Origin of the sequence: Paucibacter sp. TC2R-5 (genome assembly GCF_025717605.1) — a bacterium.
Lineage (GTDB): Bacteria > Pseudomonadota > Gammaproteobacteria > Burkholderiales > Burkholderiaceae_C > Paucibacter_A > Paucibacter_A albus.
Genome location: NZ_JAJIRQ010000004.1, coordinates 501,033 through 558,370 on the forward strand (window position 1 = coordinate 501,033; position 57,338 = coordinate 558,370).

At 62.6% G+C, this 57,338-nt stretch carries 47 protein-coding genes (2 of these 47 cut by a window edge); 23 read left to right on the forward strand and 24 right to left on the reverse strand.

Going from position 1 to position 57,338, the window contains the following annotated elements; translation table 11 throughout:
- Both LNV08_RS12420 and pelA read left to right on the forward strand, forming a co-directional pair.
- Positions 1–625: the 3' portion of a hypothetical protein gene (locus tag LNV08_RS12420; RefSeq protein ID WP_263534007.1), read on the forward strand. It extends 257 nt beyond the left edge of the window; only the last 625 of its 882 coding nucleotides appear in the window; the start codon falls outside the window, past its left edge; its stop codon occupies positions 623–625.
- Between the two features lie 37 nt (positions 626–662).
- Positions 663–2,060, forward strand: a complete 1,398-nt coding sequence (gene pelA, locus LNV08_RS12425) for a pectate lyase (RefSeq protein ID WP_263534008.1) — start codon at positions 663–665, stop codon at positions 2,058–2,060.
- On the opposite strand, the gene LNV08_RS12430 is transcribed toward pelA, so the two are convergent.
- The 3 genes from LNV08_RS12430 to LNV08_RS12440 all read right to left on the reverse strand — a co-directional run bounded on the left by LNV08_RS12430 (position 1,965) and on the right by LNV08_RS12440 (position 6,977).
- Positions 1,965–2,477: a YgjV family protein gene (locus tag LNV08_RS12430; protein WP_263534009.1), complete on the reverse strand. Its 513-nt coding sequence runs from the start codon at positions 2,475–2,477 to the stop codon at positions 1,965–1,967. The genes pelA and LNV08_RS12430 overlap by 96 nt on opposite strands.
- Before the next feature lie 78 nt (positions 2,478–2,555).
- Positions 2,556–5,402 (reverse strand): ABC transporter substrate binding protein, encoded by a 2,847-nt coding sequence (locus LNV08_RS12435; RefSeq protein ID WP_263534010.1) that lies wholly within the window; start codon positions 5,400–5,402, stop codon positions 2,556–2,558.
- Between the two features lie 15 nt (positions 5,403–5,417).
- Positions 5,418–6,977, reverse strand: coding sequence for a methyl-accepting chemotaxis protein (locus LNV08_RS12440; protein WP_263534011.1), 1,560 nt, complete (start codon positions 6,975–6,977; stop codon positions 5,418–5,420).
- Positions 6,978–7,208: 231 nt separating this feature from the next.
- On the opposite strand from LNV08_RS12440, the gene LNV08_RS12445 reads away from it, so the two are divergent.
- On the forward strand, positions 7,209–8,393 hold the full coding sequence (locus LNV08_RS12445) for a dienelactone hydrolase family protein (RefSeq protein ID WP_263534012.1): 1,185 nt from the start codon (positions 7,209–7,211) through the stop codon (positions 8,391–8,393).
- 249 nt (positions 8,394–8,642) lie between these two features.
- Here LNV08_RS12445 and LNV08_RS12450 read toward each other — a convergent pair whose 3' ends face one another.
- The 16 genes from LNV08_RS12450 to LNV08_RS12525 all read right to left on the reverse strand — a co-directional run bounded on the left by LNV08_RS12450 (position 8,643) and on the right by LNV08_RS12525 (position 31,307).
- The gene (locus LNV08_RS12450; RefSeq protein WP_263534013.1) at positions 8,643–11,282 is read right to left on the reverse strand and encodes a TonB-dependent receptor; all 2,640 of its coding nucleotides are present in this window, start codon (positions 11,280–11,282) and stop codon (positions 8,643–8,645) included.
- A 221-nt stretch (positions 11,283–11,503) separates the two neighbouring features.
- Positions 11,504–12,457, reverse strand: coding sequence for a LysR family transcriptional regulator (locus LNV08_RS12455; RefSeq protein WP_263534014.1), 954 nt, complete (start codon positions 12,455–12,457; stop codon positions 11,504–11,506).
- A 95-nt stretch (positions 12,458–12,552) separates the two neighbouring features.
- Positions 12,553–13,338: an SDR family oxidoreductase gene (locus LNV08_RS12460; protein ID WP_263534015.1), complete on the reverse strand. Its 786-nt coding sequence runs from the start codon at positions 13,336–13,338 to the stop codon at positions 12,553–12,555.
- On the reverse strand, positions 13,335–14,537 hold the full coding sequence (locus LNV08_RS12465; protein WP_263534016.1) for an arabinogalactan endo-beta-1,4-galactanase: 1,203 nt from the start codon (positions 14,535–14,537) through the stop codon (positions 13,335–13,337). The genes LNV08_RS12460 and LNV08_RS12465 overlap by 4 nt, the downstream gene beginning before the upstream one ends.
- Entirely contained in the window at positions 14,530–15,480 is a 951-nt protein-coding gene (araH, locus tag LNV08_RS12470) for an L-arabinose ABC transporter permease AraH (RefSeq protein WP_263534090.1), read from the reverse strand. Before araH ends, LNV08_RS12465 begins: the two co-directional genes overlap by 8 nt.
- Before the next feature lie 76 nt (positions 15,481–15,556).
- On the reverse strand, positions 15,557–17,056 hold the full coding sequence (gene araG / locus LNV08_RS12475) for an L-arabinose ABC transporter ATP-binding protein AraG (protein WP_263534017.1): 1,500 nt from the start codon (positions 17,054–17,056) through the stop codon (positions 15,557–15,559).
- Between the two features lie 127 nt (positions 17,057–17,183).
- The gene (locus LNV08_RS12480) at positions 17,184–18,179 is read right to left on the reverse strand and encodes an arabinose ABC transporter substrate-binding protein (RefSeq protein WP_263534018.1); all 996 of its coding nucleotides are present in this window, start codon (positions 18,177–18,179) and stop codon (positions 17,184–17,186) included.
- Positions 18,180–18,210: 31 nt separating this feature from the next.
- Positions 18,211–19,170 (reverse strand): SMP-30/gluconolactonase/LRE family protein, encoded by a 960-nt coding sequence (locus tag LNV08_RS12485; protein ID WP_263534019.1) that lies wholly within the window; start codon positions 19,168–19,170, stop codon positions 18,211–18,213.
- 135 nt (positions 19,171–19,305) lie between these two features.
- Positions 19,306–21,789 carry a beta-galactosidase gene (locus LNV08_RS12490; RefSeq protein WP_263534020.1) on the reverse strand — a complete coding sequence of 828 codons (2,484 nt, stop codon included), beginning with the start codon at positions 21,787–21,789 and terminating at the stop codon, positions 19,306–19,308.
- A gap of 43 nt (positions 21,790–21,832) precedes the next feature.
- On the reverse strand, positions 21,833–22,462 hold the full coding sequence (locus LNV08_RS12495; protein ID WP_263534021.1) for a 2-dehydro-3-deoxy-6-phosphogalactonate aldolase: 630 nt from the start codon (positions 22,460–22,462) through the stop codon (positions 21,833–21,835).
- Positions 22,463–22,475: 13 nt separating this feature from the next.
- Positions 22,476–23,453: a 2-dehydro-3-deoxygalactonokinase gene (locus tag LNV08_RS12500; RefSeq protein ID WP_263534022.1), complete on the reverse strand. Its 978-nt coding sequence runs from the start codon at positions 23,451–23,453 to the stop codon at positions 22,476–22,478.
- Positions 23,447–24,595 carry a galactonate dehydratase gene (dgoD, locus tag LNV08_RS12505; RefSeq protein WP_263534023.1) on the reverse strand — a complete coding sequence of 383 codons (1,149 nt, stop codon included), beginning with the start codon at positions 24,593–24,595 and terminating at the stop codon, positions 23,447–23,449. Before dgoD ends, LNV08_RS12500 begins: the two co-directional genes overlap by 7 nt.
- A gap of 129 nt (positions 24,596–24,724) precedes the next feature.
- Entirely contained in the window at positions 24,725–26,815 is a 2,091-nt protein-coding gene (locus LNV08_RS12510) for a prolyl oligopeptidase family serine peptidase (RefSeq protein ID WP_263534024.1), read from the reverse strand.
- A gap of 53 nt (positions 26,816–26,868) precedes the next feature.
- Positions 26,869–27,663, reverse strand: a complete 795-nt coding sequence (locus LNV08_RS12515) for a rhamnogalacturonan acetylesterase (protein WP_263534025.1) — start codon at positions 27,661–27,663, stop codon at positions 26,869–26,871.
- A gap of 151 nt (positions 27,664–27,814) precedes the next feature.
- Positions 27,815–30,778 carry a TonB-dependent receptor gene (locus tag LNV08_RS12520; RefSeq protein ID WP_263534026.1) on the reverse strand — a complete coding sequence of 988 codons (2,964 nt, stop codon included), beginning with the start codon at positions 30,776–30,778 and terminating at the stop codon, positions 27,815–27,817.
- 196 nt (positions 30,779–30,974) lie between these two features.
- Complete coding sequence (locus tag LNV08_RS12525) at positions 30,975–31,307, reverse strand: cupin domain-containing protein (protein ID WP_263534027.1); 333 nt, start codon at positions 31,305–31,307, stop codon at positions 30,975–30,977.
- A gap of 247 nt (positions 31,308–31,554) precedes the next feature.
- On the opposite strand from LNV08_RS12525, the gene kduI reads away from it, so the two are divergent.
- The 9 genes from kduI (at position 31,555) to kdgR (ending at position 40,994) form a co-directional block, all read left to right on the forward strand.
- Positions 31,555–32,391 (forward strand): 5-dehydro-4-deoxy-D-glucuronate isomerase, encoded by an 837-nt coding sequence (gene kduI / locus LNV08_RS12530; protein WP_263534028.1) that lies wholly within the window; start codon positions 31,555–31,557, stop codon positions 32,389–32,391.
- Between the two features lie 35 nt (positions 32,392–32,426).
- On the forward strand, positions 32,427–33,188 hold the full coding sequence (kduD, locus tag LNV08_RS12535; protein WP_273601084.1) for a 2-dehydro-3-deoxy-D-gluconate 5-dehydrogenase KduD: 762 nt from the start codon (positions 32,427–32,429) through the stop codon (positions 33,186–33,188).
- Positions 33,189–33,338: 150 nt separating this feature from the next.
- Positions 33,339–34,226: a carbohydrate ABC transporter permease gene (locus tag LNV08_RS12540; RefSeq protein WP_263534029.1), complete on the forward strand. Its 888-nt coding sequence runs from the start codon at positions 33,339–33,341 to the stop codon at positions 34,224–34,226.
- Complete coding sequence (locus tag LNV08_RS12545) at positions 34,223–35,098, forward strand: carbohydrate ABC transporter permease (protein WP_263534030.1); 876 nt, start codon at positions 34,223–34,225, stop codon at positions 35,096–35,098. Before LNV08_RS12540 ends, LNV08_RS12545 begins: the two co-directional genes overlap by 4 nt.
- 12 nt (positions 35,099–35,110) lie before the next feature.
- Entirely contained in the window at positions 35,111–36,247 is a 1,137-nt protein-coding gene (locus tag LNV08_RS12550) for an ABC transporter ATP-binding protein (protein ID WP_263534031.1), read from the forward strand.
- 8 nt (positions 36,248–36,255) lie between these two features.
- Complete coding sequence (locus LNV08_RS12555; protein WP_263534032.1) at positions 36,256–37,575, forward strand: ABC transporter substrate-binding protein; 1,320 nt, start codon at positions 36,256–36,258, stop codon at positions 37,573–37,575.
- Between the two features lie 166 nt (positions 37,576–37,741).
- Positions 37,742–38,917, forward strand: a complete 1,176-nt coding sequence (locus LNV08_RS12560; RefSeq protein WP_263534033.1) for an oligogalacturonate lyase family protein — start codon at positions 37,742–37,744, stop codon at positions 38,915–38,917.
- A gap of 12 nt (positions 38,918–38,929) precedes the next feature.
- Positions 38,930–40,069 carry a pectinesterase family protein gene (locus tag LNV08_RS12565; protein WP_263534034.1) on the forward strand — a complete coding sequence of 380 codons (1,140 nt, stop codon included), beginning with the start codon at positions 38,930–38,932 and terminating at the stop codon, positions 40,067–40,069.
- Between the two features lie 106 nt (positions 40,070–40,175).
- Positions 40,176–40,994, forward strand: a complete 819-nt coding sequence (kdgR, locus tag LNV08_RS12570) for a DNA-binding transcriptional regulator KdgR (RefSeq protein WP_263534035.1) — start codon at positions 40,176–40,178, stop codon at positions 40,992–40,994.
- Between the two features lie 14 nt (positions 40,995–41,008).
- On the opposite strand, the gene LNV08_RS12575 is transcribed toward kdgR, so the two are convergent.
- Together LNV08_RS12575 and ychF are read right to left on the reverse strand one after the other, a co-directional pair.
- Positions 41,009–41,515 carry a chemotaxis protein CheW gene (locus LNV08_RS12575; protein WP_263534036.1) on the reverse strand — a complete coding sequence of 169 codons (507 nt, stop codon included), beginning with the start codon at positions 41,513–41,515 and terminating at the stop codon, positions 41,009–41,011.
- A 184-nt stretch (positions 41,516–41,699) separates the two neighbouring features.
- Positions 41,700–42,791, reverse strand: a complete 1,092-nt coding sequence (ychF, locus tag LNV08_RS12580; protein ID WP_263534037.1) for a redox-regulated ATPase YchF — start codon at positions 42,789–42,791, stop codon at positions 41,700–41,702.
- A gap of 143 nt (positions 42,792–42,934) precedes the next feature.
- On the opposite strand from ychF, the gene LNV08_RS12585 reads away from it, so the two are divergent.
- The 6 genes from LNV08_RS12585 to LNV08_RS12610 all read left to right on the forward strand — a co-directional run bounded on the left by LNV08_RS12585 (position 42,935) and on the right by LNV08_RS12610 (position 49,088).
- Positions 42,935–44,047: an FAD-dependent monooxygenase gene (locus tag LNV08_RS12585; protein WP_263534038.1), complete on the forward strand. Its 1,113-nt coding sequence runs from the start codon at positions 42,935–42,937 to the stop codon at positions 44,045–44,047.
- Positions 44,048–44,075: 28 nt separating this feature from the next.
- Positions 44,076–44,804 carry a DsbC family protein gene (locus LNV08_RS12590; protein WP_263534039.1) on the forward strand — a complete coding sequence of 243 codons (729 nt, stop codon included), beginning with the start codon at positions 44,076–44,078 and terminating at the stop codon, positions 44,802–44,804.
- Between the two features lie 73 nt (positions 44,805–44,877).
- Positions 44,878–45,339, forward strand: coding sequence for a DUF3429 domain-containing protein (locus tag LNV08_RS12595; RefSeq protein WP_263534040.1), 462 nt, complete (start codon positions 44,878–44,880; stop codon positions 45,337–45,339).
- An 8-nt stretch (positions 45,340–45,347) separates the two neighbouring features.
- Complete coding sequence (locus LNV08_RS12600) at positions 45,348–47,120, forward strand: M61 family metallopeptidase (protein ID WP_263534041.1); 1,773 nt, start codon at positions 45,348–45,350, stop codon at positions 47,118–47,120.
- A gap of 65 nt (positions 47,121–47,185) precedes the next feature.
- Positions 47,186–48,229: a DUF3108 domain-containing protein gene (locus LNV08_RS12605; RefSeq protein ID WP_263534042.1), complete on the forward strand. Its 1,044-nt coding sequence runs from the start codon at positions 47,186–47,188 to the stop codon at positions 48,227–48,229.
- 64 nt (positions 48,230–48,293) lie between these two features.
- On the forward strand, positions 48,294–49,088 hold the full coding sequence (locus LNV08_RS12610) for an enoyl-CoA hydratase (protein WP_263534043.1): 795 nt from the start codon (positions 48,294–48,296) through the stop codon (positions 49,086–49,088).
- A gap of 7 nt (positions 49,089–49,095) precedes the next feature.
- Here LNV08_RS12610 and LNV08_RS12615 read toward each other — a convergent pair whose 3' ends face one another.
- Together LNV08_RS12615 and LNV08_RS12620 are read right to left on the reverse strand one after the other, a co-directional pair.
- A complete protein-coding gene (locus LNV08_RS12615; protein WP_263534044.1) occupies positions 49,096–49,905 on the reverse strand; it encodes a DUF6671 family protein in 810 nt (269 codons plus the stop codon).
- A 2-nt stretch (positions 49,906–49,907) separates the two neighbouring features.
- A complete protein-coding gene (locus tag LNV08_RS12620; protein WP_263534045.1) occupies positions 49,908–51,365 on the reverse strand; it encodes an NADP-dependent isocitrate dehydrogenase in 1,458 nt (485 codons plus the stop codon).
- A gap of 107 nt (positions 51,366–51,472) precedes the next feature.
- Here LNV08_RS12620 and LNV08_RS12625 point away from each other — a divergent pair, with 107 nt between their 5' ends.
- Entirely contained in the window at positions 51,473–52,384 is a 912-nt protein-coding gene (locus LNV08_RS12625) for a LysR family transcriptional regulator (RefSeq protein ID WP_263534046.1), read from the forward strand.
- 17 nt (positions 52,385–52,401) lie between these two features.
- On the opposite strand, the gene lysS is transcribed toward LNV08_RS12625, so the two are convergent.
- A complete protein-coding gene (gene lysS, locus LNV08_RS12630; protein WP_263534047.1) occupies positions 52,402–53,925 on the reverse strand; it encodes a lysine--tRNA ligase in 1,524 nt (507 codons plus the stop codon).
- Between the two features lie 105 nt (positions 53,926–54,030).
- Here lysS and LNV08_RS12635 point away from each other — a divergent pair, with 105 nt between their 5' ends.
- The 4 genes in view from LNV08_RS12635 to LNV08_RS12650 are tightly spaced (at most 15 nt apart) and all read left to right on the forward strand, a layout consistent with a single transcriptional unit that may run on beyond the window.
- Positions 54,031–55,089 (forward strand): Gfo/Idh/MocA family protein, encoded by a 1,059-nt coding sequence (locus tag LNV08_RS12635; protein ID WP_263534048.1) that lies wholly within the window; start codon positions 54,031–54,033, stop codon positions 55,087–55,089.
- A 2-nt stretch (positions 55,090–55,091) separates the two neighbouring features.
- Positions 55,092–55,685, forward strand: a complete 594-nt coding sequence (locus LNV08_RS12640) for an acyltransferase (protein WP_263534049.1) — start codon at positions 55,092–55,094, stop codon at positions 55,683–55,685.
- 2 nt (positions 55,686–55,687) lie between these two features.
- Positions 55,688–56,782 carry a DegT/DnrJ/EryC1/StrS family aminotransferase gene (locus tag LNV08_RS12645; RefSeq protein ID WP_263534092.1) on the forward strand — a complete coding sequence of 365 codons (1,095 nt, stop codon included), beginning with the start codon at positions 55,688–55,690 and terminating at the stop codon, positions 56,780–56,782.
- Between the two features lie 15 nt (positions 56,783–56,797).
- Positions 56,798–57,338, forward strand: the 5' portion of a protein-coding gene (locus tag LNV08_RS12650; protein ID WP_263534050.1) for a lipopolysaccharide biosynthesis protein. 704 nt of this gene lie beyond the right edge of the window; only the first 541 of its 1,245 coding nucleotides appear in the window; its start codon is at positions 56,798–56,800; its stop codon lies beyond the right edge, outside the window.

Genomic DNA, 57,338 nt, shown 5'->3' on the forward strand with positions numbered 1-57,338 from the left:
TCCCAACTTCTTTGCGGTCTTGTCCTTTGATGAGGCCTTCGCCAAGGAAGGGCTCGACTATGTGCGCTTCCCTTTGCATTTGGGCGTTGTCGGCTACCGCGTCTGTTTTGTCGCGCCGGCCGCGCGTGCGGCTGTGGCCAAGATAGAGGGCGTAGCCGAGCTCAAGAAATTCAGCATCGGCCAGGGGGTGGGTTGGCAAGACGTGAATGTGCTGCGCAACAATGGTTTCGAGGTGGCGGAGGTGCCTTCGTATGAAAGCCTGTTCGGCATGCTCAGCAAAGACAGGTTCGATCTGCTGTGCCGAGGCATCAATGATGTGGCGGGCGAAATGCAAGCCCATCCCGAGCTGGTGTTGGACCACAGCTTCATGCTGAGCTATCCGATGCCGCAGTTTCTCTATACCCACAAAGACAATCAGGCCGCCCGTCAGCGCGTGGAGTTAGGGCTCAAACGGGCCTATGCCGATGGTTCGCTGTTGAACTTGTTCAAGCTGCATTTTCGCCAGAGCATTGAAGCGGCGGATCCGCGTAAGCGCCGGGTCATCAAACTGAGCAATGCAGCGGTGACGGGCATTGACTTCGATTTCAAAAAGTATGACTTCGACTTGAATGAATTTTCGCGTTAGGCCCGCACTTCAGCCACCCCAAGGAAAGCGAATAGCAGTGAGCATCACATTCCCCTCATCCCGTTCGCGCTGGACTGCAGCGCTGTTGCTGGGCCTCGCCTGCGCAGTTCAATCCGCCATGATTGGTGTCAACGCCCCGGTCGTGCCGCTGACGCCCGAGCGTCTGAGCGAGCTTGATTCGGCCGATCTGCGGCGGGCTTGGGGCCAATATCTGGAACACTCAGCCCAGCAACGCGCCGCCGACAAGGCCGCGTTGGCGGCCGAGCGTGCGGGCAGTGCAGCCACGCCAGCCGGCCCCGAAGGGGGCAATAGCGAAAAGAGCATGCCGCTGAATCAGCCCCCGGCTTGGTACGGCTCGGCCCAGGCCTTGCTGGTCGCCAACAATATCGTCAGCTTTCAAACACCCGCCGGCGGCTGGGGCAAGAACCAGCCGCGTGATCGCCCGGTACGTCTGCAGGGTCAGGACTATGTGGCCAACAGCAATTCAAAGCACCCGACGCCGGGCGATTTTGACCAAGCGATCGAGCCCCACTGGAGCTATGTAGGCACCATAGACAACGACGCCACCGTGACCGAAATTCGCTTCCTGGCCAAGGTCGCGGCGCAATTGCCGCCGGAACAGGCGGCAGTTTTTCGCCAAAGCCTGCTCAAAGGCCTGAGCTATTTGTTCAGCGCGCAGTTTCCCAATGGCGCCTGGCCCCAGGTCTGGCCCTTGCAAGGGGGCTATCACGATGCCATCACCTTGAACGATAACGCGATGGTTGCGGTGGCCGAGTTGATGGGGGCGGTGGCGCGCGGCGAGCAGGGGTTTCATGGTCTGCCCCAGCACGTGCAAGAGCAAGCCGCGCTGGCGGAGCGCCGGGCGATCGAAAGCCTGTTGGCGACGCAGGTCAGCGCGCAGGGCCGCAAGCTGCTGTGGGCACAGCAATACGATGCCCTGAGCTTGGCGCCGGTGTCTGCCCGCAATTACGAGCCCGCTGCCTTGAGCAGCGCAGAAAGCGCACAGGTATTGATTTACTTGATGAGCTTGCCGCAACCGTCGCCGGCTGTAGTTCAGGCCGTCGAGGCCGGCGTTGCCGCCTTGCGTGCGCTGGCCATCGAGGGCATGGTGTGGGGCAAGGTCGACGAAGCGCAGGGTCGCCGCTTGCGCCCACGTGCCGGCGCTGCTCAGCTCTGGGCGCGCTATTACGATAGCCGGACCTTGAAGCCGGTGTTCGGTGACCGGGACAAGAGCTTGCATGATGACGTGGACGACATCAGCCTAGAGCGTCGCAATGGCTACGCCTGGTACGGCACGGGGCCGGCCAAGGCGCTGGCGGCTTATGCCGAGTGGCTCAAGTCATGTCGTACGCCGCTGAAGGCGCAGCAGGGTCATGATATTTGTCGCAGCGATGGTAGCCTCCAACAGGCTGCCTCCGATCGAGCCGACCCATAGGTTGTTGGCGAGCCAGAGCAGCGTGCCCACCAGCATCAGCAAGCGCATCTGCATGCCTTTGAGAAAAAACAGCGCCGTCGTGCCTATGCAGGATGCGGCTATCGGCAGCAGCGAGAGCCATCCGGTTTGCAGCCAAGCGCCCAGAGCCAGACTGAGGGCAATGAAGAACACCGCCACCCAAGGTGAGTGGCTGCGAATTGCCGCCACCGAGCGGCCTAGGGAAACCAGGCTGCTGGCCACGGCTGTGGGTTGGCCAAGCAGGCTGAAATGCAGGGCGTAGCTCAAGCACTCCAAGGCCATGAAGATCTTGAAACGCCTATCGTCGGTCTGCGCAAAACAGGCCACACCCAGCGCAAAGGCCGCATAACCGAAAAGCTGAGCGGGCTCGAATGGGTTGCTTATTGGGAGTTGCGGCATCGGCGGGCATTGTGCCCGAGGGTCAGCAGACCTCATACCAGCGAAGCGCCGCTCGCCCGCATTCCATTGGCCGAGCGGCTAGGTCCCGCTTGAACGCGAATCCATATACAGCGGTAGATGCAGGTCGAAGCGGCAGCCAAATCCTGGCTTGCTGCTGACTTCAATGCGTCCGCCCAAGACGCTGGTGACGAGGTTGTAGACGATGTAGAGGCCCAGGCCGCTGCCGCCCTGGCCGAACCGGGTCGTATAAAAAGGCTCGAAAAGATGGCGCAACGCGGCCGGCGCTATGCCACAGCCATTGTCGGCATAGGTGATGGAGACCTCAGTGCCCTGTGCCTGCGCTTGAATGGTGATGCAGCCTTCGGCCTGTGCCTCAAAGCCATGTTTGACGGAATTCGTCAGCAGATGACTGAGTATTTGTTCCAGCGGCCCGGGGAAGCTGTGCAGGTGAATGCCAGGGTCGATATCGACTTGAATTTGCACCTGGCCCAGCAGGTGGCTGCTGCTCAGCATCGACAGGGTGTCATTGACCAGATCCTGCAAGGCAAATTCACGTCGATGCGTGCTGCTTTGATCCACCGCGATTTGTTTGAAATCCGCCACCAGCTTGGCCGCACGCTTGGCGTTGCGCTCGATCAGCAGGCTGGCTTCATGCAATTGGTTCAAGCGAGCCTCAACCTCGGCGCGGCGCAGGCGGCCACCGAGCAATTCTTGGCCAAAGGCCTTGCTGGTGTCCGCTATCGTCGAGGCGACGGTCAGTACATTGCCCAGCGGTGTGTTCAGCTCATGCGCTACACCGGCGACCAAGCTGCCCAGCGCGGCCATCTTGTCGGCCTGCAGCAGTTGCTCCATGGCCAGCTCCAACTCATGGCTGCGCGCCTCAACGCGGGCCTCCAACTGTTGATTGAGGGCCTGCAGGCTTTCTTGCGTGCGTTTGAGAACCGTCACGTCGATCACGGTTTCAATCGCCCCGACCACCTGACCCTGCTCATCACGCAAGGGCGCTGCGCAAAAGCGCAGCCAAAGCTCGGCGCGTTCGCCCTGCGCGGGAATACAGGACTCGCCTTCCATTGCCCCCAGCACCTCATCACTGCTGCGGAGTTGGTCACCGTATAGCTGCGTCAGGCTTTCGACGCCAAGGCCGTCCACCACCGCATCAACCAGGCAAGGTCGGGCCGTAGGGTAGATGCCGCGCCAAGCCTCATGACTGCCGATGATGTCTTTTGCCTCGACCCCGGTCAGCCGCGTCATCTGTTCATTCCAGAAGCTCACCCGGTGCTGGGCATCGATGACAAACACCGCCACCGGCAGGTTCTGATAGATCTGTTTGACTTGATGCTGGAAGGCCTGGGCTTGTGTCTCCAACTGTTTGCGGTCGGAGATATCGCGTACCGTGGAAATGATGCGTTCGCCCTCCGGTAGTTTGAAGGAGGTCAGCGATACGTCGGCCCAAAAATGGCTGCCATCTTTGCGGCGCGAACGCCATTCAAAAAACTGCGGCCCTTCGTTTCTGGCCTTGTCGATTCGCTCGGCCACCATGGCGCCGGTGTAGAAGTTGGCTTCGTCGCTGAGTTGCGATGCGCTGAGCAAACGGGCTTCATCCGGGCTATAGCCATAGAGGCTGCAAAAACGCGGATTGACGTCGATGATGGCCAGGCTTTTGCCGTCGCGCACCAGGATGGCGTCGCTGCTGCTGTTGAACAGCGCCAGATAATTTTGAGTGCTTTGCCGCATGGCCTGCTCCGAACGGTGGCGCAGTCGAATTCCGTTGATCAAGAGCGCGATGATGACCAGCAAGCTGCCAAACAGGCTGAACAACCAGCCCAGATAGGGCCGCAAATCGGCCCACCAATTGGTTGGGCGATGCAGCACCACGGCACTTTTTGGCAAGGCGGCCTCGTCAATGCCCCAGCGGCGCAGTTGTTGGTGTTCGAAAGTTGGCTCACCCAGGCCGGTCAGCATCGGCAACTCATCCGCGCTTTTGCCCTGCAAGACCTGCACGGCAAGCCGGCCCAGATGTTCGCCCTGCTGGCGGCCGGTGACCAGAAAGCCGCCCAATACACCCGGCCGCATGCTGACGTCGCGCGTGACTGTCAACGGGGCCGTTGAAGCTTCGGCCCAGAGTTCGCTGGCTTCCTCATGGCTGATGACGCGGCCCTGGGCGTCGAGATTGAAGGGCAGGGCCAATACGAGATCGGTGCCGCTCAAGGCCCGCAAACGGGTCTGTACCTCCTGTACCGACATCCGCGTCAGATGTTCGACCTGCAAGCCGGGGCGCTGGGCCAAAACAGGCGCTAGGCTGCTCACTTGGGCCAGACTGGTTCTGCTTTGGTCATGCACGATCACGACCCGCCTGGTCCGCGGTAGCAGTTTCAACATCAAGGCGAGGTTTTGGCTGTCGTCGACGTCATCGAATACACCACTGATATTGCCCTCATCCTGCAGGCTGGCCCGGCGACTGCCCGAAACGCCTGAGAACAAAATCGGCACAGCCGGGAAATGGCGGGCCCGCATGCGCAGGGCTAAGTCCAGCGCATCATCATCGGTGGCCAGCAGCAGGCGCGGCGGCGTGAGGCCGTACTTGCTCAGCAGCAGGTCTTCGAGCTGTTGTTGATAAGCGGGCAGCGGCTGCACATTCTTGGTGTCAAGAAAGTCCAGGCTCAGCTTGAGGGGCCGGTCATAGCGGGCCAGTTCGCTGCGCAAGCCGGCGATTTGCTCGTCGCTCCAGGCCATGCCGGCGTGGTAGGACACCAGCAGCATGACTCTCGTGGTGGGCTCGGCCACGCTGCCGGCAGCCGCTTGCTCAGCCTTGGCGCTGCCAAGTAGCGACAAGGCAAACAGCCAAGCGAGCAACAAAGACTTCAACAAGGACGAAGCCAAGCCGGCATGCCGAGCCAGAGACACAGGCCAAGTGAGCTTGGGCATGCCCATGACAAGCGCTCAGCCTTGGCTGCGTTTGCCCGCCAACTTGAAAAATTCCATCGCCTGAACCAAGGCTTGAGCTTGGGTGCGCAAGCTGCTGGCAGCTGCGGCCATTTCTTCGACCAAGGCGGAGTTCTGTTGGGTCACTTGATCCATCTGCTGTACCGCAGTGCCGATCTGCGCAACGCCGGAGCTTTGTTCGCTGCTGGCAGCGCTGATCTCGCCCATGATGTGGGTGACTTTCTGAATCGAGGCCACGACCTCGGTCATCGTCACACCTGCTCGGTCGACCAAGCTGCTGCCCAACTCGACCCGCTCGACGCTGGTGCTGATCAAGGACTTGATCTCCTTGGCTGCCTCGGCCGAACGCCCCGCCAAGCTGCGCACTTCGGACGCCACCACTGCAAAGCCGCGCCCCTGTTCGCCGGCCCGCGCCGCTTCCACGGCGGCGTTGAGCGCCAGGATATTGGTCTGAAAGGCGATGCCGTCGATCACGGTGATGATGTCGGCAATGCGTTTGGAGCTGTCGTTGATGCCCTTCATGGTCTCGACCACTTCGTTGACGACATCGCCCGCTTTGATGGCCACGTTGGATGCCGTCAAGGCCATCTGATTGGCTTGGTGAGCGTTCGCCGCGTTTTGCTTGACGGTGGCGCCCAACTCTTCCATTGACGCAGCCGTCTGCTGGATGGCGCTGGCCTGCATCTCGGTGCGCGCGCTCAAATCATGATTGCCTTGGGCTATTTCGGCGCTGGCGGTGGAGACGCCCTCGGCGTTCTCCCTGACCTCGCCGACGATGTGGGCGAGCTTGTCACGCATGGCCAACAAGGCTTGCAGCATCTGCGCGGATTCGTCACTGCCCTGTGTGGCAATGCTCACAGACAGGTCGCCGTCGCTGATCGCTTGAGCCGAACTCACCGCCTGGCTGATCGGGCGCGTGATGGCGCGGGTCGCCACGATGGCAAATCCCAGGCCCAGGCCCAAGGACAGAACGGCACCCAGACCCAACATCCATTGACCAGTCTGGGCCACGGCATTGGTTTCGGCCTGACTCTTGCTCAGCATCTGATCCATATGCTGATCGAGCTTGTCGAGCGCGGCCAAATAGGTCATGGCCAAGGGTTGCAGATTTGACTTGACCGCTTCTGCGACATCTTCTCCCGCCAGCTTCTTTTTCATCAACTCACTGCGTGGCCCACGGTAGATCTCGCGCGCCTTGCCGATGTCGGCCAGCAAGTCTTTGCCCTTGGTGTCGGTAATCAGGGGCTCCAACTGCTTTTGGGTCTCGCCTATCAACTTGGAGGTCGCTTCCATGTCGGCTTGCAAGGCCTTGACATAGGCGGCGTCGCTGGCGAACAAGGCGGCCGAGGTGCGCACCCAGTTCAGATTGATATTGGCCGACCAGCGCGCAGCTAAGCTGCTGCGCTCCATCTCGACGGTGGCCAAATCATTGGCGGCGGCCTTCAGTGTGCCGAGCCGCCAGGCGCCAATGCCCGCGATCAAGGCAGTGATCAACAGCACCACGCCAAACGCCAAACCTAAGCGGGTTCCGATCTTGATATTGCTGCCAGATCCCATGCTTGTCTCCGTTCTCATCAGCGCCGTGATGGCGCCTGTTTTTTGGTGCCCGAACAATTCGCCCATGGCACTGGTTTTTTCTGCTGACTGAGTCGGCGGTATGCTCGTGTCAGCATACAGTGGGCTTGCATGGCAAAGAAGACAATTTTGGTGAAAACATCAGTGCAGCCAAGCATTTGTAGCCTCAGTGCCATGTGGCGGCATGTTTTGTGTCTTCGTCGATCCTTGGCCGTGGCCTGGCCTTTGCTAGCCCTGCTTCAAATTGGCCCGGCCCGGGCCGATTATCAAAACCCTGGATTGCTGGCCCCCGAGAGCCAGCTGCCGGTCTTCCACCAACAGCTGCGTGACAAGCTGACTTTCAGCCTGGGCTGGGCGAACGAGCATCATGCCAAGCCCCAGGCCTGGACCCAGGCGGGTTTGCGCAAGGCGCGTGAATTGATGCTGTTGCCCGGGCAAGACCTGACCCCGTTCTCGGCCCGCGTGATTGAAGAGCTGGACCGTGGCAGCTATCTCGCCCGCAAGCTTGAGTTCAATGTCAGTGCAGAAAGCCGTGTCGCGGGGCTCTTGCTCGTGCCCAAGGGCAAAGGGCCGTTTCCGGCGGTTTTGGCATTGCATGATCACGGCGCGCGTTTTGACATCGGCAAAGAGAAGCTGATCCAGCCCTGGGGCAACCCAGCCCGTGAACGTGCGGCTGCCGAATGGGCTGGCCGCTACTTTTCTGGCCATTACCCCGGCGACGAATTGGCCAAGCGCGGCTATGTGGTCTTGGCGGTCGATGCGCTGGGCTGGGGCGACCGCTCCGGTGCTGGCTTCGAGCGTGATTCGCAACAAGCGCTGGCGGCCAATCTGTTCAATCTGGGTAGTTCCTGGGCCGCTTTGATCGCGAGCGAAGATGCACGTGCGGCGAAGTTTCTGGCAGAGATGCCCGAGGTTGACGTCCGCCAAGTCGCAGCGCTTGGTTTTTCGATGGGCGCCCAGCGGGCTTGGCAGGTGGCAGCCTTGTCCGACGCTGTGACGGCCAGCATCGCCGTCAACTGGATGGCCGGCTTGCAAGGCTTGATGGTGCCAGGCAACAACCAGCTCAAGGGCCAGTCCAGCTTCGCCATGCTGCACCCCTATTTGGCGCGTTACCTGGACTACCCCGATGTGGCCGCTCTGGCGGCGCCCAAACCTATGCTGCTCTATGCCGGCGCACAAGATGCCTTGTTCCCGCTGGCCTCGGTGAGCCAGGCGTTCGCCAAGATGGCGCAGGTCTGGTCGGCTTATGGTGCCGCCGAGCGCTTGCAGACTTGTATCTGGCCCGGTGCCCATCAGTTCACGGCAGCGCAGCAGGACGCTGCCTTTGACTGGCTGGACCTGCAGTTCAAACGGTCGAATCGGATGCCGCTGCCCGTCTGCGGCGAGCCGTCCAAATGAGTCGCATGAGCCGCCTACTCCAGATGTACCAGGCCGTAAGCCGCTGCCGGCGGCGTCGGCACCCTGAATGGACCAATTTCGGCCGTTTCCTTCTTGCCCATCCGAACGCCGTGTTTGGGGAACCGTTCAGATCCGTGATGCCTGACACCGCACTGAGCATGGCGATGGCACCGAAGGGACTTGATCCATGAAAAAAGGGCGGTGCGACTGAAGAGTCGCCCCGCCCCGTCCGTTCAGCCGTGGCCTGACTTACAGCTTGTAAGAAACACCCACATTGAAGCGCCGACCGAACTGGAAGTTAGTCTGGTGGTAAGCATTCATCGGGTCGGTGTAGATGACCTTTTGGTTGGTCAGATTTTCGACCCCGAAGCGGACCTGCATCTGCTGCGTGATCTGCTGGGACAGGTTCAATGACACCCAGGTTTCCGCACCGTTGAGCTGGAAGGCGGTCGAATCCCAGGTCGGGGCGCGGTTGAAGGCCGAGTGGTAATTGGCCGCCAGGCGAGCCTCGAAGCCATTGTGCTCGTACCAGAGCGTCAGGCCACCGTTGTGCTTCATCAGGCCGTTGGTGGCGATGGGGGTGAAGCTCTGGCCGCTGCGGTCACCGTTCTCCTTGATATTGCTGTCGGAGTAGGTGTAGTTGCTCAGCAAGCCCAAGCCGTTGAACGGCGCCGGCACGGCAGTGAAGGCCTGCTGGTAGACCAGCTCAAAGCCCTGCACATGGCCGCCGTCGCGATTGACCTGCTGGGTGAAATAGGCCGGCTTGCCTTCGAATGTGCCTTTGACCGAAGCGATGCCGATGTAGTCGCTGATCTCCTTGTAGAACAGGCCGGCCGAGACCAGGCTGCCCTTGCCGAAGAAGCGCATAAAGGTCAAATCGATCTGATCCGCCATCATCGGCTTGAGCCGCGGGTTGCCGCCGCTCACGATGGTCGGGTCAATCCCCTTGGGATCAATATAGACCGTGTGGGCGTTGTTCATCACGTCCAGCGGCGCGCGCGACATCGCACGTGCCAAGCCGAAGCGCACCTGATTCACTTCCTCTTCGTCCAGATTCAGGATCAAGTTCATGCTGGGCAGGAACTTGGTGTAGCTGGTGCCATCGGAGACGGCGGTGGGCTTGCCGCCATTGCGCTGCTCATAGCCATAGCCGGTCTGGCTGGTGTGGATGGCGCGCAGGCCTGCGTTGCCACGGTAGCTCATGCCGCCGAAGGCCTGGCCGGCCAAGTCGGCTTGGGCGTAAAGGGCTGCATTGCTTTCTTTTGCGCGCCAGTTGTCTTGCACCAGATTAGTGTCGGTCGAAGTGCGGCCAGCCGAGCTCAGTGCTGCTGGGCCGAAATACTTGCCGACAGCATCGGCGAAGCCACCGACCAGCTCGACAAAGTCGGGCCGGCCGTCGACCGTCGCGCGTTGGATGCCTGAGCTCGGGATCGTCACCGTGGGGCCAAGGTTCCAGGAGATTGCCTCGTAAGACTTTTCGCGCTGGGTGGCGCGGGCGCCGAACTTGATCTTGTTGACGTCGCCCCAGTCCACCAGCCGGCTGGCGCTCAGTTGTTGGGAGTTCAGCGAGTCGTCCAGTTTGCCACCCTTGGTCGGCCCCCAAGTCTCACTGACCTGGTTCGCGTAGTTGGCCGGATTACCGGTGTCCAGATTGGTGGAATAGGTCATCCACTGGTCTTTGCTGAAGTCAAAGGTGGTGGCGCCGGACTTCAGGTTTTTCAATTCGACGGCCGACCACAGTGTGTCGCGGCTGGCGGTCGAGTGGGCAATGTCGGCGTCGAGCTGCCAGCCATTGGTCTTGAACTTGCCGTTCAAGCCGGTGGCGAAATTCTTCATGTCCTGCTTCCACAGCGAATTCAGCGTCTGCAGGGTGACGTCCTTGACCGTTGCGGCGGTGACGTAGCCGCCATCGACCTTGACATTGCTGAAGTTCGCGCTTTGCCAGCCATCCCAGTTGCCTATCCCGTCTTGCACATGGGTCAGCGCCGGTTCTTCGATATTGGAGCGCGCCGCGTAGATGTCGGCGGTGATGGCGAGGTCGGCATTGGGCTTGTACTCGAGCTTGCCTGTGGCGCTGGAACGCTTGTTCGTGCCCTTCTTGACGCCGGTCTGGAAGCCCCAGCGGGTTTTGTCGACCTTGCCGTCGCCGGTGATGTCGGCGGAATGGTCGTTGTTGAAGTCCCAGCTCTCCACCCGGTCTTCCAGGGAAGGCTGGTCGAAGTAGCTGAAGGCTACCGCCACACCGATGGTGCGGTCGGCAAACTGATCGACATAGATGCCACCCAGGCGCGGTGCCGTGGTCTTGGCGCCGTCGATCTTGCTGCCCATTTGGTAATACAGCGCATCGGCCTTCAGCGCCAACTGGCGCTCTTTGTAGGCCAAGGGCTGAACCGTTTGCAAGTCAATCGTGGTGGCGATGCCGCCTTCGATCAGCTCGGCGGATTGGGTCTTGTAGACAGTGGCGCCCGATACCGATTCGGACGGGAACATCTCGAAGCGCACCGCCCGGTCCGGCTCGCTGGAGGCGAACTCGCGGCCGTTGAGCGTTGCGCCGACGAAGCGAGGGCCGAGGCCGCGTGCCACGATCTGGCTGGCGTTGCCGCGGTCGATGCCGGCCGACAGGCCCGGCAGACGAGCTAGAGACTCGGCGATGGTGGTGTCGGGCAGCTTGCCGATGTCCTCAGACGCGATCACCTCAACTATGCTGTTGGACAGCTCTTTGGTCGCCAAAGCACTGCGCACCGAGGCGCGGATGCCGGTCACCACAACCGCTTCAAGCTCGGTGCTCGGCTTTGCTGCGGGCGCTGCTTGTTGCGCCAGCGCCTGACCGCCGACTGCCGGCAGCACGAAGATTGCCCGAATCAGCCAGGCCAATTTTTTCTGTCTCATGTCTTGTCCATTCTTATATTGACAAACCGGCGGAGCGCTGAGGGCAGGCCGCGCCGGCAGCAGTGCTGTCATTGATGTTGGCTGCTGGAGGCCATGCTAAGGACACAGGCGTATGCCGTCTTATCACTTATCTCGCAGGAAATATATGAATTTCGGATGCCAGGCCTTTGCATGCAGTGCATGCTCACTCAAGGTCGAGCTAAAGCCGAGTTATGGCCGAGTTATGGCCGAGTTATGGCCACTTCCCGCAGGGTCTGCAGCATGGCCAGAGCACCAGGGGAGAGCTGGTTATTCTTGCGGGTCACGATGCCATACAGGTCCATGCGAATGCCGAGTTCTATCGGCAAAATGGACAAGAGTTTGGCGTCCAAATAGGGCTGCACCAGCTCGGTAGGCAGCGCGCACACCATGTCGCTGTCGAGCAGTAGATTGGTAATCACCGGCAGAGCCAGGGTTTCGACAATCTCGGCCGGTTGATCCAGGCCTTGGGACAGGAACAAGGCGGTCAGCCGGTCGCGCAGGATGCTGCCGCTGGGCGGCAAGATCCAGCCCAGGCCTACTAACTCGGCCAACTGCAGATTGGCCCGCGTGGCCAGCGGATGGCCGGCACGCGCGATCAGGCTGTGTGGCTCATCATTGAGGGGCTCAAAGTTCAAGACGGCGGCCGATTCGGTGTCCAGAATGCGCCCGATCACCAAGTCCAGTTCGCCGGCGCGCAGGCGTTGAATCATCGGCTTGCTGGTGTCGACCGTGATCGCAACATGGACGCGCGGGTAGTTCTGCTTGAGCCGCTTGACCGCCTCCGGCAGTAGCGAGGTGGACGGCGTCATCACTGTGCCCACCGCGACCCGGCCACTCAGGCCCGACAGCAACTCCATCACCTCTTGATGGGCGGCGTCCATCTCGGCCAGCGCGGCACCGGCGCGCCGGATCATCACGTCGCCATACAAGGTCGGCGCTACGCCGCGCGGCAGCCGCTCGAACAATTGCACGCCTAAAGCATGTTCCAGCTCGGCCAATAGTTTGGAGGCGGCCGGCTGCGTCAGGTTGGCGGCCTGCGCTGCATGCAGGATGGAACCATGCCGACCCAGTTCGACCAGCAAGACCAGTTGCCGCGTCTTTAGATGGGATCGGACAAAGCGGTCGGAGGGCTTGTTGGGTCGATGTTCGGTCATGCTTTCAGTGTAGGGCGAGGGCTCGGGTGCTAGAACTTGCGCAAAACAGTTCCGGCAAGGCGGAGCAAGGACGCTGGAGCGGTTTTTCGCAAGTTCTACTCGTGGTAGAGCTGGCTGCGGCCGCCGTCTATCAAGATGTCTGCGGCGTTGATGAAGCGAGCCTCATCGCTGGCCAGGAAGAGGGCGGTATAGGCCACCTCGATCGGCTCGCCCAAGCGTTTGACCGGCAGCAGCTCGGCCTGCCGCTGCGCTTCGGCGGCCGGGTCGGCAAAGCCGGCCAGCCAGGCCTGGTTCGACTCGGTCATGATGAAGCCCGGTGAGATCGAATTGACCCGCACGCCGCGCGCCGCGTATTCGATACCGAGCGACTTGGTCAGGCCCAGCAAAGCATGTTTGGCCACCGGGTAGGGAAAGCAGCCGGGGATGATGCGGTGACCATGGACCGAGGCGATGTTGACGATGCTGCCCGCGCCTTGCGCCAGCATGTGGGGGAGCGCGGCGCGCGCGCAATGCCAGGCGCCGTCCAGATCGACGGCAAAGCAGCGCTGCCATTGCTCTCTGCTCATGGCCAAGGGGTCGGCAAACACATTCATGCCGGCATTGTTGATAAGGATGTCGAGGCGGCCAAAGCGCTGCACCGTCTGCGCCACCATGTCATTGACGGCTGCTGCATCGGCCACATCGGCCTGCACGAACAGGCAGCGCCCGCCGTCTATGTCTGCATGCAACTCGGCGCAAAGGGCGGCGGCGTCCGCATCATCGCGGTGGCTGTTGATGACGACGCAGGCACCCTCGGCCAGGAAGAGCCTGGCGATGGCGCGGCCTATGCCCAGCGTCGAGCCGGTCACGATGGCGACTTTGTTTTGCAGTCTTTGGGTCATGGTTTTACCTGGGGAGATTGATGGTTCAAGGACTGCTCACGCCAAGCGTCGAGCACTGGCAAGGCGCGGCCTTTGAAGTCAAACAAGGTGGTGTTGGACACCACATTCGGGCCCGCCTGGGCCTTGCCGCCGCCCTTGCCCTCAAGCAGGGCCCAGCCGACGCCCGGCGTGGCAATCATCACCGGGTCCCAGTAGAGCAGGCCCAGCACACGCGGCTCGCGTTTGAGCAGGCCGAACAGCTCGGCCATGAAGTCGCGCTGACCTTGCGGCGAGCTCATGCTGGCGGGGTAGGGGCCGTTGTCGCTCAACTGACCGGGCCAGCCATTCGGCAGCTTGGGCGTCCAGTTGAAGCCGACCTCCATGACCAGCAAATCCTTGTCATACAGCGTCGTCACTGCGCGGCTGAAGGCGGCCATCTGGCTGGCCGTCTTCTTGGTCCAGAACGGGTAGTAGGACGCGCCGATCACGTCCCACTCGACGCCGTGGGCGCGGGCTTGGTCGAACCAGTCGCGGTACTTGGCCAGATTGCCGCCGTCGTCCAGGTGCAGCACGATCTTGGCCTTAGGAGTGACCGATCTGACCGCCGCATGGCCGGCTCGCAAGAGCGGCGCCAAGCCGTCCCAACCGGTGTCGCCGGGTGGCGTGATCTTGCCGTAAGGGTAGAGCATGCCGTGCTCGATCTCATTGCCCAGCGAGACAAATTCTGGGCTGGTGCCCTGTGCCTGCATGGCCAGCATGACCTCGCGGGTGCGCTCGAACACCAGCTCGGCCAAGCGGGCGCGGCGCGCTGCTTCGTCGGGCAGCCGAGCCAGCTCGCGCGCCCAGGCAGAGGGGAGGTTCTGTGTCTTCGAGTTGGTCCAGAAATCGCTGTAATGCAGGGTCAGCTGAATCTGCATCTGCTGTGCCTTGGCGCGGCGGGCCAGCTTGAGCAGATCGGGCAGATCCATCGATCCTTCGGGCCAGTAGTAGCCGTCCGCACCCGTGCCCGGGCCGGGGCTGTCGTATAGGCGCAGGCGGGCGATATTGTGGCCATGGTCGGCCAGTATCTTCAGCGCGTCGCCGGGCGTTCCTTGGCGGTCCGAGTAGGTTGCGCCATGCGCTTCCATCAAGGGCAAGACGGAGACATCGCCGCCGGCCAGAAAGGGCGCCGCCTGCGCGACCGAGCAGGCCAGCAGCGCCGCTACGAGTAACTTAACCATGCTTGCTGCCGCGCGCCTTCAGCTGATCCAAGAGCACAGCGGCCAGCAGAATCAAGCCTCGCATCAGGTATTGATAAAACGCATCGACATTCATCAGATTCATCACGTTTTCGACCGTACCCATGATCAGCACGCCGATCAGCACGCCGAAGATGCGCGCTTTGCCGCCCTGCAGCGAGACGCCGCCCAGCACGCAGGCCGAGATCACGTCCAGCTCGAAACCGGTGGCCGAATTCGGTTGGCCGCTGGTGATGCGCGAGGCCAGGATCAGGCCGGCCAGCGCCGTCACCAGACCCTGCAGCAAGAAGATCCAGACGCGCAGCTTTTCGACCTTGACGCCCGCCAGCCGGGCGGCTTCCGGGTTGCCGCCAATCGCCAGCGTGTTGCGCCCGAATACCGTGTGGTTGAGCAGCACGCCGAAGACCAGGAAGCACGCTCCCGTCACCCAAATCGGCAAGGGCAGGCCGAGGATGCGGGCGTCGCCGAAGGCGATAAAGCCTTCGTCGGCAATGCCCACCGCTTGGCCCTGCGAGACGATGAAGGCGAGGCCGCGCACCATCAGCATGGTGGCCAGCGTGGCGATCAAGGCGTTGACCTTCAGATAGGCGATCAGCACGCCGTTGCCGGCGCCGATCAGGGCGCCGGCGAGCAAGCCGCCCCCGACCGCTAACGTCACGCTCTGGGTGTGCTCCAGGATGATGGCGCCGAGCACGCCGGCAAAGGCAATCGTCGAGCCGACCGAGAGGTCAAAGTCACGCGAGGCCAGGCACAGCATCATGGTGCAGGCGACCATGCCGATCTGCGCCACCGACAGCATCAGGCCGACGATATTGGCAGCGGAGAAGAAGTTCTCGACGCTGACGGCCAGCACGAGGAACAAGACGGCGTAGCCGAGAGTCATGCTGTGCTCGGTCAGCCAAGCGCGGTTGAGGGGTTTCTTCATGGTGGCATGGTCGAGCGGAGTCTTGCTGATGGCAGTCATGGTGAAAAATGTTCCGTGCAAATATCTAGTTACGGTCTTAGACCAAGTCGGGCAAGGCCATGCGCAAGACAGCGGTTTCGCTGGCAGCCGAGCGGTCGAGCTCGCCGCTGATGCGGCCCTCGCGCATCACGATGACGCGGTCGGCGATGCCCAGTACCTCGGGCAGTTCGCTGGAGATCACGATCACGCAGCAGCCGCTTTCAGCCACCGCGTGAATGATCCGGTAGATCTCATTCTTGGCGCCGACGTCGATGCCGCGGGTCGGCTCGTCCAGGATCAGCACCTTCAGGTCGGGCTCAGCCAGCCAGCGCGCCAGAATCACCTTTTGCTGGTTGCCGCCGGACAGCAGGCGGATCTCCTGCTCGCGGTTCGGCGTCTTGATGCGCAGGCGCTTGATGAAGGCATCGGCCAGCGCCGCCTCGCGCGCGTGGCGCAGGAATAGGCCGCCCAGCAGACCGTGGCGGCGGCAGCTGATATTGATGTTCTCGGCCACCGAGGATTGCGCGAGGATGCCTTGCTCCTTGCGGTCCTCCGGGCACAGCACGATGCCGGCCTCAATCGCCGCCGACGGGCCCTTGGGCGATACGGGCTTGCCGTCCAGCAAGACCTGACCCTGGCTGCGCGCATCGGCGCCGTAGAGCAAGCGCATCAGCTCGCTGCGGCCAGCGCCGACCAGACCAAAAAAGCCCAAGACCTCGCCGGCGCGGACCGCAAAGTCCAGCGGTGCCGCAAGGTGTTCGCCGAGCATGCCGCGCACCTGCAGGCGCTCTTGGCCCAGTTCACGCGGCCGATAGTCATAGATATCGCTGACCTCGCGGCCGACCATATCGCTGATCAAGAGGTCGCGCGGCACATCGGCCATCACCGGATGCGTGGCGACCTTGCGACCGTCGCGGAAGATGGTGCAGCAGTCGCACAGCGCGTACAGCTCTTCCAGCCGGTGCGAGATGTAGATGAGGGTCTTGCCGCTAGCGCGCAGATCCTTTACCAGCTTGAACAGCACTTCGCTCTCACGGTGCGAGAGGCTGCTGGTCGGCTCATCAAAGGCGATCACTTGCGCGTCCTGCAGCACCGCCTTGCAGATTTCGGCCATCTGGCGCTGCGCGATCGACAAGTCGATCATCAGCGCGTCCGGGTCGAGGTCGACGCCGATCTCGGCCAGGCGTGCTGCGACCATGGCGCTGGCGGCCTTTTTGTCGACGAAGCCGAAGCGCTGCGGCAGCCGGCCCAGCAGCACGTTCTCGGCCACCGTCAGTTCGGGCACATATTGCAGCTCTTGGTGGATGACGGCGATGCCGGCTTTGATGGCGTCCGCCGCCGAGCTGAAATGGCATGCCTGGCCATTCAAGAGCAGGCGGCCTCCGTCCGGCCGGTACTGGCCGCCGAGTATCTTTAAGAGCGTGGACTTGCCCGCGCCGTTCTCGCCCAAGAGGCCATGGACCTGCCCGGCGCGCGCCTCGAAGCTGACGCCATTCAATGCCTTGACGCCGGGGAAGACCTTGCTGACCTGGTCGAACTGAAGGGATGCTGTATTCATCTGGATCGGTCGGTGACAAAGGTTGCGTCAGAGCGGTCGCCTATCAAGTGGAGCCCGCGGAACCGGCTTTGCCGGGTCGCTGGGCTCGCCCCCTTGAGGGGAAGGCGCGCAGCGCTTCGGGGGTGGGTCACAGCCCCATCTGCTTGCGCAGCTCGGTTTGGTTCTGGCGGGTCATCAAGGTGCCGCTGGTTAGCGTGACGGCCGGCGGCGCTTGGTTTGTAGTGATCCAGCTGTACATATTGGCGGCGGTCTCGTAGCCATGGCGCTTGGGGCTGATCAAGACGGTGCCGAAGAAGGCGGTAGGCGCCGGCTTGGTGAATTCGTTCAGTGCGGTCTGGCTGCCGCCGATGCCGATGGCGATCAGCTCATCCTTGCGGATGCCGCGGCCTTCACCGGCGCGCACGGCACCCAGCACCGCTTCGTCATTCATGCCCATTGCCACCCAGTGCTTGAATTTGGGGTTTTTGGTGAAGGCGATATTGGCGGCGTTGAAGGCGTTCTCGGTGTCGGTCTTGGCCTGCGGCGCATCGATCACATTGGCGGCGGGCAGGCCGGCGGCCTTCAGCGCGTCAATGGCACCCATGGTGCGCTCGCGCCCGGTCGGCAGTTGATCAAAGGCGACGCGCAGCGCGCCGACTTCGTTCAAATTCCAGCCGCGCTTCTTGATTTCTTCCAGCAGGCCCAAGCCCACCTGTTTGCCGATCTCATAGCCCGAGATACCCATGTGGGGGATGCCGGCAATCGGCTTGCCGGCGCCATCGACCAGTTGATCATCGACCGAGATGACTTTCAGATCATGGCGCTTGGCGGCGCGGGCGACTGCCGCGCCTAGCTTCACATCGGGGGCGCAGATGACAAAGCCCTGGGCCTTTTGCGCGGCCAGATTGTCGATCGCCGCCATCATTTTTTCGCCGTTCGGGATGCCGATCTTGACGAGGGTAAAGCCCTTGTCCTTGGCGGCTTGCTCGGCGTATTTCCATTCATCCTGGAACCAGGGCTCCTCGGCCTGCTTGACCAGGAAGCCTATCTTGACAGGGTCGGCCGCATGGCTGGCCAATGGAAGAAGGGCCAGCAAGGCGCTGGCCAATAGGGGCTTGGCCCATTGTTGTAGTTTGGTTTTCATGGCTTTTTGTCTCCGTTCTTGGGGCGTAAAACTAAGCAATCGGACTGTCGTCGAACAAGGCATCCGGCAAGCCTTGCACCAGCGGGACCCGGCCTGCGAACAAGCTGCCGGAGCCGGGCAAGCGCTCCAGCTCCTCGCGGCTCAAGTCGCTGCGTGCCGTCGTCACCATCAGCTGGTCAAGGTCAGCGCCGCCAAAGGCCGGGCAGGTGGTGTTGGTGGCGGGCACGCCGACAACGCGCATGAGCTGCCCCTCGGGTGAATATTGGACCACCCGTCCGGCGCCCCATTGGGCGTTCCAGAGGCTGCCGTCGGCGGCGATGACCGAGCCATCAGGCCAGGCATGGTCCGGTGTGATGCGAGTGAACAGCCGCAGCTTGGCGATCTGCGCGCTCTCGGCGTCGTAGTCGCACTGCATGATGGCTTGGCTCAAGGTGTCGCAGAAGTACATGGTGCGGCCGTCCGGGCTGAAGCAGATGCTGTTGGCAATCGCCACCGCCGGCAGGGCCAGGCGGCGCAGGCCGTGCTGCAGCGAATACTGGTAGAAACTGCCGATCGGCCGTTTGTCGCTGGCCTGGTTCATGGTGCCGAAGACGAAGAAGCCGCGCCGGTCGGTGCGCCCGTCGTTGATGCGGGTGCGCGGCTCGGCCGGGTCGACCGGCACCAGCGATTGGATGGCGGGAACGCTGCTACCTGTTGCCTGAAGGTCCGCCAGCGTGGCCAGGCATAGGCGCTTGGCCAGGCCCAACAGCAAACGGCCCGAGCGGCAATGGGCAAAGCTGCCGAGCCGGTCAGGCAGCTTGACGTTCAGCGTGCTCTCGTCGCCCGGTGCCCAGGCGTGCAGCGTCGATGCCTCGATATCGGTCCACCACCAGCGCGCGCTGCCGGCATGCCATTGCAGGCCCTCGCCCAAGGTCGCGCCTTGCGCGAGGGCGAGGGTGAGCGAGGCCTGCTCATCAGCGTGTTCAAAAGGGCTCGGTGTTTCGGTCGGCATGGCTGGCTGAGGGCGAATGTGGTGGCGAGTGCAGTCGGCAATGAGCGACAAGAACCGTTAAGTTAACGGCCTTTGCAATGCCTAACAAATGGTTTATTCGGCTGCAGCTATCAGAATTATGTATAGCTGCAAGGCTCAGGGCCGCAGGCTCCAGCGGTAGACGGGGATCAGATCGATCTTGCGCAGGGCGGCTATTTGCGCCTCGCCCTTGAAGTCCGGGCGAGCTTCGCGCGGGAGGTAGATTGGCGCATCGGCGCGCAGCGGCAGCACGCTCAGGTTTAGGTTCAGCGGGCCCTTGGTCTTCAAACCCTTCAGGCCCTTTAAACCGATTTGCCATTGCTGGCCGTTGTAATACCAGTCGTCCAGCATTTTTGTGCCTGCAAACAGGCGCCCAATGTCGCCGACGAAATCGATCTGCAAAAGCAGATCGTCGACACCGTTCAAGGCCTGCTCGGGCAGTTCGATCTGCCAGGCGGCCGCCGCCTTGAAGCTCTCCGGTATCGGCTGCAGCGCGGCGCGCGCCAGCCCGCCGATCATGATGGGCGGCGCTTTTTGTGCTTCGCGCAGTTGCGTGACCTTGGCGGCGAGTTGGCTTGGCGCATGCTCGGCGGCCAAGACCTGGAACAGCCCATCGCGGGCCGCCGGCTTGAGCGGCAGGCTGGACTTGGGCAACTTGGGTAAGGCGGGAAAGACGGCCACGCGCAGGCTCGGCGCGCCGGCCGACAGCACATCCAGGCCGCCTGCCGCGAAATGGCTGTCCTGCGCGCTCAGCACCAGGCGGCGCTGGCCGGCCAGCTCGCCAATCGACAGTTGTTGCGTCTGCTCCGGCGTCAGCAACAAGACGGTGACGGGGCGGGCGCCGGGGCGCTTGATTGTCAGCGCCGCGTCGAGGCCGGGCTGTAACTGGTCGAGCACCAGCTTATCTCCGAGCAATTGGCTGCGCGCATTCGGTGCGCTGATATGCGTGCTGCTAGCCGCATCAAAACCCAGCTCGACCGGGATGCCGGCCTGGGCCGAGAACACATAGACGAGGCCGTCCTTGCCCTGGTCGAGCCGCGCGACCGGCTGGGCCGTTGCGTAGCGCAAACGGGTGCCGCCCAGATCCAGATTGAGCGGCCAGATGAAGTAGGCGCCGTCGGCGATGTCGACCGGCTGCTGCGGGAACTGCAAGGTCTCCGTCGCCAGTTTCACCGAGAAGCGGATCTGCTTTTGCGCCGGCATCGCGTACTGCCGCACATGATTGTTGAAGAACAGGAAGCCGCTGTCGCCCTTGGCGCGGACCGACCAGCGCGGCGTGCGCAGCTCGGTCGCGTCGGCCGGCGTGCTGGCCGGCTTGCGCACCGTCATGGTCGCCAGTTGCGGGCCGAAGTCCTGCAAGAAGTAGTGAAAGGGCCGCAGCTTGTTCAAGACCGGGCGCTGCTGGCCATCGGGCCCGAGCGGGGCGTTGAAGTCGTAGTTGATCGCGGGCGTGTCGTTGAAGCCGCCGCTGAGTGTGCTTTCTTCCAGCGTGTTGATACCGTTCACGCTGAGCGGATTGCGCCCGCCGTGGAACATGTAGTAGCCCATCAAATTGACGCCCGAGCCCAGCTGCACCGGCAGCATGGACGCTATGTCATCCGCCGACACCAGCGTGCGGCGGCGGTACATGGCCGGCAGGCCGGCGCCATATTCGGCGCCCAGGAAGGGCGTCAGGCCGATGTCGGTCTCGGCCGTGCCGGGCGCGGTCGCGGCGGTTTGCGCGCCGAGGTCGCCGGAGACGCGGCTGTCGAAGCGAAAGGCATAGGTCTCCTTGGGCGGCAGCTCGGTCGTCGAAACGCCCCAGGGCTCGTCCGGGTAGCCGCCGAAGACGGGCGTTACTTCGCCGGATGGGTAAATCGTGCCGTCCCAGCCGGTGACGGTGTAGAGCGGCGCGTCCATGCCAGCGCTGCGCGCCAGGCTCTTCAGCTTGCTGATATGGGCGGCGCCTTGGGTCGCACCGTTCAGGTTGTATTCGTTCTCCAGCTGGATACCGACGACGCGGCCGCCGTCCTTCCACATCAGGCCCTTCAGCTGCTGACCGATCTGGCCATACAGTCGCTCGACCACGGCCAAGTACTGCGGGTCGTTGCCGCGCGCCGGCATGGCAGCCACTACCCAGTCCGGGATGCCGCCAAAGCGGGCCTCGGCATGGACCCAGGGGCCGATGCGCACCACCACATCGAGGCCGATCTTGCTGGCCAGCTGCACAAAGCGGCGCAGATCGCGGTTGCCGCTCCAGATGAATTGACCTTCTTGCTCTTCGTGGTGGTTCCAGATCACATAGCTGGCGACGATGGTGATGCCTGCCGACTTCATCTTGCGCAGCTCGCCCTCCCAGCTCTCGGCCGGGCTGCGGCTGTAGTGGAATTCGCCCATCACCGGCAGCCAGGGCATGGCATTGCGTGTCAGGTACTGGTTGTTGGCGCCCAGCGTCTCGCCTTTTGGGGAGACTGCACTGCCGAGTTGCAAATGGCCGGTTTGCGGTGCCGGGACTGGCGCACTGGCGTCGATCTGCAGCAGGGTCTGTGCCTGGCTGAGGCTGCTGACGAAGCTGCCGACGCAGGCGCCGAGCAGACCGGCCGCGATTCTTTTTTTGTTCATGATGTCTCTGGTTTTTTCTTGATCAGCGCCTCGGCGCGGCGGTTTACAGCGCGCGCCAGGCCTGCACAAAAGCACGCGCGCGCTCGACCACGGCTGCGGCAGAGTAGCCCGGCGCATACAGGGCCGAGCCGAGGCCGAAGCCGGAGGCGCCGGCTTGAACATAGGGCGCCATGGTTTGCGGCGTCACGCCGCCGACGGGCAGCAGAGGCAGGCTGAGCGGAATGACCGCTCGCATTGCTTTGACGATCTGCGGCGTGATCAGCTCGGCCGGGAACAGCTTGACGGCGTCGGCGCCTGCATCGGCGCAAGCAAAGGCCTCGGTCGGCGTCACTGCACCGGGCACGCAGAACATGCCGTCCGCCTTGGCGGCCCGCACGACGGCAGTGTCGGCATGGGGCATCACGATCAAGCGGCCGCCGGCATCGCGGACCTGGCGCGCAGCGGCGGGGCTCAAGACGGTGCCGGCGCCCAGGAGTGCGTCGGCCGGCAGGCCGCGCGACAGGCGGGCGATTGAGTCCAGCGCCTGCGGCGAATTCATAGGCACCTCAATCAGGCGAAAGCCTTCTTCATAGAGGCCCAGCGCGATCGCCTCAACTTCGTCGGGGCGTACGCCACGCAGGATGGCGACCAGGGGTAATTCGGCAAAAGCTCGGTCGAACAAGGAAGTCGTCATAGGTCGGTCCAATTCAGTGCGAGGTCTGTAGCCAACCGGCGCTTTGCGCCAGCCGCCAAAGCCCGGTCGGGGCGGTGTTGTCGAGGCGCAGCGCGACCCCACAATCAAAGGCGTTCAAGCCTTGCTCGTAGCGAGCGCAAAGTGCCGGCTCGCCAATCAGCAGCAGTGGCGCCAAGCCCAAGCCATGCGCTGTGCGCCAGGCCAGGCCGGCGCGCAGCTCATGGCCGATCAGCAGGCCGGACATATAGTCGGCCAGGCCGCTGGCAGGCAGTTGCTCGGTCAAGCCCAGGGTGCGCACGGCAAACAGCTGATGGCCCAGGCCCAGGTGGCCAGCGTCCCGCGCGGCTCGCACGCCGGCTAGAAAGGCGCTGGAGTCGGTGGCCGCCACAGGCTCGGGCATCAGTCGCCCTAACACCGAATGTTGACGCAGCAGGGCAAACAGCTCGCCGGTCATCTGGGTGGCAAAGCCGCGCACCTTGGCGTCGCGCAGCTCGGCCCATTTCGAATGGGTGCCCGGCATCACGACGCAGGCCGCCTCGGCCAAACCGGGGTGCAGTGCAAGGGCGCCGAACAGCTGTGTCTCTTCGCCCCGCATCACATCGGGCGGCATGCCCTGGGGCTGGTATCGCAGACCCGGCAGTATGCGCAAATGTTGACCCACGCCGAAAGCTACTTCGACGGAGCTTGCGGCCAAATCGGCTTCACTGGCGGGGCAGTCCACATAGGGCGCCTCGCGCCAGCCATGTTTAGCGCCGACCATGCCACAGGCCAAGAGCGGCAGCTGCGGCTGGGCTTGCAGCCAGTCGCCGGCGATTTGTTCGAGCGCCTGTGCGTAGGCTTGCGGCTTGCCGTCCATCACGCTGGCACCCATGGCCGAGCTGCGGGACGCGAGCGTCTGGCCTTGCGCGTCGATCAGAAAGGCGCGCAGCCCGCTGCTGCCCCAGTCGAGGGCGAGCAGGGCGGCGTGCTGGCCGCTGCTGGAGATCACCATTCGGCCACGCTGCCATCGGCATGGCGCCACAAGGGGTTGCGCCAATCGGGTGCATTGCGGCTGGCTTCGATGACGCGGGCCTCGTCGATCACGACACCCAGGCCCGGTTTGGGCAGTGGCGAGATGTAGCCGCCTTCGATATGGAAGTCGTCCTTGTTCAATACATAGTCCAGCAGCTCGCCACCCTTGTTGTAGTGGATGCCCATGCTCTGCTCTTGCAGGACCGCGTTGTGCGACACAAAGTCCACCGCCAGGCAAGCGGCCAAGGCTACCGGGCCGAGCGGGCAATGAGGTGCCAGCGCTACGTCATAGGCCTCGGCCATGGCGGCGATCTTCACGCATTCGGTAATGCCACCAGCATGCGAAAGGTCAGGCTGCACGATGGCGATGCCGCCTTGCTCGAACACGCGCTTGAATTCGAAGCGTGAGTACATCCGTTCGCCGGCGGCCAGCGGAATCGAGGTGCTTTCGGCCAGTCGGGGGTAATGCTCGGCCTGCTCGGCCAGCACCGGCTCTTCGACGAATAGCGGCCTGTAGGGCTCCAGCGCCCGCAGCAAAACCTTGGCCATGGGCGCAGCTACGCGACCGTGGAAGTCAATGCCGAACTCAATCTCGTTGCCAAAGGCGGCGCGGATCTCGGCGATACGGGCGACGGCGCTATCCACCGCCGCAGCGCTGTCGATGATGCCGAATTCCTCGGTGCCATTCATCTTGAAGGTATCGAAGCCACCGGCACGCAGGCGCCGGATATCGGCAATCACATCGGCCGGGCGGTCGCCGCCGACCCAGGAATAGGTCTTCATGCGGTCGCGCACCAAGCCGCCCAGCAGCTCGTAGACCGGCACACCCAATAGCTTGCCCTTGATGTCCCATAGCGCTTGGTCGATGCCGGCAATTGCACTCATCAGGATGGCGCCACCCCGGTAGAAACTGCCCCGGTACATCACCTGCCAGAGGTCATTGATGCGCGCCGGGTCTTGGCCGATCAAAAACGGGGCGAACTCCTGGACGGCGGTTTCGACGGTGCGGGCTCGGCCCTCAATGACAGGTTCTCCCCAACCCACCACGCCCTCATCGGTTTCGATCTTGAGCAACATCCAGCGTGGCGGCAGGCGGTAGGTCGTGAGCTTGGTAATCTTCATGGGGCCGTTGGCAGTCAAGAAACAGCCGTCAGCTTAAGTCTGCGAGATAGCTTCAAAGTATCACTTTTGAGTGATTAACTATGTTGGATCCGGATAGCTGCGAACGTGGCCGATGGCGATGTCCAGCGGTCAAAGGGCGGCCGCTGCCGGCACCGTTTGGGCCCCTGGGCCCAAGACCTTGAGCAAGAAGGCATCGAGCTCTTGCAGCAGTTGCAGCTGATAAGGCTGGTGGCTCAGGCTGTGGTCTCCGCGGTCCTGGCTGATGAAGCGATAGTCTTTGCCGGCGGCCTTGAGTGCATCGGCCATCCAGACGCTGTGTTCATAGGGCGCTTGGCGGTCCAGGGTGCCATGCACCAGCACCACCGGGACTTCGATTTTGGCGGCTTGCAGCCGGGGTGAAGTGGCTTCAAGTCGAGCCCGGTCGGAGGCCAGGCTGCCGATCTGCCGCTCGAGCGCATGGGTGCTGACCAAGAGTCGGTTGTTCGCGATCTCGCGCGCGTATTCGACCAGATCGGTCAATGGCGCAAAGGCGAAGGCGCCGCGATATTGCTGCGGTGTTTTGACCGCGCCCATCAAGGCGGCATAGCCGCCATAGCTGGCGCCTACGATCGCCACGCGTTGGGGGTCGGCGATGCCGCGCTTGACCAGTTCCGCGACGCCGTCGCTGAGGTCATCCTGCATCTCCAGGCCCCAGCGCTTCAGACCAGCCTCCATAAAGGCCTGACCAAAGCCGGTGGAGCCGCGGAAATTGACCTGCAAGACCGCGTAGCCCCGCTCCGCCAGAAAGGCAGGCCAGGTTTCGAATTGGCTGCCGGTCGCCGCTTGCGGACCGCCATGGGGCAACACCACCAGCGGCAAGTTTTTGCTCGGCACCCCCTTACTGAGTTCAGGCAGGCTCAGATAGGCCTGCAATGGCAGGCCGTCGCGGGCCTTGAATCGGATGCTTCGCTTGCGGGCCAGGTGTTCTGGGTCGAGTTGCGCGTTGAGCTCGGCCAGTACCGCCAAGGCACTCTTGCTGCGCTGACCGAGCAAGTATTCACCCGGTTGGCCGTTGCCAAAAGAGCGCAGCAGGTAGACATCGTCGTCCTTGACCAACTGCAAGAGGCGGTTGGCCCGCTTGGGCAAGGCTTTGTCTATGCGTTCAAGCAAGGCCTTATGTTCCTCGCTCCAAAAGTAGGCGGCAGCGTCTTGGCCGTTGGAGACGAAGCCCACGGCTTCCCCGTTCTTGCTGGAATGCAGCAAGCGGCCCTCCAGGTCTCTGCCGGACTTGGGCTGGAACTTCAGCGTCAAAGGCAAGGCCGGGTCGCTCAGGTCCATGGTGTAGATGGCTTGGAAGCCTTCATGCATGGCACTAACGAAAAGGACTTGCGGGTCGAGCCCGAAGCCCAGTGGCAGGACGCGGGCGGGGTCAAAGTAGCCGAAGCTGCGTGCCAGCCGCCAGTTGTCACCCGCCGGGTCGCTGACCCAGAGCGAGAACCGGCCCTCGGTGAAGCCGACACCGACCCTTACCCGGTGCTGGGCATCGGTGAACCAGCTGCGGATGTCGGCCTTGGCCTCGCGCAGCAATTGCCGCGCGCCGGTGTTGATGTCGACTTTGAAGACGGCCGGCGCACCGCTGAATTTGGCATTCGGCTGACTCATCAGTATGTGATGGCCATCGTCAGCCAGCCAGTCAATCACCACCGCTTGGTCGAGCGCTTGGGCGATGTCCTCTTGGCCCCGCATGCGGCTGAGATTGAGCAGGTGTGAGCCATCGGCGTTGACCGCCAAGAGACGCGATTCCATGCTGTCGGCGCTGCTGAACCAGCTCACTTGGCGCGTGCTGGGGTAGCGCAAGCTGACCACCAAACGGTCGGCGTTGACCCAGCGCAGCCAGTTGAACTGGTGCTCCAGATTGTCGCTGGCCATCAGTTGCTTGAACGTGCCGCCCTTGACCGGGCGGGTCACGAGCACACTGAGCTTGCCTTGATTGAGGACGGCGGCTATCTGCTTGCCATCCGGCGAGAGCTGCACATGCTGCAGCAAGGGCGCGCGAGCGAAATCTTCTATGGTCTGGGCCGGCAGTTTCTTTGTGCTCGGGCTGCTGCTTGGCTGCGAGGCCTGCAGGGTTGACGGCTCGGTAGGCTCGCTGTCTTCGGCTTGTGCAAATGCAGCGCTGCTCAGGAGCATCAGTGCGCCCAGAGCCAGCAGCGCTCTGGCGAAATGCTGGTTGGATTTCATGCGTGCTGATCTCGTTGTTGATGACGTTGGCGGGCGGGGCCAGGCTGCAGGACTCAAACAGCGGCCTTCAACCAGGTGCAGAGCGGATGGTTTTGCAGCCGCAGCGTTTGTTCGGCCATGCCAGCCATTGCGCGTGCGCCGGCTTCGCTGAAATGGGTGTTGTCTTTCTTGCCCGCCGGGTAACGTTCATACTCACCGGGTTTGGCCCAGAGAAAGAGCGGTTCGGATTGAGCCGGGCCGAGTGCTTGCAGCAGCACGGCGCTGGCGCGGTGCAGGTCCAGCAGCGGCACGTCCATTTCAACGGCGACTTCCCGCATCACGACGGGGTAGTCGGCATGGGTGTCTTTCAAGCGGCCTGTGGCGTCAAACTCGCGCCGCATCAGGGAGGTCGCCAGCAACGGTGTGGCGCCGCGCTCACGCACATCGCGCACGAACAGCCGCAGGTTGTCGCGGTAGGCGCCGTGCGCGGCGGCGTAGCGTGCCGGGTCCTCTTTTTTTGCGTCGTTGTGGCCAAACTGGATCAGCACAAAGTCACCCTGCGCCAGTTGAGCGAGCAGATGGGCCCAGCGGCCTTCGTCTTGAAAGTTCTTTGTGCTGCGGCCATTGACCGCGTGGTTGACGATGCGCACCGGCTCTTTGACCCGCTCGCGAAACATTTGGCCCCAGCCGCGTTCGGGGTTGGGCGGGTCCAAGGGCTTGTCCGCCATGGTGGAGTCGCCGACCAGATGCAGGGTAGGGTGGACGGTGGCCAGCGGCGGCGGAGCAGGGGGTGGCGGTGGTGGGTTGACGGCGGCGGGCGAGCCGGCATCGGCCCAAACCGGCTGGCCAGCGCCGACGGTTAAGGTCAAGGCACAAGCCTGTTTCAAAAGCTCGCGCCTCTCCAAGGGCATGGTCCTGGGCATGGCATCTCCAAATTGACATCAAACAGCCGGCGAAAAAAGGGGTGCCGAGCTTGCACTCGCACCCCTTGGACTACAGCTGCAGTTTCAAGCGCGGGGCTTAGAACTTGTAGCGGAAGCCAATCAAATACTCACGGCCGGTCACGTTATTGACCACCACGCTGTCGCGCTGGCTGCTGATGTATTGATCATTGGGCTGGTTGGTCAGGTTGACGCCTTCCAGCGTGATGTCCAGCTTGTCATTGACCTTGTAGGAGATCGAAGCATCAACGTTGAAGGTCTTGTTCTTGCCTTCCACATCGTTGTTGTTCTGACCCGGCACACGCGTCAGGTAGGCTTCGCGCTGCGAGCCCGACACCCGGGCGCTGAAGGTGCCGTCGTCGTAGTACAGGGTGGTGTTGTAGCTGCGCGGTGACAGATTGATCAGGTCATTGGTGATCGTTGCCGTGCTGGTGGGCGAGACGATGTATTCGATCTGTGACTTCACATAGGTGTAGTTGAACAGTGCGCCAAAGTTTTTGCCCCAGGCCGGCAAGAAGCTGAACGGCTGCTGGATATTGAGCTCGAAGCCGCTGAGCTTGCCGCCATTGGTGTTGACCGGCGAAGTGACCGCAAAGACCTCTTCGCCCGTCATGCCTGGTGGCAACAAAGACATTGGCAAGCCGGTCTGGTTGTAGGGCAAATTGGTCTTGACGGTCTGGATATAGGTCTTGATGTTCTTCTGGAACAGACCCAGGCCGACGAAGGCGTTTTTCTCGTGGTACCACTCCAGGCTGGCGTCGAAGGTGTCGGCGCGGAAGGGCTTAAGCAGCGGGTTGCCGCCGGTATAGGTCAGCGTGCCGGTGGTGCTGAGCGTGCCGCCGGGGCTCAGATTGGCCAATTGAGGCCTGGACATGACCTTGGCAGCGGCACCGCGCAGGATCAAGTTCTTGCTCAGGTTGGCGGCGACGTTTATCGCGGGCAGCCAGTCGTCGTAGCTGTTTTCCGCTGTGACCGGGGTGCCGCCGGCCGTGGCCAGATAGCCATCCGCCGTCATCTTGGTCTTGACGTAACGCACGCCCACGTTGCCGCGCAGCGGAATGCCGCCCAGCTCGGAGGCGAAGTCTGCCATCGCGAAGCCGCCGCTGTCGGTTTCGGTGACGGTGCGGTTGTTGCCTCTGGCGTTGGCGTTGGTGGTCGAGGTCAGCGTGTAGTCGCCTGGGCCGCCGGCTGCGCCGGTTTTCAGGCAGTTGCAATAGATGTCGTAGGCGCTGCTGATGGCATTCAGGTCGGGCAGCACCCAGCTGGTGATGGTGCCGGCTGGAATGCTTTGGCCCTTGCCGAAGCCGGTCAAGCTGGTGACCAGATTGGCCTGCGTGACCCCGGCGGGCAGGGTGTTCATGGTTTCGACCGTGCGGCGGGCCTCATAGGTCTCGAACTTGAACTTTTTGAAGTCGCCGCCTACTTTCAGTGTTAGCTTTTCATTGAGCTCCCAGGCCAGATCCAGATGTGCCAGGTCATTGGTATTGGTGGTGCCGTTCGGGCGGATGCGCACTTCGCTGGGCGTGAAGTTGCTGATGCTGGCCGAACCGACCGGTACGCCGATGATCTTCAGACCGCCATTCGGGTCGGACGGGTTGAGCGAGCCGTAGTTCAGGATGGGCAGGCGGTCGCTACTGCGGAAGTCCATCTCGTAGCCCTGCACATTGGCGGCGTCCAAGGTGGTGGTGGTCTGGATCGGGTTCCTGAATTTGGAGGTGGCGCGGCCGAACCTTGCGTTGAGTTTCAAGGTATCGGTCAGATCCTGCTCCAGCGTCAGGGTGGGCTGGGTGAAGGTGGTGGAGAGCTGATCGAAGCGCGACTCCGAGCGGATATCGACACCGTTGTACTTGCCGTAAAGCAGGGCGCCGTTGGGCGCATATTCGGTTGCCAGCACGCTGGTTTGCGGCTTGCCGCCCTGCGACAAGGAGCGGCTGAAGGAGATCGCTTCGAGGAAGTCTTCCTTGCGCGTTGCGTCGAGCTTGGAGTACAGCATGTCGACGGTGACCAAAGTGCCTTCGGCCGGCTTGATCTGGAAGGAGCCGGTCAGACCCAGGCGTTCTTGGTCATGGGTCAGGCGGCCATAGCGTGGCAGGCGCGGGTGGAAGTTCTCGGCCTTGCTGGCTTCTTGGTAGGCGGCTTGGTTGGCCGGCGTATTAGCCAGGCGAGGTACGCCGTTGGCGGCAGGGCCGCAAGTCGTTGCGGTGGAGCCAGTCGGCAAGGTGGTGCCGGGGGCGATGGTGGCGCCCTGTGGTGGGCACCAGCCGCCGGACGATGGGCCGTTGTCCCAGCGCACGGTGCTGAAGCCTTCTTCCAGAACCTCACGTTTGGAATAGGCGCCGGAGAACAAAACCCCGATCTTCTTGTCGGCGAAGATGTTCGACAACAGGAAGGAGGCTTTGGGCGTGGTTTTGCCGGACAGGTCGTTGTACATGCCCTTGAGTGACATCGCACCAGTGAAACCTGCTTTGAGGTCCAGGGGGCGGGTTGTTTGCAGGTCAACGGTGGCACCCAGCGAGCCTTCGTCGATATCGGCGGAGCTGCTCTTGCGCACGGTCAAGGAGCTGAACAGGTCGGCGGCAAAGACGTTGAAGTCAAAGCCGCGTGACCGGTTGGCGCCGCCCGAGCTGTCGGTGCCGCCGGTGGTGGCCAGCGCCTCGATGCCGTTGATGCGCACACGGGTGAAGTCCTGGCCCAAGCCGCGCACGGTGATGGAGCGTCCTTCGCCGGCATCGCGGTCGATCACCACGCCGGGCACGCGCTGCAGCGACTCGGCCAGATTGGTGTCGGGGAACTTGCCCATGTCCTCGGCCTTGATGACGTCAACAATGCTGTTTTCGTCGCGCTTGGCGCGCAAGGCCGTTTCCAAGGAGGCGCGAAAGCCGGTCACCGAGATGGTGTCCAGCCTGGACTCGCTGGCCGCCGCGGGCTTGCTCGCTTCTTGCGCATGGGCCGAGCCGATCAAACTCAGCACGGCCAAGGAAATCATCGACATCACGAGGGCGTGGGGATGGGACTTGTTACTGCTGCTGGGGCGCGGGTTCATGGTTTGTCTCCTGCTGTTTTTCAATGAGCGCACCGCCGCTGAGCAGCGGTACAAATAGCTGGCTTGGCCTGGATGACATGTCTTCGCATGTTTGAGGGCCGGTGTTGTGTCGCATTGCATCGCGGTGCGCGCAGGGCGCCGCGATGTCTTCATGTCTGCCCGGGCGCTGCAGTGCGCGCCGGGCGAGAAAGGGGGTTTAGAGATAGTCCTCGCGGCGGGGTGAAAACTGGTCCAGCAAGGTGCTGCCGGCTGCCAGCGCGACCACGCCATGCGGTGTCAGGCGCGGCGCCACAAAGGCGTCGCCGACGCGCAAGACCTTTTTGACGCCACCGACGTCGGCCTCAAACTCGCCGCTGATTACAAAAGCGATCTGGTCATGGTCGTCATGCGCATGGACGGTGCCAATCGCACCCTGATCAAATTGCACCAGCACCGACATCAGCTCCGGCGTATGGCCGACGACCTTGCGGCGTATGCCGTCACCCAACTCGGTCCAAGGTGTGGCGGCATTGTCAAAGTAGGCGTTCATAGGTTTGGGTTCCTGCGGTCGTTGCGCTGTGGTGTCTTGCCTGCGGCCTCGGCTGCTGCTTGAAGTTGCAAATCTGAGGCTGCGATGGCCTCACTATACCGCTTGCGTGAAAAAATGAAACAGCGGTTCACTAAATAGAAACCATTATTCCGGGAAAGCACTAACATCGGTTACGCTTGCACCCAACAAGACCGCAGAGTGCCAAATCAGGGCACTCGAGACCCCAGCCGAGACCAAGGAGCACCTTATGCAAGTCCGTCAACCCGTTCACAGCGAACACGCCCGCAGCCTCGATACCGAAGGCCTGCGCCGCCACTTTTTGGTGGAAGACATGTTCAAGCCCGATGAGGCCACGCTGACCTATAGCCAGATCGACCGCATCATCGTTGGCGGCATCATGCCTGTCAGCAAGGCAGTGACCTTCGCCGCCGAGTTGGGCAAGTACACCGGCACCGATTTCTTTCTGCAGCGCCGCGAGTTGGGTCTGATCAATATCGGCGGCGCAGCTCGCGTCACGGTGGATGAGCAGGTCTTCGAGGTCGGCGCCCGCGAAGCGCTTTATGTAGGCCAAGGCGCCAAGGTCTTGGCGTTTGAGAGCGTCGACGCGGCCGCGCCGGCCAAGCTCTATTTCAATTGCGCACCGGCGCACACCGCCTACCCGCACCGAAAGGTGACCTTGGCCGAGGCTTCGCCAGAAACCTTGGGCGCGCCCGAGACCAGCAATCGCCGCACCATCTATAAATTCCTGGTGCCCGATGTGCTGCCGACCTGCCAATTGCTGATGGGCATGACGCAGTTGGAGCCGGGCAGCTTGTGGAACACCATGCCCTGCCACCAGCATGACCGCCGCATGGAGGTGTATTTCTACTTCGATATGAACGAGAACGCCGCCGTCTTCCACATGATGGGCGAGCCGACGCAGACGCGCCACCTGGTGGTGCGCAATGAGCAAGCGGTGATCAGCCCGAGCTGGTCCATCCACTCCGGCGTGGGCACCCAAGCTTACACCTTCATATGGGGCATGGTGGGCGAGAACCAGGTGTTCAAGGACATGGATCATGTCCCGATGACGGCTTTGCGTTGAATTTCAAACAAGAAGAACACCAGAGGCAAACCATCATGATTCTCGAAAACTTCCAATTGAACGGCCAAGTCGCCATCGTCACCGGCTGCAATACCGGTCTGGGTCAGGGCATGGCCCTGGCCTTGGCGCAGGCCGGCGCCGATGTGGTCGGCATCAATGTGACCGAACCGACCGAGACACGCCAGCAAGTTGAGGCCACCGGCCGGCGCTTTCTGGACCTGCGCGCGAATCTGTCCGACATCAGCTGCATCGATGGGTTGATCAAAGAAGCGCTGACCTTGACCGGCAAGATCGACATTCTGGTCAACAACGCCGGCATCATCCGCCGCGAAGACGCGATCAAATTCAGCGAAAAGGACTGGGACGATGTCATCGACCTGAACCTGAAGACGGTGTTCTTCTTCTCGCAGGCCGCGGCCAAGCAATTCATTGCGCAAGGCAATGGCGGCAAGATCATCAATGTGGCCTCGATGCTGTCCTACCAGGGCGGCGTGCGGGTGCCGTCCTACACCGCGTCCAAGAGCGCGGTGATGGGCATCACCCGCGCGATGGCGAACGAATGGGCTTCGCACGGCATCAATGTGAACGGCATTGCGCCCGGTTATATGGCGACCAACAACACCGCTGCACTGCGCGCCGATGAGGGCCGCAGTGCCTCCATCTTGGAGCGCATCCCGGCTGGCCGCTGGGGCTCACCGGAAGACTTGGCCGGCCCGGTCGTATTCTTGTCGTCCAAGGCCTCGGACTATGTCAACGGCTACACCGTCGCCGTCGATGGCGGCTGGTTGGCTAGGTAGACCACCCCCGTAGGCGCTGCGCGCCACCCCCTCAAGGGGGCGAACTCAGTGGCCCGGCGGAGCCGGTTCCACGAGTTCTACTTGAGAGGTCGGCTCCTACTGCTGCGCAGTGGGGCCTCCAAGTTGTTCCGTCGGAGACACGGTGACGCTATGTATGAAAACAAAAAACTAGGCTTTCTGTTCGTGCTGCCCTTTGTGTTGGGCGTGCTGGGCTTCAAGCTATTTCCCTTCGTGATGAGCTTCGCGCTCGGCTTCACGCAATACGATCTGATGGACCCGCCGGTGTTTGTCGGTCTCGACAACTATGTGGAGATCGCCAGCGCCGACCCGCTGTTCCGCAAGTCGCTCGGCGTCACGCTCTTGTTCGCCGTGCTGGCGGTGCCCTTGCGCGTCGGTTTCGCGCTCTTCATTGCCCATGTGCTCAATTACAAGCTGCGCGGTATCAACTTCTTCCGCGCCGCTTTTTATCTGCCGTCCATACTCGGCGGCTCGATCGCCACTGCGGTGCTCTGGCGCTTCATCTTCGCCAAGGAGGGTCTTGTCAATCTGCTGATGATCAAAGTGGGCCTGGAGCCTATCGCCTGGCTGGCCGACGAACACTACTCGCTATGGACCATCGTGTTGCTGTTCACATGGCAGTTCGGCTCGGCGATGGTGATATTTTTGGCCGCGCTGCAGAACGTGCCGGTGTCGCTGTACGAGGCGGCCGAAATCGACGGTGCCAACAAGCGTCAGCAGTTCTTCCGCATCACCGTGCCGCTGATCACACCCGTTATCTTTTTCAATATGATCATGCAGATGGTGCAGGCCTTCCAGGAGTTCAACGGCCCTTATGCCATTACCGAAGGCGGCCCGCTGCATTCAACCTATGTGCTGGCGCTGTACATCTACGACCAGAGCTTCCGCTACTTCAACCTCGGCTATGGCGCGGCGCTGTCCTGGGTCTTGTTTGCGCTGGTCGGTGGTTTGAGCGCGATTTCGTTCTGGAGTTCCAAGTACTGGGTCTTCTACTCGGGTGAGAAGGAGACGTCCAAATGAGCGGCGCAAATAGTGATGTACCTGCGCTGATCCTGGGGCGCGACCAGGGCAATTCCTGGCTCCGCTACGTGGCGCTGTTTGCCGTCGCTCTGGTGATGCTGTATCCCTTGGCCTGGCTGATCGGTGCATCGTTCAAGAGCAATGTCGAGATCTATAGCGAAATCGGCTTCTGGCCCAGCCGCTTTGACTTTGGCGCCTACGTCAAGGGCTGGAAGACCAGCACCGAGTACACCTTCGCGACCTATTTTCTGAACAGCTTTTTGATCACCATCCCGCGCATCATCGTGACGGTGATCTCCTGCGTGCTGGTGGCCTACGCCTTCGCCCGCTTTGACTTCTGGGGCAAGAAGTTCCTGTTCAGCATCATGGTCGGCACGATGATGTTGCCGCTGATCGTCTTGCGCCTGCCGCAATACCTGATGTTCCGCGAGTTCGGTTGGCTCGACACCTATCTGCCGCTGATCCTGCCTTCGGCCTTTGCTACCGACACCTTCTTCGTCTTCATGCTGGTGCAGTTCCTGCGCGGCATCCCGCGCGATATGGAAGAAGCGGCGCAAATCGATGGTTGCAACGCGCTGCAACTGCTCTGGCACATCATCGTGCCCATGCTCAAGCCGGCCATCATCTCGGTCATCGTGTTCCAGTTCATCTGGACCATGAACGACTTCATGGGCCCGCTGATCTATCTGGCCTCGGTGGAGAAATACCCAGTTTCGCTGGCCCTGAAGATGAGCATAGGAGCCACCGAAGAGGTCGAGTGGGCCAGCGTGATTGCGATCTCGGTGGTCGCCCTGATCCCATCGGTGGCGGTGTTCTTCGCCGCCCAGCGCCACTTCATTGAAGGTTCCGCCAGCAGCGGCATCAAAGGATAAAGAAAGATAAACATGGCGCAGCTAAGCCTGAAGAAAATCGAGAAGGTCTACCCGAATGGCTTCAAGGCCGTGCATGGGGTGGACTTGGAAATCCGCGACGGCGAGTTCATGGTCTTTGTCGGCCCCTCGGGCTGCGCCAAGTCCACGCTCTTGCGCATGATTGCCGGCCTGGAGACCATCTCCGGAGGCGAGCTGCATATCGGCGGCAAGCTGGTCAACACCCTGGCGCCCAAGGCGCGCGGCATCGCGATGGTGTTCCAGAACTATGCGCTCTACCCGCATATGAAGGTCTATGACAACTTGGCCTTCGGACTGAAGCTCGCCGGCGCCAAGAAGGACGAGGTTGACCAACGCGTGCGCCATGCGGCCAAGCTGTTGGAGATGGAGCATCTGCTGGACCGCTACCCCAAGCAGCTGTCGGGCGGCCAGGCGCAGCGCGTCGCGGTCGGCCGCGCCATCGTCAAGAAGCCCGAGGTGTTCTTGTTCGATGAGCCGCTGTCCAATCTGGACGCCAAGCTGCGCGCTTCGATGCGGGTGCGCTTGACCGAGCTGCACCGCACGCTGCGCGAGTCGGGCCAGCCCGCCACGGTTGTCTATGTCACTCACGACCAGGTCGAGGCGATGACCATGGGCGAGCGCATCTGCGTGCTCAAGGACGGCGTGATCCAGCAGGTCGATACCCCGACCGCGCTGTATGACCGTCCGGCCAACGCCTTTGTCGCCAGCTTCATCGGCTCGCCGGAAATGAATATCCACCCGGCCACCCTGCAGGCCGACGGCGCCGGTTTGGCCGTGCTGCTCGGGGGTCAAGTCTTGCCCTTGCCCGAGGCCAAGGCCCAGCGCATGCGTTTGCAAACAGGGCCAATCAAGTTCGGTCTGCGCCCGGAACATATCTCGGCCGAGGCGCGCCCGCAGGGCGACAGCTTCCCGGTGCCGGGGGCGCTGCGTTTCTCCGAGCACATGGGCAGCGAGGTGTTTGTGCATTTCGACATCGGCAACGTGCCCATGACCGCTCGCGTGCCAGCCGACCAACTCGGCAGCTTGGCCGGCAAGACGCGCGGCGCGGCCCATACATTTCATCTGCAGCTCGGGTGCAGCCACTTGTTTGATGGCGCTGAAGACGGCAGCGGCGCCAACCTGCTGCTCTGAAGGTTGATATGAGCTTATTTGAAAGACGCCGTTCGCTGTTCGCGCTGGCCGCCGCCAGCCTGGTCGCTTTAGCCAACGCCCCGGCAAATGCCGCCGATGCTGCCGAACCCACCGTCTTGCGCTTCGCCTGGTGGGGCGGCGGTGCCCGCCACCAAGCGACGCTGAAGGCGATTGCCGCTTTTGAGCGCCAGAACCCCGGCCTCAAGATCAAGGCCGAGTACATGGGTTTTAACGGTTATCTGGAGCGCCTGACCACGCAAATCGCCGGCGGCTCCGAGCCCGACGTGATGCAGATCAATTGGGCCTGGATGGCGATGTTCTCCAAGCGCGGCACAGGCTTCACCGACCTGAATCAATACCGCCATGTGCTGGCGCTGAATCAGTTCAGCGAGCAGGACCTCAGCATGGGCATGGTGGCGGGCAAACTCAATGCCTTGCCGGTCGGCTATAGCGCGCGGATATTCCTGTGGAACAAGGCGGCGTTTGATCGCGCCGGTTTGCCTCTGCCCAAGACCTGGGACGAGCTGTTCGCCTCTGGTGCGGTGTTCAAGCAGCGGCTCGGCCCTAAGGCCTTCCCGCTGGACGGCGAGCTTTACGACATGATTCTGCTGTCGCAGGCCTATGTGCACCAGAAGCTCGGCACCGCCTATCTGGACCCCAAGCAGCCGCGCGTGGCGATGAGCCCGGCGGCGGCGCTGGAATGGGTGCAAACCTATAAGCGACTGGTCGACGGCCACACCGCCACACCGCTGCCGCTGCGCGCAAGCTTAGGCGGTGCCGAAAAAGCGACCGAGCAGCAGCAGGATTGGGTGGTCGGCAATTGGGCCGGCAACTACACCTGGGATAGCGCGATCTCTTTGCGCGCCAGCACGCTGGATGCGCAGCAAAAGCTGGCGCTGGGCGAGTTCCCGACCCTGCCCGGAGCGGCCAATAGCGGCATGTTCGGTCGTCCCTCGCTGATGTTTGCGGTCGGGCGCAATAGCAAGAAGGCTGAGCTGGCGGCGCGCTTCATCAATTTCCTGCTGACCGATCCGGATGCCGCGCGCATCCTCGGCAAGACCCGTGGCGTGCCCGGCGCGCAGAGCCAGTTTGATTTGTTGGTGCGCGAGAACGCCTTGCCGCCGCTGGAACTGCAGGCCCATGCGCAGATCCAGGCGCAAAAGCAGGCCGGGCGTATCGAGCTGCCGTCGCCGCTGTTCGAGCATGCGCGCATGCAAAAGTTCATGCGTGAGGTGTTCGAGACGGTCGCCTATGGCAAGACTACCGACGCTGAGGCCGCAAAACGTCTGGTCGAAGAGGGTAATGCCTTACTTAGGCGTATCAAGTAATTGCAGTCATGAATGACGAGAGAGGGCCATAGAGCCGGAGAGTGAGCTGGGCGGTATGCGGATGGCCGCAACCGTTCATGGCGGCCACCTTCAGCCTGACGCTGAGGGTGGCCCATATTTTCTTGAAACTATCGATGTGCCGAGCAGGCAAAGAAGAGCAATCACCATGAGCAAATCAACGCAGCGACAAATGCAATTCGTGTCCCGCCAGGACCCCGATACCGGTGCTCGCGTGACCCGCCTGACGCCCTTGGATGTGACTTGTCATCGGAATTATTTCTACCAAAAATGCTTTACCAATGACGGTAGCAAGCTGATCTTTGGTGCCGAGTTTGGACCTGATATTGGTGATCCCGCGAGGCCTAACTGGAACTACCACCTGCTCGATCTGCAGACACAGGTTGCCACCCAGCTGACCGACCAGGCGGGTGAAAACACCTTCGGGGGCTTCTTGAGCCCGGATGACCAATACCTGTACTTTGTACGGGCCGAGCGCCAGCTGATCCGCCTGCATCTGAGTGATCTGAGCGAGGACATCGCCTACACCGTACCCGCCGGCTGGGTCGGCTATGGCACGTGGGTATCGAATAGCAGTTGCACCAAGATGGTCGGCATCGAGATCCATGCCGATGACTGGTTCCCCTTAAGCGACTGGCAGAAGTTCCACGAGATGTTCCATAAAAAGCCGCGCTGCCGTTTGATCCGCATCGATCTGGCGACGGGCGAGCGCGAAGTGATCCTGGAGAAGGACGGCTGGCTCGGCCATCCGCAGTACCGCCCCTTTGATGACAACACGGTCGCCTATTGCCATGAAGGCCCGCATGACTTGATCGACGCGCGGATGTGGTTCATCAATGAAGACGGCAGCCATATGCGCTGCGGCAAGACGCATGAAAAGGGCGAAAGCATCACGCATGAGTTCTGGGTGCCGGACGGCTCGCAGATGATGTTTGTGTCCTATTTGGAAGGGCAGACCGAGCGCTGGATCTGCACGCTGGACCCGGTCACTTTGGAGTCGCGGCGCATCACTTTGATGCCGCCCTGCTCGCATTTAATGAGTAACTTCGACGGCACGCTGCTGGTCGGTGACGGCAGCGGCTCGCCGGTCGACGTGGCCAATGCCAGCGGCCATGAGATCAAGAACGACCCCTATCTGCATCTCTTCGATTTGAAGGCCGGTACGCGGCGCACGATTGCCCGGCATGACAGCAGTTGGCGCGTCTACAAGGGCAACCGTCAGGTCACCCATCCGCACCCCAGCTTCACGCCGGACCAGAAGCAGGTCTTGTTCAGCTCGGATGCCGAGGGTGAACCGGCGCTGTACCTGGCCGATTTGGGCTGAGGCTCAAGCGCCATGCGAGCCTGGCTCTTGCTGATGACCCTGAGCGCCAGTGTGGCTTTCACCCAAGCCAAGGCCCAGCCCCGGCCGCAGCTCAGTGAGGCCGAGGCCAGCCACCATCAGCGCGCCGACTACCTCGGCGATTGGCAGCCGCAGCCCTTGTTGGACGCGGTCCGCTGGCCGGCCGATTTCATCGTCGCGGCTGACGGCAGCGGCACACACCGAACGCTGCAGGCGGCGATCGATGCCGTGCCCTTGGCCGGCGCCGGGCAGCGGCGTTACTTCATTCGCCTGCGGCCGGGCATTTACCGCGAATCCGTCTGCGTGCAGGACAAGGCACCCGTCAGCTTGTATGGCGAACCCGCGGATGCGGCCGCCGTGACCCTGGTGAACGGCAACTACAGCGCCAAGCCCAAGCGGGCCGGGATAGATGCGGCCAACGCTTGCGTGCCGAATCTGGCCGCCGCCACTTATGGCACTGCGGGCAGCGCCACGCTGAGCCTGTTCAGCGACGCGGTGCATGTGGCGCATCTGACGATCTCCAATGACGCGATGGATGGCGTGCGCGCGGGTGTCGGCTATCCGCCCCAGGTCGGGGAGGGCGGCGGCGCGCAGGCTGTGGCCCTGATGACGCGCGGCGACCGGCAGCAATTGCACAAGGTGCGCTTGCTCGGCCACCAGGACACTTTTTATGCCGCCAGTCCGGCGGATGCGCTCAAGCCTGCGCGGGTCTGGGTGCAGGCCAGCCTGATCGCCGGTGATGTCGACTTTGTGTTCGGCAACGCCCGGCTAGTGATCGAAGACAGCGAGATTCTGAGTCGCGCCGGTCGGCGCAGCCTAGGGGAGGGCGGCATCGTGCTGGCGCCCAGCACGGCGGCCGCTGAAGCGTTGGGCTTTTTGGTTTTGCACAGCCGCTTCGTGGCCGAGCCCGGCCAGGCTGCCGGCTCGGTGGCGCTCGGCCGGGCCTGGGATCAGGGCGTGGCCAAGGGGGCCTGGCTAGCTGGCCAGTCGCCGAACGGCCAAGCGCTGGTGCGCGACAGCCAGCTCGGGCCCCATATTGCGCCCTGGGGCCCGTCAACCTCGCGGCGGCCGTTCGCTAGCAGCGGTGAGCAGGCCAATCGCCTGTTGGAGTACCGCAGTCAATCACTACCCTGAGTTTTGGTCGGCTTGCACCCGCTCGGTGCAAGCCCTCATGGGGGCGGGCAACCGTTCAGAGATAATTCAAATCAATTGAAACGCTTTACCAAGGCATTTGGAACAAATGGACGATGAGTCAAACGATGCCAAGCAACCGGAATCGGTTGCGGCGGTACTGAAGGTATTTGCGATCCTGCAGGCCTTGTCAGAGCGCAGCGAGACCGGCATTTCGGATCTGTCGGTGCGCTTGGCCATGCCCAAGGCGACGGTCTACCGCTTCTTGCAGACCATGATGACGCTGGGCTATGTGCATCAACAAGCCGACAGCGAGCGCTATGGCCTGACCATGCGGGCTTTCGAGCTGGGCGCCAAGGCCTTGCAGTACCCGGATCTGGTGGATCTGGCCAAGCACCATATGCAGATGCTGGCCGACAAGACCGGCGAGACGGTTCACTTGGGCACCTTGATCGACAGCGAGATCATCTATGTGCACAAGATCGATTCACGCCACACGCTGGGCATGTATTCCAAAGTAGGGCGGCGCGCGCCGCTGCACAACACCGCCATCGGCAAGGTGCTGATGGCTTGGGAGCATCCCGAGCGGCGCGACCGCATCCTGGACGGCGCCGAGTTCAAGCGTTTCCGCGACAAAACCATCGTCGACCGGCAAGCCTTTTTGGTCGAACTGGAGCGCGTCAAGGCGCAAGGGTATGGCGAGGACAGGGAGGAGTTCGATGAACATATCCGCTGCCTGGGTATTCCGATCTTCGACCGCCTGAGCCAGCCGATTGCCGGCATGAGCGTTTCCTTTCCGACCTTTCGCTATGACGAAGAGAAAGCGCCGGAAATCATTGCCACGCTTACTGCAGCCAGCCGGGACATTTCCGCCAAGCTGGGATGCACAAAATTCCCGCTCGATGCGGCGAAGGCCGTATCGACCTGAAACTGCGCTGCGTCTCAGTCCATCAAGCCGAAATCAGGGCTGGACACCATGGCCTCGATATCGAGCAGGATCAGCATCCTCTCGCCGATCTTGCCCAGACCGGTGATGAAGCGCGCGTCGAGCGCGGCGGCGACTTCGGGGCGCGCCTTGATCTGCTCGACATTGAGCTCCAGCACGTCGGAGACGGCGTCCACCACGATGCCGACCACGCGCTGGCAAACGTTCAGCACGATCACCACGGTGAAGGCGTTGTACTCGCCGCTTTGCCCCAAGCGCAAACGCAGGTCGACGATAGGCACGATCACGCCACGCAGATTGACGACGCCCTTGACGAAGTGCGGGGCGTTGGCAACCCGGGTCGGCGGCTCATAGGAGCGGATTTCTTGTACCCGCAAGATGTCGAGGCCGTATTCCTCGGCGCCGACATGAAAGGTCAGAAATTGCTTGGAATCAGGCCGGGCCTGGTCTGCGGCATAGACGGCGTTGGAGCCGGAGGAAGAAACCAGTGCGGTAGTGCTCATGGATTGGACGGGCTAGCAAGGTTACGAAGTTTTTGCGAAAAGGGCCGAAGGGTGCAGGTATTTTGCGCCGAAGCTGGCCGTTGAATCCTGGGATCAAGCCCCGGCGACTGGCTTTTTCAAACGATGGGCGAAAAAAAGCCCCGCTTGAGTTTCAATTCAGCGGGGCTCCCGAGCGGCTACAGCCTTAGACGTTGAACAAGAAGTTCAGCACGTCGCCGTCCTTCACCACATATTCCTTGCCTTCGGCGCGCATCTTGCCGGCATCCTTGGCGCCTTGTTCACCCTTGTAGGTGATGAAGTCTTCATAGGCGATGGTTTGGGCGCGGATATAGCCGCGTTCGAAGTCGGTGTGGATCACGCCGGCGGCTTGCGGGCCGGTGTCGCCTTTGTGGATGGTCCAGGCACGCACTTCCTTGACGCCGGCCGTGAAGTAGGTCTGCAGGCCCAGCAGGCTGAAGCCGGCGCGGATCAGGCGGTTCAGACCTGGTTCGTCCTGGCCCATTTCGGCCAGGAACATGGTCCTGTCTTCGTCTGACATCTCGGACAACTCGGCCTCGGTCTTGGCGCAAATCGCCACCACCGGCGCGCTTTGCGCCTTCGCGTACTCGGTCAAGCGGTCGAGGAAGGGGTTGTTCTCGAAACCGTCTTCCGACACATTGGCGACGAACATGGCCGGCTTGGCCGTGATCAGACACAGAGGCTTGAGCAGCACCAGCTCTTCCTTGCTGAAATCAATGCCGCGCACTGGCTTGGCTTCGTTCAACGCGGCCTCGCATTTCTCCAGCACCTTGACCAGGGCGATCGCGTCCTTGTCACCGGCGCGGGCCACCTTGTTGTAGCGGTGCAGGCTTTTCTCGACCGTGCCCATATCGGCCAGGCAGAGTTCGGTCTGAATCACCTCGATGTCGGAGATCGGGTCGACCTTGCCGCTGACATGAATGACGTTGCCGTCCTCGAAGCAGCGCACCACGTTGACGATGGCGTCGGTTTCGCGGATGTGCGACAGAAACTTGTTGCCCAGGCCTTCACCCTTGGAGGCGCCAGCCACCAAGCCGGCGATGTCCACAAACTCCACCACGGCGGGCAAGATGCGTTCGGGCTTGACGATTTCGGCCAGGGCGGCGAGGCGCTCGTCCGGCAACTCGACCACGCCGACATTGGGCTCAATCGTGCAGAAGGGGTAGTTCTCGGCGGCGATGCCGGCCTTGGTCAGCGCATTGAAAAGAGTGGACTTGCCAACATTGGGCAGGCCCACGATGCCGCATTTGAGGCTCATGGAAGGCTTTCTGGGTGTGGTGCGGGAGACGCAAAGGCGGGATTTTAGACGCTCCGGCTAAATGACCTGTTCTAAGCCTTGTTCTGCATCCTGTTCAGGGGCCCTGACCCAACGCCTTCCAGCGCCTTGCCTACAATGCCCGAATGCAAAAATATGAGGTCTTGGTTCGTGGCTCGGGTTGTGTCGGGCGCAGCTTGGCGTTGGCCCTGGGCGCGCAGGGCCTGCGTGTGGCCTTGCTGGGCAGCGCCGAGGCCAGCTTGGCGCAGCGCGAAGATGTGCGCAGCTATGCCTTGAACGCCGCCTCGGTGCGTTTGTTGCGCGAACTCAAGGTCTGGGATTCATTGCCTCTTGACGCGATCAGCCCGGTCTACGACATCAAGGTCAGCGGCGACCAAGCCGGCGCGCTGCTGGAGTTTTCGGCCTGGCAGCAAGGCGTTGCTGAGCTGGCGTTCATCGTTGACGCGGGCGCCCTGGAGCAGCAGCTCGCCACGGCCTTGCGCTTTTCTCCCCATGTGAAGATCGTCGATGCGCCGGTGCCCGCCGATTTGACCGCGCTGTGCGAGGGGCGCGATTCCCAGCAGCGTGCAGAGCTGGGCGTGCGCTTTGAGGCTCACGCCTATGGCCACCGCGCCATTGCCGCCCGCCTGAGTTCGAACCTGCCTCACCAAGGCGTCGCACGGCAGTGGTTCAGATCACCCGATGTCTTGGCCCTGTTGCCGATTGAAAAACCCAGCCCAGGCAGCTCCTATGGCTTGGTGTGGTCCTTGCCCGAGCAGCAGGCGCTTGACTTGCTGGCAGCGCCCGATGCCGAGTTCGAGGCGGCCTTGAATGCCGCCAGTGGTGGTGAAGCCGGGATCTTGACGCTGGCCACGGGCCGCTCTTCATGGCCCTTGGCGCGGGCCCAGGCCGAACCGGTGCAAGGCCCGGGCTGGGTGTTGCTGGGCGATGCGGCGCACCTGGTCCATCCCTTGGCCGGCCAAGGCCTCAACCTGGGTTTGGCCGATGTGGCCGCTTTGGCTGCCGTTTTGGCCACCAAGGAGGCTTGGCGCTCGGTCGGTGACGAGCGCCTGCTGCGCCGCTTTGCACGCGCCCGCATGGCCCCCAATTGGGCCATGGGCGAGCTGACCGATGGTCTGCTGAAAGTTTTTGCCAGCGAGGCGATGCCCTTGCGCGAGTTGCGCAACAAGGGCTTGAATGCGCTGAATTCTGTTCCACCCTTGAAGCGTTGGCTGATCACGCGCGCCCTGGGTCTTTGATGTTTACTTTTGCCTAAATCCTCACACCATGAAGATGCTGAAAGCTACGACCTCCCTCACCGCCGCGCTCTTGCTGGCCATGCCTCTGCTGGCGCAGGCCAATGAGGCCGTCATCCGCAAGAATTTGGCCGAGCGCCTGGCCAGTTTGCCCAAGGTGGACGAAGTCAAACAAAGTCCGATGCCGGGGCTGTGGGAAATCCGCATCGGCAACGAGATTCGCTATACCGATGCGACGGGCACTTATTTGATTGAAGGCGAGCTGATCGACTTGCGCACGCGCAAGAACTTGACCGAAGAGCGCGTCATCAAGCTGCAAACGGTTGACTTTGCCAGCCTGCCTTTGAAAGACGCCGTGGTCTGGAAGACCGGCGACGGCAAGCGCCGCATTGCGATTTTCTCCGACCCCAACTGTGGTTACTGCAAGCGCTTCGAGCGCTCTTTGCAAGATGTCAAAGACCTGACGGTCTACACCTTTTTGATTCCTATTTTGGGCGGTGATTCACCCGAGAAGGCGCGTTCGGTCTGGTGCGCCAAGGACAGCACAGCGACCTGGCGGGCCTGGATGTTGGACGGCAAGGCGCCGGCCAAGCCTATGGGTGCTTGTGACGACAGCGCGATCGAGCGCAATCTTGCGCTGTCCAAGCGCAGCCATGTCAGCGGAACGCCGGCCATCATCTTTGAAGACGGCAGCCGTGCTCCGGGTGCTTTGAGCGCCGAGCAGTTGGAAAAGCGCCTGCAGGCGGTGGGCAAGTCCTGACCCTGGCGTGACCCTCTAGCCCGTCTAGTCCTTTTGTTCACCACTTCGTCATCCGCTTCCGGAGTCTGACTGCATGCCTGTTGCCGCCAATGCGCTCGCGCCCTTGCCACTCAACCCCTTGGCACTCAGATTGGGGCACCTGGGCTTGCTGCCCTTTGTCTTCGGCGCGATTTTGGTCTGGCTGGTGGGAGGGCGCAATGCCGAAGCCCACGCCTGGATCAGTTTTTCCTTGTCGGCCTATGCCGCGCTGATCCTGTCTTTTTTGGGCGGCATTTATTGGGGCCTGGGCTTCAGGCAGGTCGAGCCCGGCGTTCAGCCCTTTGTCTGGGGTGTCCTGCCCTCGCTAGGGGCCTGGGTGGCGCTGGTGATGCCGGCTTATGCGGGTCTGGTTTTGCACGGCGTGATGTTGATCGTTTGCTACCTGGTTGATCGGCGGCTCTACCCGGCTCTGGGCGCGGCGGCTTGGTTGACGCTGCGCTTTCGCCTCAGTGCGGTGGCGGCGCTGTGCTGCTTTTTGGCCGCGGCAGGAAGTTGAAAGAAGCGATGAGTGCCGTGCGCTATCTGGTCGAACTGGCCGACCCCAAAACCCATGTTTACTCGGTCACGCTGACGCTGGACGCGCCCGCAGCGCTGCAGCGCTTCAGCCTGCCGGCCTGGATTCCCGGCAGCTATTTGCTGCGAGAGTTCGCGCGTCATCTGAGTGGCCTGACGGCAACGCAAGCAGGCCGCCCGGTGGACTTGGTGCAAATGGACAAGGCCAACTGGCAGGCGAGCTGCAGCGGGGCCGAGCCCTTGACCCTGCGCTACCAGGTCTATGCTTTTGACAACTCGGTGAGGGCAGCGTTTTTGGATGCCGACCGGGGCTTTTTCAATGGCACCGGTTTGTGCCTGCGCGCGCATGGCCGCGAGCAGGGAAGCCATAGCATCGAATTCGGCCACCTGCCCGAAGGCTGGCAGATCGCCACGGCGATGCAGCATTGCGCGGGCGGCCCCTACCAAGCGGCCAATTACGACGAACTGGTCGACAACCCCTTCGAACTGGGGCGGTTTTGGCAGGGTCAATTCAGCGCCGCCGGCGTGCCGCACAAGATTGTCGTGAGCGGCGCTTTGCCGGTGTTTGATGGCGGCCGTTTGCTGGCAGACGCGCAGCGCATCTGCGAGGCGCAGCTGGCCTTCTGGCATGGCGAAGCGGGCGATCAGCAGGGCCGCGCACCGTTCGGTCACTACATCTTCTTTTTGAACGCGGTGGAAGAAGGCTACGGCGGCCTGGAGCACCGAGCCAGCACCGCCTTGATCGCGCCGCGCCGTGATTTGCCGCACCTGGGGCAGACCGAGCTGAGCGAAGGCTATGTGCGCCTGCTGGGGCTGATCAGCCATGAGTACTTCCACAGCTGGAACGTCAAACAGCTCAAGCCCGACAATTTTGCGCAGCTGGACTACGCGCAAGAGAACTACACCGAGCTGCTGTGGTTTTTCGAGGGCTTCACCAGCTATTACGACGAGCTGATGCTGGTGCGCTGCGGCCTGATCGACGAGGCGCGCTATTTGAAACTGCTGACCAGCCTCTATAACTCGGTGCTGGCCACACCGGGGCGCAAGGTCCAAAGCCTGGCGCAATCCAGCTTTGACGCCTGGGTCAAGTACTACCGCCAGGACGAAAACTCGCCCAACAGCACCATCAGCTACTACACCAAGGGTGCCCTGGCCGCGCTGGCGCTGGATTTGAGTTTGCGCAGCGCCGAGCCGGCGCCCAGCAGTCTGGATGAGTTGATGCGCCTGCTGTGGGTGCGCAGCGGCGCCGGGCAAGCGACCGGGGCAAGAGGCGCCATCAGCGAGGCCGATGTGCTGGCCTTGATCGCGGAGCTGGGCGGCCAGGCTTTGGCCGAGCAGTTCCGCGCATGGGTGCATGGCCGTGACGATTTGCCGCTGCCGCAGCTGTTTGAGAGGCTTGGCGTGCAATTGCGCAGCGACAAGCCGACGCTGGCCCAAAAGCTGGGCCTGCGGGTCAATGAGTCGGCTGCGGGCCTGTCTGTCAAGCAGGTCTTGGCCGGCTCTGCCGCGCTGGCCGGTGGCTTGTGCGCGGGGGATGAGCTGCTGGCCTGCAATGGCTGGCGCATTCGCCGGCTTGAGGATGCCGCGCTGACGCTGGCCTCGGGGACGCTGGACCTGAGCTTGCTGGTGTCGCGCGATCAGCGCTTGCTGACCTTGCCGGTCAGGCTGCCTGCGGCAGACAGCGATGCCCCTGTCATCCTGAGCCTCGCCGAGAAGCCGTCGGCACGCGTTAGCAGCCTGCGCAAGGCATGGCTGGCGGGCTGAGCAGCAGGCCAGCGAATCCATCGAGCGCAAGGCGGCTTCGATGGCTGGCTATTCTGCTGCTGCCGGTGCTGCTGGCGCATCTCTGGTTGGGAGAGGCTGTACACCGGCTGCATCAAGGCTGGAGCGAGGCCGCCGCGCCGATGCCGGCGCGCTTGGTGGTGGCCTACACGCGGGAGCTGAAGGCAGCAAAGCCTCCTGCTCGGGTGGCGCCAGCCGCGCCCAAACCCAAGCCCAGGCCGGCAGCAAGGTCGTCTGCTCCCAAGCCGCCGCTTGAAGCGGCTGCGCCCACCGAACTTTTGCCTGAATCTGTGGCCCAAGAAGCGTCCGCGCCTGTGCCTACGCCGGCTTCCAGCGAGCCCGCTGTGGCCGCCGCAGACCCGCCTCCCGCCGCCGCCGAGCCGGCCGCCAGTGCCGCCGGCACTGAAGAAACTCTGCCCGGCCCTGAATGGCCGCCCTCCACCTTGCTCAGCTACCGGCTCAGCGGTAACTACCGGGGCGAGGTGCACGGTAACGCGCAAGTCGAGTGGATAAGGCAGGGCCCGCGCTACCAGATGCACCTGGATGTTGCGGTCGGCCCCAGCTTTGCGCCGCTGATTTCCCGCCGCATGAGCAGCGATGGTCGCCTGACGCCGGCCGGCGTCGCGCCGCAGCGGTACGACGAAGACACAAGGGTGATGTTCAGTCAACGCCGGCGCTCGACGCTGCTCTTCCATGGCGACGCCGTGACCATGCCCAACGGCAGCCGCGAGCCGGTACCGGCCGGGGTGCAGGATGCTGCCAGCCAATTCGTGCAGCTGACCCGGCTGTTCCTGACCGGCGCCGAGCCGCTGCGCGCCGGCCATGTCATCGATATCCCCTTGGTGTTGCCCAAACGCCAATACCTGTGGCGCTACGAAATACTCGGCGAAGAGGAACTGCAAACGCCCATGGGTAGGCTGCAGACCTGGCATTTGAAGCCCTCGAAAGCGGCGGGCGGCGGCGACCTGTCGGCCGAGGTCTGGATCGCCCCTTCGCTGCAATACCTGCCGGTGCGCCTGCGCATTCGTCAAGACGAGCAGACTTATATCGACCTGATGTTGAATGCGCCGCCCCAGCAAGGCGCGCCTTGATTCGCTGCCCCCTATAGTTCCGCTGCCCCCTATAGTTAGCCCCAATTCACTCCAAGGAACTCCCATGAGCTATGAATGCATCATCACCGAAGTGCGAGGCGAAGGCGCCCGCAAGACCGGCCTGATCACGCTGAACCGCCCCAAGGCCTTGAATGCCTTGAGCGACCCCTTGTTCGATGAACTGGGCGAAGCGCTGCTGGCCTTCGATGCGGACGACGGCATCGGCTGCATCGTGCTGACCGGGTCCGAGCGTGCATTCGCGGCCGGCGCCGACATCCCGACGCTGGCTCAGCATGACTTCCAAAGCGCGGTGCGTACCGACATGATCACGCGCAACTGGGAGCACATCCTGCGTGTCAAAAAGCCGGTGATCGCGGCGGTGGCCGGTTTTGCCCTGGGCGGCGGCTGTGAGCTGGCGATGATGTGCGACTTCATCATCGCCGCCGACACCGCCAAGTTCGGTCAGCCCGAGGTCAAGCTGGGCGTCACGCCTGGCGCCGGCGGCACGCAGCGCCTGCCGCGCGCCGTGGGCAAGTCCAAGGCCATGGACCTGTTGCTGACCGCCCGCATGATGGACGCGGCGGAAGCCGAGCGCAGCGGTTTGGTGTCACGCGTCGTGCCTGCGGCCCAGCTGATGGAGGAAACCCTGGCCGCCGCTGAGCAGATCAATGGCTTCAGCGCCCCGGCACTGCAACTGATCAAGGAGCTGGTCAACCGCAGTTTCGAGAGCGGCCTCAAGGAAGGCGTGACCTCCGAGCGCCGCGTCTTCCACGCGGTGTTCGGCACCGACGACCAGCGCGAAGGCATGGACGCCTTCCTGAACAAGCGCGCACCGGCTTTCCGGCACGGCAAGCGCTGATCCTGGCTCAGGGGTTGCACATTTCGCAGCGCTGAGCCGGTACCGTGGCGCGAATGGGCGCGGCTTGTTCATGCCCGCAAACGGCACAGGCCAGCAACTGTGCTTTGGCAGCACCGGTCGGGTAAGCACAGCATTCGCATAGAGCGCCGGGGATCAACCGAATAGGCCCAAACCCCGGCGCAGCGCAGGCCGGGCAGCCTTGCAGCCAGCGCGCCGCCAGCGCTTCGGCCGCGGCTTCGATCATGGCCATACGAGTCGGATTTCGGTGTGCCCGCATATCGGTTTCCAGCCACAGCTCGCCTTGTTGCAAGAAGGCGGGTGCCGCGTGGGTCTTCAGCGCCTCCATGCTGCCCAACTCCTTGTCAAACCAAGCTTCGCCGGGGCGGCCGACGATCAGGCCGTGGCCTGGAAAGCCGATCTGCTCTGCAAAGGCCGAAGCCTGCGGCCATGAGCTGACCGAGGCTTGGCGGTAGTTGGTGCTCGGCCCTTGCGCGGCCGCATGAACATGCTGGCCGCTGGCTGCATCGAAGCACACCACCACCTCCACGCCCCAGGCGGCCGTGCCCATATGTGGGTCGGGCCCGAAGCTGCCCTCGCTGCCCAGGCCGAACTCGGCGCCGGTCAGCTCGCAGGCCAGGCGGGCCTTGGCCAGAGCGGCTTCGACTTGCGTGCCGGTCCGGCTGCGCTCGTTGGTGAAAGTGCCCAGGCTGTCGGTGTCGAAGCCCTCGGCCAAGATCAGATCATGGCCCAGGCGCGCTGCCAAGCCCTGCATGGCAGGACCTTTGGCATGCTGAGTCAGCAGGGCGATACGTGCCATGCTCAGCCGTGCACCGCCGCAAAACCCGGCTCGCCGTCAAAGTTGTAGAGATTCTCGGTCTTGACGACGTCGAAGCCGGCCTCGTGCAGGCGCACTTGCAGGGCCAGCACATCCTCAAAGCTGACCAGCTCGGCCGGGGTCTTGAAGCGGCAGCGCCAGTGGTCGACACAGAAGGTCTCGGGGAAGCCCTGTGGCCAGACCTTGACGCCGCGATTGGTGATCAGCTGCAGCGGCAATTGCGCGGCAGCATGGGGTTTGAGGCTCTGGCCCAGTTGCTCGGGCAGGCCGCCATTCCACTGCAAGAACACGTCGACGCCGACCAATTCCTTTTTCTTCGGCTTTTGGCGCACGACCGGGGGCAGGGTCAGCGGACCGCTGTTCTCGTAGCTGGCCGGCTTCAAAATTTCTGGCATCTTGCCCAAGCGGGCAATCACCGCGTCCGCAAAGGCCTGGGTGCCGAGCTTCTGGAAGCTCAGACCTTCGCGGTAGATGTCGGCGGTGTGTAGACCCTCTTCCAAGGTACGCAGCCAGGCGTTGTGGATGCGCACTGCCACATCCGCTTGCCCGATGTGCAGCAGCATCTGGATCGCACCGTGCAGCAGGCCCGAGGGGTTGGCTATGTCTTGGCCGGCCAGGTCGGGGGCGGAGCCATGAATGGCTTCAAACATCGCGCATTGGTCGCCGATATTGGCCGAGCCGGCCATGCCGACAGAGCCGGCAATTTGCGCCGCCACGTCGGACAGAATGTCACCGTAGAGATTGGGCATCACGATCACATCAAAGCGCTCCGGCGTATCGGCCAGGCGCGCCGCGCCAATGTCCACAATCATGCTGTCGCGGGCGATGTCGGGGTATTGCGCGCCGATTTCGTTGAAGACCTGATGGAACAGACCATCGGTCATCTTCATGATGTTGTCTTTGACGAAGCAGGTGACGCGCTTGCGGTTTTGCTGGCGGGCGTACTCGAAGGCATAACGCACGATGCGCTCGCAGCCCGGGCGGGTGATCAGCTTCAGGCATTGGTAGACCTCTTCGGTCTGGCGATGCTCGATGCCGGCGTACAAGTCCTCCTCGTTTTCACGCACGATCACTACATCCATGGTCGGGTGGCGTGTCGGTACAAAGGGCGCGTAGGCCACGCAAGGGCGCACATTGGCATACAGGCCCAGCGCTTTGCGGGTGCTGACATTGAGGCTTTTGTAACCACTGCCTTGCGGGGTGGTGATGGGAGCCTTCAAGAACACGCGGGTGCTGCGCAGCGAATCCCAGGCACTGTTGGCGATGCCGTTGGGGTTGCCGCGCAGATAGACCTGCTCGCCGATCTCAATCACTTCGGCCTCTATCCTTGCGCCGGCGGCTTCGAGCACGCGCAAGGTGGCTTGCATGATGGAGGGGCCAATGCCGTCGCCATAGGCGATCGTGATGCGGGTTTTGTCGGTGTTTGCAGTGCTTGAGTTCATCTCGGTCTCCGTAGGGGCCACAGCTCAGGTGGCGATGAAGGCATTGTTCCGATATCGAGTCATCTGCGAAAATAGATTCGAACAAGGCAATCCATCTATAAATGCAAATGAAAACCCGCTTGCACACCCGTCAAACCACCTTCCGCCAGTTGGAAATCTTCAAGGTGGTGGCCGAGCGACTGAGCGTGACCGAGGCGGCCCATCAGCTTCATCTGGCGCAGCCGACCGTTTCGACCCAGTTGGCCAAACTCAGCGAGGCTTTGAACTCAAAGCTGTTCGAGCAGATTGGCAAAAAGTTGTATCTGACCGATGTGGGTGAAGAGTTGCTGCGCGCCAGTCGCGAGTTGTTTGAGGTTCTGGACCGTTTGGAGATGCGCTTGGCTCAGCGCGCCGGCCTGTCGGTCGGGCGCTTGCGCTTGGGTGTGGTGACCACGGCCAAGTACCTGGTGCCGGCGCCGCTGGGGGCCTTTTGTCGTCAGCACCCGCAGGTGGATGTGGAGTTCCAAGTTGGCAACCGCGCCGACATCAAGCAGCGTCTGCAGCAAAATCTGGACGACCTTTATGTGTTCAGCCACCCGCCCAGCGATCTGGACATTGACGCGACGCCCTTAACCGACAACCCGCTGGTGGTGATCGCGCCACGCGACCATGGCTTGGTGGGCCGGGGTGAGCTGCCTTGGTCGGCCTTGGCCGGAGAGCGCTTGCTGATGCGTGAGCTGGGCTCGGGGACCCGGCATGCGATCGAGCAGCATGCGCAGTCGAGCGGGCTGGCGCTGGGTCAAATCATCACCATCGCCAGCAATGAGGCGATCAAGGAGTCGGTCGCGGCCGGCTTGGGGCTGGCCATCTTGAGCCGGCTGGCCTTGACGCATATGGCGCCCGGCAATTTGGTCGAATTGCCCGTGCAGGGCTTCCCGATCGCCAATCGCTGGTACTTGGTGACGGCCAAGGGCAAGCAGCTGTCGCCGATCGCCCAGGCCTTCAAGGACTTTCTAATGCAGCACTGTGTTCAGCAATAGACGCAGCAGGGCAAAGCTTAGGCTTCGCGGCGCAGGGCCGGGAACAAGATCACATCGCGGATCGAGGGGCTGTCGGTGATCAACATCATCAGCCTATCAATCCCGATGCCGCAGCCGCCGGCCGGTGGCATGCCGTATTCCAGCGCGCGGATGAAATCGGCGTCATAGAACATCGCCTCTTCGTCGCCGGCATCCTTGTTCGAGACCTGCGCCTGGAAGCGCGCCGCCTGGTCTTCGGCATCATTCAGCTCGGAGAAGCCGTTGGCGTACTCGCGGCCGGTGATGAAGAGCTCGAAGCGGTCGGTGATCGTGGGGTTGGCGTCCGAGGCACGGGCCAGCGGTGACACTTCGACGGGGTAGTCGATGATGAAGGTCGGGTGCCAGAGCTTTTCTTCCACCACCGCTTCGAACATGCCGAATTGCAGCTCGGGCAGATTCCAATGCTTGGGTGCTTCTTCGCCCAAGGCGGCCAAGCGCTCGCGCAAAACCAGGGCGTTGTCGGCTTCGTCAGGTGTCAGGCCGGCATGCTCAACCAAGGAGTTACGCACCGACAGGCGGGCGAAAGGCTTGTCCAGATCAACCGGCTTGCCCGCATAGGTGATCGCTGCAGAACCGGTGGCGGCGCGGGCGGCGTGGCGCAAGACTTCCTCGGTGAAGTTCATCAAATCATGGTGCGTCCAGTAGGCCGCATAAAACTCCATCATCGTGAATTCGGGGTTATGCCGAACCGAAATGCCTTCGTTGCGGAAGTTGCGGTTGATCTCGAACACGCGCTCGAAGCCGCCCACCAACAATCGCTTCAGATACAGCTCGGGCGCGATGCGCAGGAACATTTCCTGATCCAGCGCGTTGTGATGGGTGATGAAGGGCTTGGCGTTGGCGCCGCCGGGGATCGGGTGCAGCATCGGCGTCTCGACTTCAAGGAAGTCATGCTCGACCATATAGCTGCGAATTGAAGACACCGCCTTGGAGCGGGCCACAAAACGCGCGCGAGCGGCCTCGTCGGTGATCAGGTCGACATAGCGCTGGCGGTACTTTTGCTCCTGGTCCGACATGCCGTGGAACTTGTCGGGCAGTGGCCGCAGGCTCTTGGTCAGCAGGCGCAAATTGGTGACGCGGACCGACAGCTCGCCGGTCTTGGTGCGGAACAAAGTGCCTTCGGCGCCGACGATATCGCCCAGATCCAGATGCTTGAAGGCCGCATAGTTGTCTTCGCCGATGCCGTCCTTGGTGATGAACAGCTGCAGGCGGCCTGTGGCGTCTTGCAGGGTACCGAAGCTGGCCTTTCCCATCACCCGCTTGAGCATCAAACGGCCGGCCACCGACACGGCGACGGCTTGCGGCTCCAGCTCTTCGTTCTCCAGATTGCCATAGCGCTGGCTCAGCGGCAGCGCGCGGTGCTGGGGTTTGAAGTCGTTGGGGAAGGGGACCGGGTTGACGGCGCGCAGGGCGGCGAGCTTCTCGCGGCGCTCGGTGATGAGCTGGTTCTCGTCGACGGCGACAGGAGCGTGGTGCGGTGCGGCGGGGGTGTGCTGGGTCATCTGGAGGGCGTCAACTGGTTGAATTTCCGTTGATTTTAGACGGGCCGCCGAAGCGCCCCCCGTAGAATCTGGCGCTTCCCTCTATTTCTGCCTTCGCGGCTCGCCATGCGCCCCAGCTTGCCCATCATCGACCGACCCATCCGCTTAGCCCTGGTGGGATGCGGGCGCATTTCAAAAAACCATATCGAGGCGATCGCGGCTCATGGCGCCAATGCCCAGTTGGTGGCGGTTTGCGACAGCAAGCCCGAGGCGCTGGCCGCAGCGGTGGCGCTGACCGGCGCGGCCGGTTTCGAATCGCTGGAGGGCTTGCTGGCCCATTCGAACGCCGACATCGTCGTGCTCGCCACACCCAGCGGCTTGCACCCCCAGCAGGCTTGTGCCATCGCCGCCGCCGGCCGCCATGTGCTGAGCGAGAAGCCCATGGCGACCAAGCTCGAAGAAGGCATTGCGATGGTGCGGGCCTGCCGTGACGCGGGCGTGAAGTTGTTCGTGGTCAAGCAAAATCGACTCAACGCCACCGTGCAAAAGGTGCGCGAGGCGATCCAGCAAGGCCGCTTCGGGCGTATTTTTCTGAGCACCGTCAATGTGTTCTGGACCCGGCCTCAGGCCTATTACGACGCCTCGCCCTGGCGTGGCCGCTGGGACTTGGACGGCGGCGCCTTCATGAATCAGGCCAGCCACTATGTCGATCTGCTCGACTGGTTGGTGGGCCCGGTCGACAGCGTGCATGCCTACACCGCCACTTTGGATCGTGATATCGAGGCCGAGGACACGGGCGTGATGAGCGTGCGACTGCGCCACGGCGGCCTGGCCTCGATCAATGTGACCATGCTGACCTATCCGCAGAATCTTGAAGGGTCGATCACCATTCTGGGTGAAAAAGGCACGGTCAAGATTGGCGGCACGGCGGTCAACAAGATCGAGCATTGGCAGTTTGCCGACTCCAGGCCCGAGGATGCGCTTGCCCTCAGCGCCAACTATGAATCTGGCAGTGTCTATGGGTTCGGCCACCCGCTCTATTACGACAACGTCATCAAGACCTTGCGCGGCGAGGCCAACGCCCAAGTCGATGGTTACGAAGGCCTGCGCTCGCTGGAAATCTTGATAGCCGCCTACCGCTCGGCGCGCGACGGTGTTCGCGTCGGCTTGCCGCTGGTGTTTTAACGATGAACTACTGGAAGCATGAATCTGCCATCGTCGACGACGGCGCGCAGCTCGGCGAAGGCAGCAAGGTCTGGCACTTCGCCCATATCAGCGCCGGCGCGCGCATCGGCGAGCGCTGCGCCTTGGGGCAGGGCGTCTACGTCGGCAATGACGTGCTGATCGGCAACAATGTGCGCGTGCAGAACAATGTCTCGGTCTATGACGCGGTGACGCTGGAGGACGATGTGTTTTGCGGCCCCAGCATGGTGTTCACCAATGTCTTTAACCCGCGCGCGGCGGTGGCGCGCAAGAGCGAATATCGCCGCACCTTGGTAAAAAAAGGCGCAACGCTGGGTGCCAATTGCACCATTGTTTGTGGCCACACCATAGGCGCTTATGCCTTTGTTGGCGCAGGCGCGGTGGTGCAAAAAGATGTGCCCGATTTTGCACTCGTGGTCGGTGTGCCGGCCAAGCGCATAGGCTGGATGAGCCGCTATGGCGAGAAGTTATCTTTCGACGCCAAGGGCTTTGCCGAATGCCCGCATACCGGTGACCAATACCGCCTGGATCGCCTCGATGGCGGAGTTTGCGCACTCGTGAAAGAGGGATCGCTGTGAGTCTGCCCTTTATCGACCTGAAGTCTCAGTACACGGCCCTCAAACCCCGCATCGACGCACGCATCCAAGCCGTGCTCGATCATGGCCAATACATCATGGGCCCTGAGGTCAAGGAGCTCGAAGCTGCGCTGGCCGCCTACACCGGCGCCAAGCACTGCATCACGGTGTCCAGCGGCACCGAGGCGCTGTTGATTGCCTTGATGGCGCTGGACCTGAAGCCCGGTGACGAGGTCATCACCACGCCGTTTACCTTTGCCGCCACCGCCGAAGTCATCGTCTTGCTGGGGGCGGTGCCGGTCTTTGTGGACATCGAGCCGGACAGCTGCAATATCGACGCTCGCCTGATCGAGGCGGCCATAACGAGCAAAACACGCGCCGTCATGCCGGTCAGCCTGTACGGTCAGGTCTGCGATATGGACGAGATCAACGCGGTCGCTGCCCGTCATGGTCTGGCCGTGATCGAGGACGCCGCACAGAGTTTTGGCGCGAGCTACAAGGGCAAGAAGAGCTGTGCGCTCAGCACCTTCGGCGCCACCAGCTTTTTCCCCAGCAAGCCTTTGGGCTGCTATGGCGACGGCGGCGCGCTGTTTACCGATGATGATCTGCTGGCCCAAGCCGCGCGTGAGATCCGCGTGCATGGACAAAGCCAGCGCTACACCCATACCCGACTGGGCGTGGGTGGGCGCATGGACACGCTGCAATGCGCGATCGTGCTGGCCAAACTGGAGCGCTTTGACTGGGAGCTGGCGCAGCGTCGCGCCCTGGGCGCGCGCTACCGGCAATTGATGCAGGACTTGCCTCTGCAAGGCCTGAGTCTGCGCGCCGACCGTGACTGCGTCTGGGCCCAGTTCACGCTGCAAGTGGATCAGCGCGCAGAGGTGCAGCAAGCACTCAACGCGGCAGGCATACCGACCGCGATTCACTACCCCAAGCCCATGCACAAGCAGCCGGCCTATGCGCAATACGGCCAGGGCAAGAGCTTCCCTCATGCCGAGCGGGCTGCGGAGCGGGTGTTGAGCCTGCCCATGAGCCCCGACTTGAGCGAGGCACAGCAAGACAGCGTGGTGGCGGCCTTGGCAAGCGCTTTGCGCGTTTGATGAGTCGCCCCTCTGATGGCTAACAAGGGCTTGCTGCGGGCGACCCTGACTCTGCTGACCGGCGGCGCGCTGGCGCAGGCCTTGCCGCTATTGCTCGGGCCTTGGCTGACGCGCATCTACACGCCGGCCGAGTTCGGCCAGTTTTCGTTTTTATGGGCCTTGGCCAGCAATGTGGCGGTGGTGGGCTGTGCGCGCTACGAGTTTGCGCTGCCGCTGGAGGCCGACGCTGGGCGCGCCGCCGTGCTGATGGCGCTCTGCGCCCGCGTGCTGTTGGTGATGACAGCGGTCAGCGCCGTTGTTGGCTTGGTCTTGTGGGCCTGGCAAGACCTGACCCTGGGTTGGTTGATGCCTCTGGCGGTGCTGGCCGCTGCAGCCACGCAGTGGCTGACCCTTTGGGTCACGCGCGCACAGCGCTTTCACTTGCTGGCCGGCTCGCGTGTCTTGCAGTACGGCGGCGGCGCGCTGCTGCAACTGGGTTTTGGGCTGGCCAGCCTGGGCGTGCTGGGCCTGCTGCTGGGCCCGGTGCTGGCGGCTTTGGCCACGGCGGCTCTGCTGG

What these genes read in the sequence shown, in the direction of transcription:
- LNV08_RS12430 (WP_263534009.1), bottom strand. Translation starts at nt 2,477, where the DNA reads ATGCCGCAACTCCCAATAAGCAACCCATTCGAGCCCGCTCAGCTTTTC.
- LNV08_RS12435 (WP_263534010.1), bottom strand. Translation starts at nt 5,402, where the DNA reads ATGCCCAAGCTCACTTGGCCTGTGTCTCTGGCTCGGCATGCCGGCTTG.
- LNV08_RS12440 (WP_263534011.1), bottom strand. Translation starts at nt 6,977, where the DNA reads ATGGGATCTGGCAGCAATATCAAGATCGGAACCCGCTTAGGTTTGGCG.
- LNV08_RS12450 (WP_263534013.1), bottom strand. Translation starts at nt 11,282, where the DNA reads ATGAGACAGAAAAAATTGGCCTGGCTGATTCGGGCAATCTTCGTGCTG.
- LNV08_RS12455 (WP_263534014.1), bottom strand. Translation starts at nt 12,457, where the DNA reads ATGACCGAACATCGACCCAACAAGCCCTCCGACCGCTTTGTCCGATCC.
- LNV08_RS12460 (WP_263534015.1), bottom strand. Translation starts at nt 13,338, where the DNA reads ATGACCCAAAGACTGCAAAACAAAGTCGCCATCGTGACCGGCTCGACG.
- LNV08_RS12465 (WP_263534016.1), bottom strand. Translation starts at nt 14,537, where the DNA reads ATGGTTAAGTTACTCGTAGCGGCGCTGCTGGCCTGCTCGGTCGCGCAG.
- araH (WP_263534090.1), bottom strand. Translation starts at nt 15,480, where the DNA reads ATGAAGAAACCCCTCAACCGCGCTTGGCTGACCGAGCACAGCATGACT.
- araG (WP_263534017.1), bottom strand. Translation starts at nt 17,056, where the DNA reads ATGAATACAGCATCCCTTCAGTTCGACCAGGTCAGCAAGGTCTTCCCC.
- LNV08_RS12480 (WP_263534018.1), bottom strand. Translation starts at nt 18,179, where the DNA reads ATGAAAACCAAACTACAACAATGGGCCAAGCCCCTATTGGCCAGCGCC.
- LNV08_RS12485 (WP_263534019.1), bottom strand. Translation starts at nt 19,170, where the DNA reads ATGCCGACCGAAACACCGAGCCCTTTTGAACACGCTGATGAGCAGGCC.
- LNV08_RS12490 (WP_263534020.1), bottom strand. Translation starts at nt 21,789, where the DNA reads ATGAACAAAAAAAGAATCGCGGCCGGTCTGCTCGGCGCCTGCGTCGGC.
- LNV08_RS12495 (WP_263534021.1), bottom strand. Translation starts at nt 22,462, where the DNA reads ATGACGACTTCCTTGTTCGACCGAGCTTTTGCCGAATTACCCCTGGTC.
- LNV08_RS12500 (WP_263534022.1), bottom strand. Translation starts at nt 23,453, where the DNA reads ATGGTGATCTCCAGCAGCGGCCAGCACGCCGCCCTGCTCGCCCTCGAC.
- dgoD (WP_263534023.1), bottom strand. Translation starts at nt 24,595, where the DNA reads ATGAAGATTACCAAGCTCACGACCTACCGCCTGCCGCCACGCTGGATG.
- LNV08_RS12510 (WP_263534024.1), bottom strand. Translation starts at nt 26,815, where the DNA reads ATGAAATCCAACCAGCATTTCGCCAGAGCGCTGCTGGCTCTGGGCGCA.
- LNV08_RS12520 (WP_263534026.1), bottom strand. Translation starts at nt 30,778, where the DNA reads ATGAACCCGCGCCCCAGCAGCAGTAACAAGTCCCATCCCCACGCCCTC.
- LNV08_RS12525 (WP_263534027.1), bottom strand. Translation starts at nt 31,307, where the DNA reads ATGAACGCCTACTTTGACAATGCCGCCACACCTTGGACCGAGTTGGGT.
- kduI (WP_263534028.1), top strand. Translation starts at nt 31,555, where the DNA reads ATGCAAGTCCGTCAACCCGTTCACAGCGAACACGCCCGCAGCCTCGAT.
- kduD (WP_273601084.1), top strand. Translation starts at nt 32,427, where the DNA reads ATGATTCTCGAAAACTTCCAATTGAACGGCCAAGTCGCCATCGTCACC.
- LNV08_RS12540 (WP_263534029.1), top strand. Translation starts at nt 33,339, where the DNA reads ATGTATGAAAACAAAAAACTAGGCTTTCTGTTCGTGCTGCCCTTTGTG.
- LNV08_RS12545 (WP_263534030.1), top strand. Translation starts at nt 34,223, where the DNA reads ATGAGCGGCGCAAATAGTGATGTACCTGCGCTGATCCTGGGGCGCGAC.
- LNV08_RS12550 (WP_263534031.1), top strand. Translation starts at nt 35,111, where the DNA reads ATGGCGCAGCTAAGCCTGAAGAAAATCGAGAAGGTCTACCCGAATGGC.
- LNV08_RS12555 (WP_263534032.1), top strand. Translation starts at nt 36,256, where the DNA reads ATGAGCTTATTTGAAAGACGCCGTTCGCTGTTCGCGCTGGCCGCCGCC.
- LNV08_RS12560 (WP_263534033.1), top strand. Translation starts at nt 37,742, where the DNA reads ATGAGCAAATCAACGCAGCGACAAATGCAATTCGTGTCCCGCCAGGAC.
- LNV08_RS12565 (WP_263534034.1), top strand. Translation starts at nt 38,930, where the DNA reads ATGCGAGCCTGGCTCTTGCTGATGACCCTGAGCGCCAGTGTGGCTTTC.
- kdgR (WP_263534035.1), top strand. Translation starts at nt 40,176, where the DNA reads ATGGACGATGAGTCAAACGATGCCAAGCAACCGGAATCGGTTGCGGCG.
- LNV08_RS12575 (WP_263534036.1), bottom strand. Translation starts at nt 41,515, where the DNA reads ATGAGCACTACCGCACTGGTTTCTTCCTCCGGCTCCAACGCCGTCTAT.
- ychF (WP_263534037.1), bottom strand. Translation starts at nt 42,791, where the DNA reads ATGAGCCTCAAATGCGGCATCGTGGGCCTGCCCAATGTTGGCAAGTCC.
- LNV08_RS12585 (WP_263534038.1), top strand. Translation starts at nt 42,935, where the DNA reads ATGCAAAAATATGAGGTCTTGGTTCGTGGCTCGGGTTGTGTCGGGCGC.
- LNV08_RS12590 (WP_263534039.1), top strand. Translation starts at nt 44,076, where the DNA reads ATGAAGATGCTGAAAGCTACGACCTCCCTCACCGCCGCGCTCTTGCTG.
- LNV08_RS12595 (WP_263534040.1), top strand. Translation starts at nt 44,878, where the DNA reads ATGCCTGTTGCCGCCAATGCGCTCGCGCCCTTGCCACTCAACCCCTTG.
- LNV08_RS12600 (WP_263534041.1), top strand. Translation starts at nt 45,348, where the DNA reads ATGAGTGCCGTGCGCTATCTGGTCGAACTGGCCGACCCCAAAACCCAT.
- LNV08_RS12610 (WP_263534043.1), top strand. Translation starts at nt 48,294, where the DNA reads ATGAGCTATGAATGCATCATCACCGAAGTGCGAGGCGAAGGCGCCCGC.
- LNV08_RS12615 (WP_263534044.1), bottom strand. Translation starts at nt 49,905, where the DNA reads ATGGCACGTATCGCCCTGCTGACTCAGCATGCCAAAGGTCCTGCCATG.
- LNV08_RS12620 (WP_263534045.1), bottom strand. Translation starts at nt 51,365, where the DNA reads ATGAACTCAAGCACTGCAAACACCGACAAAACCCGCATCACGATCGCC.
- LNV08_RS12625 (WP_263534046.1), top strand. Translation starts at nt 51,473, where the DNA reads ATGAAAACCCGCTTGCACACCCGTCAAACCACCTTCCGCCAGTTGGAA.
- lysS (WP_263534047.1), bottom strand. Translation starts at nt 53,925, where the DNA reads ATGACCCAGCACACCCCCGCCGCACCGCACCACGCTCCTGTCGCCGTC.
- LNV08_RS12635 (WP_263534048.1), top strand. Translation starts at nt 54,031, where the DNA reads ATGCGCCCCAGCTTGCCCATCATCGACCGACCCATCCGCTTAGCCCTG.
- LNV08_RS12640 (WP_263534049.1), top strand. Translation starts at nt 55,092, where the DNA reads ATGAACTACTGGAAGCATGAATCTGCCATCGTCGACGACGGCGCGCAG.